Below are 56639 nucleotides of genomic sequence, written 5' to 3'. Positions count from 1 at the left end.
TCAACCCCACACCGGCCGGCCCCTCCCCCGCCCTCGCGGACGAGCTGACCGCGATCACCGCCACCGCCCCGGAGCAGGTCCGGGCCGATCTCGACTGTCTGGCGGCCGAACACGGCGGCCGCCTCCCGGCCCGGCTCCGGCCGCTGTACCGCGACCCGCCGGCCCAGCTGCCCAGGGTGGCCGCCGAGATCGAGACCTACTGGCAGCTGGCGCTGGCGCCGTACTGGGCCAGGATCCGCGCGGTGCTGGAAGCCGACGTGTTCCACCGGGCGCGACAAGCCGTGGAGCACGGCACCGCCCGGGTGCTCGACGATCTGCACGAGACCGTCCGCTGGGACGGCCGCGCGCTCCGGCTGGAACAGCGGCACTGCGCCGTCGAGCGGCTGGACGCCGGGGCCGGGCTGCTGCTCGTCCCGTCCGTGTTCGCCTGGCCCAGGGTGCTCACCCGCTCACTGCCACCCGACCCGCCGCAGCTCGCCTACCCGGCGCGGGGGATCGCCGCCCTGTGGGAGCGCCGGCCGGGCAGCCGGTCCGACGCCCTCGCCGCCGTCCTGGGCCGGTCCCGGGCCCGGCTGCTCGCCGAACTCGACTCGCCCGCCTCCACCACCGAGCTCGCCCGCCGGACCGGACTGTCTGCGGCCGCGGTCTCCCAGCACCTGACCGCGCTGCGGTCGGCCGGCCTGACCAGCGCCCACCGCGCGGGCCACGCCGTGCTCTACGCCCGCACCGCCGTCGCCGATGCCCTGTTCGATCCGGCGGACATCGCACCGCGCCCCGCCGGGTAACCCTCGGTACGAATGGCCCCGCGCAGCACCCCTCGGCGTACCCCCTCCTCATATGATCGGAGCGACATGCGCCATGCTTGGTGATGCAGAGCACTGTACGAACTTGCGCCGGCGGGCTTGACAGCCGACCGGCCGAGAAGGAGGAAGCACGTGGACGACGTTCTGCGGCGCGCCGCACTCTTCGCGGCACTCGACGACGAACAGGCCGGCGAGCTGCGCGCTTCCATGACCGAGGTCACCCTCGCCCGCGGTGAGTCGCTGTTCCACGAAGGCGACCCGGGCGACCGGCTGTACGTCGTCGCGGAGGGCAAGGTCAAGCTGCACCGCGCCTCGCCGGACGGGCGGGAGAACATGCTCGCCGTCCTCGGCCCGAGCGAGATGATCGGCGAGCTGTCGCTGTTCGACCCGGGCCCGCGCACCGCCACCGCGAGCGCGCTGACCGAGGTCAAGCTGCTGGGCCTCGGCCACGGCGATCTCCAGCCCTGGCTGCACGCCCGCCCCGAGGTCTCGATCGCGCTGCTGCGCGCCATCGCGCGCCGACTGCGCCGGACCAACGACGTGATGTCCGACCTGGTCTTCTCCGACGTGCCCGGTCGCGTCGCCAAGGCCCTGCTGGACCTCTCCCGCCGGTTCGGCGTGCAGTCCGAGGAGGGCATTCACGTCGCCCACGACCTCACCCAGGAGGAGCTGGCCCAACTGGTCGGCGCCTCCCGCGAGACGGTCAACAAGGCGCTCGCCGACTTCGCCGGCCGCGGCTGGCTGAAGCTGGAGGCCCGCGCGGTGGTCCTGATGGACGTCGAACGGCTGTCGCGCCGCTCGCGCTGACGGCGCCGCACCCGACGAGGGCTCGTACACCGACCGGTGTACGAGCCCTCGCGCATGCCGTCGTCGTGCCGCCGTCGTGCCGTCAGGACCGACGGACGGGCCCGGCGAGAGGCCCCGCGACGGGGCAGGTACCCGGCGGCAGGTGCGCGGCTCAGATCAGCCCGTGCTCCTCCAGGTACTGGAGCTGGGCCAGGACCGACAGCTCGGCGGCCGGCCAGAGCGACCGGTCCACGTCGGCGTAGACCCGGGCCACCACCTCGGGCGCGGTCCGGCAGCCGGCCTCCACGGCGGTCTCCACCTGGGCGAGGCGGTTGGCCCGGTGGGCGAGGTAGTAGTCGACGGCGCCGAGCGCGTCCGCGAGCACCGGCCCGTGGCCGGGCAGAACGGTCCGCACGCCGTGCTCGGAGGCCATGGTGTGCAGGCGGCGCAGCGAGTCCAGATAGTCGCCGAGCCGGCCGTCGGGGTGGGCGACCATCGTGGTGCCGCGCCCGAGGACGGTGTCGCCGGTGAGGATCGCGCCGTCGACGGGCAGGTGGAAGGTCAGCGAGTCCGAGGTGTGACCGGGGGTGGCGACCACCCGCAGGTCGAGACCGCCGATGTCCAGGCGCTGCCCGTGGGTCAGGCCCTCCGAGCCCAGCCGGTGTGCCGGGTCCAGGGCGCGGACCTCGGTACGGGTCAGCTCGGCGAAGCGGGCGGCGCCCTCGGAGTGGTCGGCGTGGCCGTGGGTGAGCAGGGTGAGCGCGACGCGCTTGCCCTGCTGTTCGGCGGTGTCGATCACCCGGCGCAGATGGCCCTCGTCGAGCGGGCCGGGGTCGACGACCACCGCGAGGTCCGAACCGGGCTCGGAGAGCAGCCAGGTGTTGGTGCCGTCCAGCGTCATCGGCGACGGGTTCGGCGCCAGCACGCAGAGCGCCCGGGGGGTGGCCTCGCCGCCGATGCCGGCGGCGGGGTCACCCGGGAGGAGACCGCTCACCGGCCGCCCCCGCCGGTCCGGACGATCGCGCGCGGCGGCATCGGCCTGAGCAGGTCGCGCAAGCCCGGGGCATGGTCCTCGCCGATCCCGGCGTCGAAGGCGAGGGTGCGGGGGATCAGGCTGCGGGCGGGCATCTCGCGTGCCGTCCGGCGAGCCACGTCGTTGTGGTTCATCGGGCGAGGTCCTCTCTGTTCATCGGATTGTCGTAGTTCATCGAGTTGTCGGACTGATCGGATTCTGCAGGTCTTCGGTGTTCGCGGTGCACGGCCTCCGCGGGCTCCCGGCGCTCCGGCGCCCAGGGCCACCGGCGCTCCGGCTACTGGGCGCGCTCGGGGAACTCTCCATCGATGGTCAGCTCTTCATACCCCGACCACCGAACGGTCATTCGATCACCCCGGACCTCGGCCCGGCCGAGGACCGGTTCCAGCGACCTGCCCCCGGCCGCCGCCAGGGCCTCGGCGGCACTGCGCGCCGGCAGCAGCTCGCGCAGCACCGTGACAGTCGGCGGCAGCATGCCGTAGCGGCCCTGCTCATAGCCCTCGACGGCCTCGGCCGGCGAGAGCCAGGCGACCTTGTCGGCCTCGCCGACCTCCAGCGCCGCGCGCTGCCCCGGCGGCAGGGCGGCCACGAAGAACCAGGTGTCGTACCGACGCTCCTCGAACTCCGGGGTGATCCACCGGGCCCAGCCGGCCAGCAGATCGCTGCGGAGCAGCAGGCCGTGCTCGCGGAGGAAGTCGGCGAAGGAGAGCTCGTGGGCCTCCAGCGCGGCGCGCTCGGCGCTCCAGTCACGCGGTTCGGCGGTGCCGGCGGTGTCCGGGCCGGCCAGCAGGACGCCGGCCTCCTCGAAGGTCTCGCGGACGGCGGCACAGACCACCGCCTGCGCGGTCCGGGCGTCCGTGCCGAGCCGCCGCGCCCACTCCTGCGGGCCCGGGCCGGCCCAGCCGAGTTCGGCCTCGGCGTCGCGCGGGTCCACCCCGCCGCCCGGGTAGGCGTACATGCCTGCGGCGAAGGCCATCGAGGTGCGTCGGCGCAGCAGGTACGCCTCCGGCCCGGTGGCCTCGTCCCGCAGCAGCACCACGGTGGCGGACGGCTTGGGCACCGGCGGGGTCAGCTCGCCGGACTCGACCGCCCGGATCCGGGCAGGCCAGCCGGGCGGCATCGGGAGCGTCGTTGCTCGATGGTCCATGCCCGGATGCTAAGCGCCCGGGGGTGGGGTTGGACAGGGCCGGCCGCCGCCCGTTCGGCCCAGGGCCCGCCGCCCAACCCCACCGCGACGATCAGGCTCCGGTCCTGACCCGGACCTGCAGCTCGACCTCGACCGGGGCGTCCAGCGGCAGCACCGTCACGCCGACCGCGCTGCGGGCGTGCACACCGGCTTCGCCCAGCACCCGGCCGAGCAGCTCGCTGGCGCCGTTGATGACACCCGGCTGGCCGGTGAAGTCGGCGGCGGAGGCGACGAAGCCGACCACCTTCACGACCCGCTCGATCAGATCCAGGTCGCCGATCACCGACTTCACCGCGGCCAGCGCGTTGAGCGCGCAGATCTGCGCGAGCTCCTTGGCCTCCTCCGGGGTGATCTCGGCACCGACCTTGCCGGTGTTCGGCAGCTTGCCGCCCACCATCGGCAGCTGGCCGGAGGTGAAGACGAACTCGCCCGAACGCAGAGCCGGTACGTAGGCGGCGACCGGCGCGGCCACCGGCGGCAGGGTCAGGCCCAGCTCGGCGAGCTTCTCCTCGACTTTGCTCATGCGTTCTTCTCCCGCTTGAAGTAGGCCACCAGCTGCTCCGGGTTCGGGCCCGGCACGACCTGGACGAGCTCCCAGCCGTCCTCGCCGAAGTTGTCCAGGATCTGCTTGGTGGCGTGCACGAGCAGGGGCGCCGTCATGTATTCCCACTTGGTCATGGCCAGACTCTAGACGAGCGGCCGCGACGAGCGGGGCGGCCCGCAGGCGGGCGTGTGAGGTGGCCCACAAAGCGGGCATGATTCAGGCCTGGCCCCCCTGATGCTCCAGGCATCCGGCGCGGTCCCTGGTTACCCTCGCGGGAGGGCACCAGAGCAGTGTCGGCCTTCGGAACGGCCTTCGCGCCCTCGGAACGGCCCTCGGCCCTCGAAGACGGACGGAGACGGAGCGTGGCACGCACCCCCGGCCAGGCGGCCCGGCGCGATCCCGACTGGGAGGGCGTACGGCTGCACGTGGTCAGTGGCAAGGGCGGCACGGGGAAGACCACCGTGGCCGCCGCGCTGGCGCTGGCCCTCGCCGCCGAGGGCGGACGGGTGCTGCTGATCGAGGTGGAGGGCCGCCAGGGCGTCGCCGAGCTGTTCGGGATCTCCGCGCTGCCCTACGAGGAGCGCCGGATCGCCTCCGTCTCCCGCGCCCAGCTGGGACTGCCCGGCGGTGGCGGCGGCGGTGAGGTCTGCGCGCTGGCGATCGACACCGAGCAGGCGCTGCTGGAGTACCTCGACATGTTCTACAAGCTCGGGCGGGCCGGCAAGGCGCTGCAGAAGGTCGGCTTCGTCGACTTCGCGACCACCGTCGCGCCCGGCGTCCGGGACGTGCTGCTGACCGGCAAGGCCTGCGAGGCGGCCCGGCGCAAGGGCCCGGACGGGCGCCGGGCGTACGACGCGATCGTGATGGACGCGCCGCCGACCGGTCGGCTCACCCGCTTCCTGAACGTGAACTCCGAAGTGGCCGGACTGGCCCGGATCGGGCCGATACATACGCAGGCGCAGGCTGTGATGCGGGTGCTGAGATCGCCGGAGACCGCGGTGCACCTGGTCACCCTGCTGGAGGAGATGCCGGTGCAGGAGACGGTCGACGGCTTCGCCGAGCTGCGCGAGGCCGCCCTCCCGGTGGGCGGGGTGATGGTGAACATGGTCCGGCCGCCGGTGCTGGACGCGGCAGCGGTGGCGGCGGTGGACGGGGACCACCGCGAGGAGGTCGCGCTGGCCCTCGGCGAGGCGGGTCTCGGGGGGCGCTCGCGCAAGCCGGAGATCGTCCGGACCGCGGTGGAGCCGCTGCTCGACCCGCTGCTGGCGCAGGCCCGGGAGCACGCCGAGCGGGTGGAGCTGGAGCGCGAGCAGCGCGCCGACCTGCAGCAGTTGAAGCTCCCCACGTACGAACTCCCGCTGCTGGGCGAGGGTGTGGACCTCGGCGGGCTGTACCGGCTGGCGGGCGAACTGAAACGGCAGGGGGCGGCGTGAGCGGCAACGGCGTACAGGGGACGGGCAGCCGGCTCGCGGTGGACGGGCTGATCGACGACCCGAAGACCAGGATCATCGTCTGCTGCGGATCGGGCGGCGTGGGCAAAACCACCACCGCGGCGGCGATCGGCCTGCGGGCGGCCGAACGGGGGCGCAAGGTCGTCGTGCTGACCATCGACCCGGCCCGCCGGCTGGCCCAGTCGATGGGCCTGACCGAGCTGGACAACACCCCCCGGATCGTCAAGGGCGTCACCGGCGAGGGCGAGCTCCAGGCCATGATGCTCGACATGAAGCGGACCTTCGACGAGGTCGTGCTGGCCCACGCCGAGCCCGACCGGGCCAAGGCGATCATGGAGAACCCCTTCTACCAGTCCCTGTCGGCCGGCTTCGCGGGCACGCAGGAGTACATGGCGATGGAGAAGCTCGGCCAGCTGAGGGCGGCCGAGGAGTGGGACCTCATCGTCGTCGACACCCCGCCGTCCCGCTCGGCGCTGGACTTCCTGGACGCGCCGAACCGGCTGGGGTCGTTCCTGGACGGCAAGGTGATCCGCATCCTGACCGCGCCGGCCAAGGTCGGCGGCCGCAGCGCGATGAAGTTCCTCAACGTCGGGATGGGCCTGCTCACCGGCACCCTCGGCAAGATCTTCGGCGCCCAGCTGCTGACCGACGTACAGACCTTCGTCAGCGCGATGGACTCGATGTTCGGCGGCTTCCGCGAGCGCGCGGACCGGACGTACCAGCTGCTCAAGGCGCCGGGCACGGCGTTCCTGGTGGTGGCCGCGCCGGAGCGGGACGCGCTGCGCGAGGCCGCCTACTTCGTCGACCGGCTGGCGGCCGACCGGATGCCGCTGGCGGGTCTGGTGCTCAACCGGGTGCACGGCACCGGCGCTCCGCAACTCACCGCGGAGCGTGCGCTGGCGGCGGCCGAGGCGCTGGAGGAGAACGGTTCGGAGCACGCCGGTCCCGAGGCCGAGCTGCTCGCGGCCGGGCTGCTGCGACTGCACGCCGAACGGATGCAGATCATGGGGCGGGAGCGCCGTACCCGCGACCGCTTCGTCTCGGTCTACCCGGACGTGCCGATCGTCGAGGTGGCCGCGCTGCCCGGGGATGTCCACGACCTGGACGGGCTGCGCGTCATCGGTGACCGCCTCAGCGGCGCCGCATAGTCCCGAGCATCGGGCAGTCCCGAGGCGCCGGGCAGTCCCGAGACACCGGGTGCAGTTCTGCCGCACCGGGCGGCACAGTCCTCACACGCCGGGTATGGTCCGCACCGGGGTGGAGGTGGGATCAGCCCGCCTGGGCGTAGTCGGTCAGTATGACGCCGGTCGCGAGCGACTCCTCGTACTCCGTGCGGGCCGTCTCCAGCAGCCGCCGCCACGAGATCACCGTCGGACGGCGGCGCAGCAGCGCTCTGCGCTCGCGCTCCGTCATCCCGCCCCAGACGCCGAACTCCACGCGGTTGTCCAACGCGTCCGCCAGGCACTCCGTGCGAACGGGGCACCCGCTGCACACCGCCTTGGCGCGATTCTGCGCCGCCCCCTGGACGAACAGTTCGTCCGGATCACTAGTGCGGCAGGCGGCCTGCGCACTCCAGTCATCTACCCAGCCCATGCCGGCGCCGTCCTCTCCCGAATCGAGGCTCCCCCACGGCGGCAACGGCATATTCACCGTTGCCAGTTGAGGACGTTACGGAAGAACGACAGCTTGCAACAGCCCCTTCGTGCCCAATCTCGAATGACCCAATCGGACTATGGGTATCGGTCAGCTCACTCGTTGGAGTGACCGCAGGTCGCAAGCCTTGCCAAGTCCATCGCCACCACTCTCGCCACGCACACCATCACAGAGCGCTACCAAGAACAGGCGCACAGCCGGAGACAGCCACCTCAAAACCTGTCCACAGGGAGGCAATTCGGGCAAATCTCATCACTCACAGGAGTGATAAATATTGACGCACCGAAGCTGTCGCAAGCTTGTGACAAGCCTAGGCGAACACCTGCCCCTATGTGCGGGATTCGGCGACGTAGGGTTCTCCTCATGGCACCGAAGCGCCCCCAGGCACCCCAGCCCCCAGGCAACACCGGAGCTCCGCGCGGCCAGCGCCGCGGGTCACCGCAGGATCTCGCGGGACACGGAGTGAAGTTCCTGGGCGTCAGCGTGCTCTCCGGAGTCCTGCTGGCCGGCATGGCCCTGCCCGCCGTCGGCGCGCTCGGGCTCACCGCCAAGAACACGGCGGAGAGTTTCGACAACGTCCCGGACGACTTCAAGACCCCGCCGCTCACCCAGGCCACCCAGATCTTCGACGCCAAGGGCGGCCTGATCGCGAAGGTCTACGAGCGCGACCGCACGGTGATCACGGCCGACCAGATGTCGCCCTACATGCGTCAGGCCCAGGTCGACATCGAGGACGCCCGGTTCTACGAGCACGGCGCCGTCGACCTCAAGGGCGTGCTCCGCGCGGTCAGCAAGAACGCCGAGAGCGGCACCACCTCCCAGGGCGCCTCGACGCTGACCCAGCAGTACGTGAAGAACGTCAACGTCGAGAAGGCCGGCGACGACCAGGCCGCCGTCCTGGAGGCGCAGCGCAAGACGCTGGGCCGCAAGATCCAGGAGCTGAAGGTCGCGATCAAGCTGGAGGAGGACCTGACCAAGGATCAGATCCTCACCAACTACCTGAACATCACCTTCTACGGCCACCAGGCCTACGGAGTGGAATCCGCCGCCCAGCGGTACTTCAGCAAGAGCAACAAGGACCTGACCATCGCCGAGGCCGCCACCCTGGCCGGCGTGGTGCAGAACCCCTCCCAGTACGACCCGGTGCGCTACCCCGAGAACACGGTCAAGCGCCGCAACGTGGTGATCGACAAGATGCTTGAGAACAAGCACATCACCGCGGACCAGGCGAAGGAGGCCAAGGCCGCCCCGCTGGGCCTGAAGTACAAGGACCCGCAGAACGGCTGCATCACCGCCCAGGCGGGCATGGGCTTCTTCTGCGACTACGTGCGCCACGTGGTCAAGCAGGACCCGACGTTCGGCAAGACCGCCGCCGACCGCAAGAAGCTCTGGGACACCGGTGGCCTGAACATCTACACCACCCTGGACCCCGACAAGCAGGCCGCCGCCCAGAACGCGGTGACCAAGAAGGTCTACGTCACCGACTCGGTGTCGGCCGCCACCACCATGATGGAGCCGGGCAGCGGCAAGATCCTGGCGATGGCCCAGACCCGCCCGTACGGACTGGACCCGAACAAGAACCAGACCGTCGTCAATCTCAACGTGGACGCGGCGATGGGCGGCGGCAACGGCTTCCAGACCGGCTCGACCTTCAAGCCGATCCTGGCCGCGGCGGCCCTGGAGTCGGGCATGCTGCCCACCCAGTCGTTCCCGTCCGAGAACAAGATCGACTATCCGTCGATGTCCACCTGCTCGGGCACCTGGAAGAACACCGACAAGCCGAAGGCGACGGTGAAGAACGAGAGCGAGAAGGAGATCGGCCCGTACCAGCTCAAGGAGGCCATGGCCCTCTCGGTCAACACCTACTTCGTGCAGATGGAGCAGCAGGTCGGCCTCTGCGCGATGAAGCAGATGGCCAACAAGCTGGGCATCACCCAGTCCTCCAAGGGTGACGCGTTCCAGGAAGTCCCCTCGATGGTCCTCGGCACGCTGGAGCTGAGCCCGCTGACCATGGCGAACGTCTACGCGACCTTCGCCGCACGCGGCAAGTACTGCACCCCGATCGCGATCAACAAGATCACCACGGTGGACGGCAAGGACGTGAAGGTCCCGCAGTCCACCTGCAGCCAGGCCTTCTCCGAGAACACCGCGGACGCCCTCAACACCGTTCTGCTCAACGTGACCGAGAAGGGCACCGCAGCCGACCTTCCCCTCTTCGACGGCCGGCAGATCGCCGGTAAGACCGGCACCACCGACGAGAAGAAGGCCGCCTGGTTCAACGGCTACACGCCGCAGCTCGCCACCGCCGTCTGGCTCGGCGGCCCGGCCGGCGGCGTGAAGATGAAGAACATCAGCATCGGCGGCACGCAGTTCCAGGAGGTGTTCGGTGCCACCGGCCCCGGCCCGATCTGGAAGCTGGCGATGGACCAGGCGCTGAAGGGCACTCCCAAGGAGACCTTCCAGACCATCAGCATCCCGGACCCGCCCAAGACCGACCCGAACGCGAACGCGACTCCCACGTCCGGCGCCAGCCAGCCGGGCGGCGACGCGGCCGCGGCCGGCGGTAACCCGGGTGCCCCGGGTAACCCCGGCAACCCTGGCAACCCCGGCAACCCCGGTGGGGGCCCGGGCGGTAACCCCGGCGGGGGTGGCAACCCCGGTGGGGGCGCCAACAACGCCGGCGGGATGATCGGCGGCGGGTTCACCCTCCCGCCGGGCGTCATCGGCGGGAACAACGGCGGCGGTCGGCACGGCGGCAACGGCGGCTGAGCAGGCCAGTGGCAACGCCGGAGGGCGCCCCCCGAATCATCGGGGGGCGCCCTCCGGCGTTGCGGGCCTCAGCCCTCGCCGGGGGCTGGGGCCCGCCAGGTCGTACTGGACCTGGCTGGGCTGGGCTGGGCTGGGCTGGGCTGGGCTGAACGAAAACGGTCGGGGACCGGTCGGGCCCGGCCGGGAAAGTCCAGCCCTCCCGCCCCGCCCTCAGCTGAGCGCGGCCTTCACCGCGGCGGCCACCCGGCCGCCCTCGGCGAGCCCGTCCACCTTCGGCTTCACCAGCTTCATCACGGCGCCCATGCCCTGCGGCCCGGTCGCCCCGCTCTCGGCGACGGCGGCGGCCACGATCGCCGTCAGCTCCTCGTCGGAGAGCTGCTTGGGCAGGTAGCCCGCCAGCACCTCGCCCTCGGCCCGCTCACGGGCGGCCGAGTCGACCCGGCCCGCCTTGTCGAACGCCTCGGCGGCCTCCCGGCGCTTCTTCGCCTCGCGGGCGAGCACCTTCAGCACCTCGTCGTCGGAGAGCTCCCGCTTCGCTTTGCCCGCCACCTCCTCGCTGGTGACAGCGGAAAGCGTGAGCCGGATGGTGGACGAGCGCAGCTCGTCCCGGTCCTTGATGGCAGCCGTGAGGTCATCCTGCAGCTGCGCCTTCAGCGTGGTCATGGCCCCGAGTCTCCCACCTGCGACGTTCGACCGCCCAGCATTAACGCCCGGGCCCACCGGCACACGACGGATTCTGCCGGGCCCCCCCGCCTCCCGGCCGGTGGTGACATGACTGGCGAGCGGACGCCCGGACCGGCTCACCGACCCCGGCCGGGCGCGCCCGCCCCGCGTCGCCCCCGCCGAGCCGTCCGGAGGGGCCGCTTGGAGCAGTGTCCCGTGTCCCCGCGCACCCACCGGACGTTCACCAGCTGATCCGCCGTCTGAGAGCATGGAGCGATGCGACCGCTGTACTCCGTTCCCCTCGGAATCGCCGCCACCGGCGCCGCCTGCCTCGCCTACTCCGCCGGGTACGAGGTCCGTTCCTTCCGGCTCCGCCGGGTCGAGGTCCCCGTCCTGCCCCGGGGCGCCCGGCCCATCCGGGTACTGCAGGTCTCCGACATCCACATGGTCAGCGGACAGGGCAAGAAGCAGCGCTGGCTGCAGAGCCTCGCCGGGCTCCGCCCCGACCTGGTGGTGAACACCGGCGACAACCTCTCCGACCCGCTCGCCGTCCCCGCCACCCTGGACGCGCTCGGGCCGCTGATGGAGTTCCCCGGCGTCTACGTCTTCGGCTCGAACGACTACTACGGCCCGGCCCGCAAGAACCCGGCCCGCTACCTCCAGGCGATGCGCAGCGGCGCCCACGGCATGAACAACCCGGACGGCAGCGCGCGCCGCGGCATCACCGGCGCCGTGCACAACCCCTGGGAGAAGCTGCGGGACGGCTTCGACTCCGCCGGCTGGCTCGACCTCACCAACACCCGGGGCCGGCTGAACCTCGGCGGCCTCGACATCGAGTTCACCGGCCTGGACGACCCGCACATCCGCCGCGACCGCTACAGCGAGGTCAGCGGAGGCCCGTCCGCCGACGCCGACCTCTCGCTCGCCGTCGTGCACGCCCCCTACCTGCGCGTCCTGGACGCCTTCACCGCCGACCGCTACCCGCTGATCCTGGCCGGCCACACCCACGGCGGCCAGCTCTGCGTCCCCTTCTACGGCGCGCTGGTCACCAACTGCGACATCGACGCCAAGCGGGTCAAGGGCCTCTCCACCCACCAGGCCGGCGGCCGCCGCTCCTACCTGCACGTCTCCGCCGGCTGCGGCACCAACCGCTACACCCCCGTCCGCTTCGCCTGCCCGCCCGAGGCCACCCTCCTCACCCTCACCCCACCCCGCTGACCTGCGACGGACGCCCGCCGGGAATCGGATTTCGTCTCTCGGCGAGCGTCCGGTAGAGTTCTACTCGTTGCGAAGGAGACAGAGCAACAAAACGCAGGACCGGGGTGTGGCGCAGCTTGGTAGCGCGCTTCGTTCGGGACGAAGAGGCCGTGGGTTCAAATCCCGCCACCCCGACCCAGGTCAGAGGCCCTATCGGAGAGATCCGACAGGGCCTCTGACGTATGTGCCAGCATGCAAGTACAGCAACTGCTGTGGCTGCTGGCGGCCTTCACCCGCTGTCGGCCCGGCCGCCCTGCGGAGCAGCCGACCTGACAGGGGGTCGATCGGGCGGAGGCCGGGCGGAGGTCCGACCATCCCTGTCTGCGCGAAGGCGCCCGAGTGGCTGACGGTCCGTCTGCGGCTCTGGGGGCCGATCGCGGCGCCCGTGATCGACGGGACGCCCGCCGGCGCGGCGCTCCGCAGCAAAGTGGTTATCGCGACCATGCCAGGACCGGGCCGGACCGAGAGTAGCCTGGACATCACCGAAGGCACTTCGCATGCCGGCACCGGACACTGGCGTCGTCTCCGGCGAGTGGCAATGCCGGATCCGGCCCCGGGCGGGTCCGGGGACAGGTCCTTGATCATGACTGCGACGCTCGATCGTGCAACGACGCCCGCTGCCCTGGAACCCGCCGTGCGGCTCGCCCTTGCGCCCGACGGCGCGCGGGCCGGACGCCTGGACGGAGCCTGGTGGCCCCGCTCGCGTGATCTTCTTCTCGAACTCCCCTCCCTGGCAGCCGAAATCGACGGGCGGTGGGGACGGATCACCCGGATCACCGTGAATCCCGCGCAGTGGCCCGTCATCCCCCGGCGCATCCCGGTCACGGGGCACACCGTCCATGCGGGCTGGTTCACCACCGAGCAGGACGAGCACACGATCGCGGTCTACTCCTACGCTCCGCGTCGGCTGAACCTGCTGGTCGTCCCGCCGGCGACGGATGCCGTCGTTGCCGCCCGGCTGATGTCCGAGGCGACCGCTCCCGCCAACACCCGGACCGCGAGTGAGCTGCTCGCCGCCGAGGCGGACAGCGGTGCGGCAGGGCACGAGTTCCGCCCCGACTTCCTGCCGTCGGCCGCCGCGCCGGGCGACGGCCCCGGCGAGGCGGGAAGGCGCGCGGACGTCGCCCGGAGCCGGGCCGCTTCCTGGCCGGTACCGGCGTAGCCCGCGGACCCTCGTCCGGTCGGGGCCTGGCGCGTCACTCGCGTGACCACTCGGTTTCGGCCTGGGGCTCGCCGGTGGGGTCGGGCCCGTCCCAGAGGCGGATCCTGATCGCCCGGGGGCCGGGAGCGGGCCGGGAGAGGGTGCGGACGAGCACGTCCCGCAGGTGGTTGGCCGCCCGCTGGGGCGGTCCGTCGTACTCCAGCGGGTCCGGCAGGGGGGCGTCGTCGTGCCGGGACCAGCGGCCGTCGTCGTCCTGGGTCTCGAGAACCCACCGGTAGCGCGGCATCCTGGCCTCCTGTGACAACGAACCTGCCCCAGGACAGACCGTAAGGTCCGGACCGGGCGACGGCGACCGGTGAACGTCCGGTGCCGGTTAGTACTCGGAGCCGCTTCGCAAGTAGGTGCCCGCGACCTGGAGCCACGCCGAGGCGCTGAAACACGCTTCGACCGCGTGCGGAGTGTCCTCGAAGACGCGCAGGATCCGCAGTGCCCCGCTCGGGTGCAGGTCGTACTCGTACGTCGAGCCGTCGGCAGTGTCCTGGTACTGCATGTCCAGCGGCCCCTTCGACGGCTCCGATGGCGACCGGGCGTCGGTCGAGAGTTTCACGTAGACGGACATTTCGCCGCCTCGCCTTTCTGTCTTCGAGGAGTCCGCGTTCAAGGAGTCCGCGGTGGAGACCGTCCCCCTCAGGTCGCTTCGGCCGGAGGCTCGGCGCCGATGCCGGTGGCGATGAGGATCTGTCGGGCCGAGTCGGTACCGTCGGCCTGGACCGCTCGCGTCATCGCGGCAAGGGCCGCTTCCTGGCTCGCCTGCGGGGGGACGACGAGCAGACTGAAATGATCGCGGTCGCCCCGCGTGATGATCACCGTGTCGTCACCCACCGGATACCGGTCGATCCGCACCGACCGGCCGTCGACGACCAAACGGGCCGGGACGTCGTCCCACGCCTCCGCGTCCAGACCAACGCTCGCGACGGGCCCCAGATGCTCGGTGAGCGCGGCGACCAGACCGGGCAACTCGGCGCCGATGTCACGCGAACGAGGCCACCACGCGCCGTCGAGCAGCCCCTCGCGCGACCGCGTGGTCTCCAGGCGCAGCAGCACCGTACCCGGCCTCGCCGACTGCCGGAACCGGTCCGGCAGAAGCCCCGGGTGCGGAGCACCGGATTCGTCCGACATGGCTCGCCACCTATCCGCAGGAGCAGGTCGGGCCTGCTGACGTGGGGGGCGCCCCTTCGGTTGCGGCGGCGTTGCGGCGGCTCGGGTCGTCCCGATGTCCCCACGCTACTCCGCCCGTGCCGGGCCGGGCCGGCCGCTCGCCCCGTTTCTCCTTCAGGACATGGGAGAGCGCGCACACGACCGCGCGCACACCGTCCTCCGACCGCCGACACGGTCGACTCGGTCGATGAGCTGCTCCTCCCCTGACGTGTTGCCCGCTGCTGTCGCGACCTGAGGGCGGTCGGGTGGGACGGCTGCCGGTGCCGCCGTCACCTGGGTGGCGGCGGGGCCGTTGGGAGGAGTATGAACTCCTTTGCTGAAACGCGGCCCTTCCCTGGCCATCATGGGCCGACGAGCGTGCCGCTTCCGTATGTGGGCCAGCAGATTCAGACCACGCACCTGCAGCGGCTGGACACCGATCGTTGGGATGCGCGGGTGCCGGCCGGGCAGTTGGTGGGGCTTGGCGAAGCCTTCGACGCGGCTGAGCGGTTGGCGGCCAGGCGTGACTTCCTGGCGGGTTCGCCCCAGAACCTGGAGCGGGAACGGGTGCTGCGGGAGCGGCCCGAGGACTACGGGGTCGTCGGGCGGTTGGTGCTCGGCGCCGAGAACGTCCTCTGGGTTCCGGACGGCAGCCGGACCAGCGGCACGGTCCAGCTTCTCGGGCCCGAGTGCATCGACGGGTACCAGCGGATCGCGCTGGTCGCCCGCCTGGCCACGGACCTCTCGCCGGCGCACCTGGACCGGGCGGTGCTCGATGTCCGGATCGTCACCGGACCGGCCCGTGAACAGGCCCGGGCCGAGCACGACCGGGCGTACCTCTACCACCACCCGACCACCGCGCAGGATCTGCTGACCCGCGAGCCGGTGATGTGCCGGCTGGTCAAGCAGTTCGACCGGGACCGGCTCTACTTCCGGCTGCACCGTGGTGAGCGACGTGGTCCCCACCGGACCGGGTACTCCGTCGACGAGGCGACGACGGCTCTCGCGCTGTTCTCCTGCGACGCCCTCCCCGCTCTGGGGCATCTCGCCCTCGACGAGAGCGGGCGTGAGGAGATCTGGTGGGAGCCGTCCGCGCCGGCGTTCCGGGCACTGTTCAACCAGAAGACGCAGGCGACCGGCGTCCGCATCGCCATCATGATCCGTCGGACCGTTCACCGTGTGCTCGCGGAGATGAGCCGCGTCCGGTCGGACCGGCACTGGCACTTGCTGGAGGACGCGCCCGACCTCGTGGTCTGGGCGGTTGCCCGCAACCTGCCGATCGATCGGCTGCATGACGATGAACGGGCACCTGACGCCCCGGCATGGGAGCGCATCCACGACCACGAGGTGCCCGAGCTGACCCGCCGGACAGCCGAGCGGCTGGTCAAGGGCTACCTGAAGGTGCGCCCGAAGGGGGTGCACCGGAAGTCGGAGGTCGGGGAGCTCTCCAAGTGGCACGAGATCCTCCAGGCGGCCAAGGTGATCTGAGCCCCTGAGGGGCCGCCGGGAACGCGCAGTCCACCGCTGTCGCCGTAGGTGCCGATCTTCGCCAGTCCGCCGACCGGTTCGGCGGTGAGCGGCACGGAGGGGCGGACGGGCGGGACGTAGTGCGGCCGGCTCAGGGTGGGCACGACGGACCTGGAGCACCGCGAAGGCGGCCAGGGCGACCGCCATGGCGTCTGCGCCCGGACGTGTGCCTGGTGGACACCAGGATGCCGGGACCGGACGGTACCGACGTCACCCGCGCCCTGGCCGGCCCCGGCGTGGCCGACCCGCTGCGGGTGGTCATCGTCGCCACCTTCGACCTCGACGAGTACGTCTACGGCGCCCTGCACGCGGGGCCGTCGGCTTCGTCCTCAAGGACGCCGGTCCTGCCCCGCTGGTCGAAGCGGTGCGGGCCGCGAGCGCCGGCGAGGCCCTGATCTCCCCGTCGATCACCCTGCGGCTGCTGCGGAACCTCGCCCCGGCCCGGACTGCGCCCGCGGCCGGGCCCGCGCAGCCGCTCTCCGAGCGCGAGACGGAGGTCGTCCGGACCATCGCCAGGGCCGCACCAACCAGGAGATCACCGCCGCCCTGTTCATCTCCCTGAGCAGGTCAAGAGCCATCTGGCGGCCGTCCAGGCCAAGCTCGGGGTCCGCAACCGGGTGGAGATCGCCACCGGGGCCTGGGAGATCCGGCTCATGGACTCCACGCCGCCTCACCGGCCCCAACGGCTCGGCCGCCGGTGACCCGGCCCCCGGCTGCCCGGCAACCGGGGCTGCGGGACGGCGGGGCGCAGGGCGGCACGCCTGGCACCGGACGGGCCGGGGGCGGACCGCGTGGTCCGCCCCCGGCCCGTTCCGGCTCCCCTGTCTGGGGTGGTTACAGGAGCTGGAAGACCGAGTCGGCCTGCCCGGCGTACGCGTTGCTCAGGGCGAAGGTGCGGCTGCTCGGACGGTAGATACCGAACGTCGCCCGGCCCCGGGCGAGCCAGTCACCGGCCACCGGAAGGTCGCCCTTGACGCCGTAGGCGGCGGTGGAGACGCTTCCGTCGTCGTGCCGGAGGATGAAGAGGTTCGGGTCACCGGGGTTCCGGCCGGGCCGGAAGAGGCCGAACTGCGCGTGCCGCACACCGTCCCAGTCGCCGGCGACGGGGATGTCGCCCGGGTCGCCGAAGCGCAGCGTGGTCACGCTCCCGTTGGCGTGCAGGACCGCGAACAGGCCGGCGCCGGGGCGGTAGATCGCCAGTCCGTCCGCCCATCCGCCGTCCCAGCGGCCGACCACCGGGAGGTCGCCCGGATCACCGAACTGCACCGAAGTGACCGAGCGGTCGGCATGCCGGAGCGCGAAGGTGCTGCTGCTCGGGCGGTAGATCCCCGGCCGGGACGGGCCACTGCCGTCCCAGCTCCCGAAGACCGGGAGGTCACCGGGGTCCCCGAAAAGGCTGTCCGTTCCCGCCGGGGCCGTCGACTTCCCGTAGGCGAAGGCCCATTCGCCGTTGTAGAAGAGCCCGACCTGCGAGGTCGGCCCGCCGGTGTAGCCGGTGAACGGAAGCCCGGCCCGGGGGCCGGCGACGTACTGCGACTGCGTGCTGCTGCTCGTGCGGCCGTGGTCGTCGGTGACGGTCACGGTCACGGTGTAGACCTTCGACGTCGGATAGTCGTGCGTCAGGCCGGTCGGCAGCTTCGGACCGTAGCTCACCGCGGCGGGTGTGCCGTCGCCCCAGTCCACGACGTACCGGGCGATCGGCCACGGGCTGTAGCTGGTGCCCTCGAAGGAGAGCCGGGTGTTCATCCGGTCCTCCTGGTAGATCCGGAAGTTCACGTAGAGGTCGCTCACCGGACGGATCGTCAGGGTGCGGGTGGCCGTCCTGGTGACCCCTGCGGTGCTGGTGGCGGTGAGCGTCACCGTGTAGGTGCCGGCGGCCGGGTAGTCGTGCTCGGCCGGGAAGGTCTTCGTGGTGACCGAGGTCAGCGGGGCGCTTCCGTCACCGAAGTCGAGGGTCGCGCTCGCCAACGACCAGCCCGGATCGACCGATCCGGTCGCCGTCCCCTTCAGCGGGTGGCCGTCCGAGGGGGAGTCGGTCGCCGACAGGGAGGCCCATATCGGGTCGTGCAGATCGACCGCGCCCCGGTCGTGGTAGCCCACGCCGGTACCGGTGTTGGCGATCCCCGGGTGGTCGACACGTGGCAGCGCGTACAGGTCGGTGTCCAGCTGACCGGGTGCGTTGGCATCGGCCGCGTCCGTCACCCCCTCGGCGGCGGCGGGAACGTAGAACTGGGCGATCTCCGTCAACTGCGGGTCGGCGGACGTGTCGTGTGTGCCCTGCCCGGTGGCCCGGAACGCGGTCGCGGAGGCGTAGGCCGTACCGCCCCAGGAGTAGCCGGTGAAGTCCGCCTTCGGGAAGACCACGTTGTAGTCGACGACGGTTCCCTCGGTGGAGCCCGCGGCGACCGCGACACCGGTGCCGGGGCCCTTGGCCAAGCAGTCCAGGAGACTGTTGACCCCCGTGACGATGTTGTTCTCGACCGTGGCGCGAGGGGAGTCTCCCACGAGCGCGACGCCGACGCCCTTGCAGACCACGACGGTGTTGCCGGTCACGACGGTGCCGGGAGCGTCGGTGACGACGACGCCGCCGGCCTGGTTGTTCGCCAGCTGGTTGGTGGTGACGACCGTACCGGTGACACCGGCGTCGACCGCGACCGCGACCGTGCCGTTGCCGTCGATCCGGTTGCGGCTGATCGTGGTGTTCGCGGTCTTCCCGGTCACCCGGACGCCCGGCGCCGGATCGGGGAAGGTGGGCGTCCCGTCGACAGAATCCGGCTGACCGGAGCGGTTGACGGTGTTCCGGTCCAGGACGATCCGCTCGGAGTCCTGGATCAGCACGCCCTCCTGCTGGGCACTGAGGTAGAGGTCGGTCACGACGATGTCGTGCACGCCGGAGATCACGAAGGCGTACGGCAGCTTCTTCACGTCGCCGGCCTTCCAACGGGAACCCACCAGGACGTCCGGCTGCGGCGAGTAGGGCCTGGCGCCCCGGAAGGTGATCGGCTTCCCCGGGGTACCCGAGCGCTTGACCGTGACCTGTTCCGAGTAGACCCCGCCCGGAGCCATCTGCACGGTCTGTCCGGGCCGGGCCGCGTCGGCGGCTGCCTGGATGGTGCAGAACGGCTGGGCCGTCGTGCCGGTCCCGGCATCCGAACAGTTCGCGGACGTCCTGTTGTCGACGTAGAGCACGGAGGCTTCGGCCTGGGCCACCGACGGCAGCGCGGTACCGGCGACGGCCGAACTCACGATGGCGGCGGCGATGCCAACGCTACGGCGAATTGACACAGTTGATCCCCCAAGGGTCTGAGATGACATCGTTCGGGCCGTTTCGAGGAGAAACGGTGATCGGTTCGTACCGACGACGCGCACAGCAGTATCCATGAGACCTTCACACCCCCACCAACGGGTTTGCCGCGCGACCTGCTCACTTCGGGTCAGAAACCCGCCGTGTTCCAGTCGGTCTCTCATGGATACCGATCGCCGCGCCGCTGCTCTGCGACGACTGGCGGGCCGAGGCGACCAGCGGCGTTCAGAGCAGGGCCGGGAGGTCGGCGCGGGAGGTGATGCCGAGCTTGGGGTAGGCCTTGTAGAGGTGGTGGCCGACCGTGCGGGGGCTGAGGAAGAGCTGGGCGGCGATGTCCCGGTTGGTGAGGCCCTGGGCGGCGAGCCGGACGATCTGGAGTTCCTGCGGGGTGAGGGTGGTGAGAGGGGAGCCGTCGGTCGGCGGGGTGGGCGCGGTGGTGCCGGTGGCGGTGAGTTCGGTGCGGGCGCGGTCGGCCCAGGGGCGGGCGGCGAGGCGCTCGAAGGTCTCCAGGGCGGCCCGCAGGTAGGGGCGGGCGTCGGTGCGGCGGCGTTCGCGGCGCAGCCACTCGCCGTAGAGGAGGGCGGTGCGGGCCTGTTCGAAGGGGCGGTGGGTGCCGTCGTGGAGGCGGAGGGCGGCGCGATAGGCGGCTTCGGCGAGTTCGTCCGGGCCGAGCAGGGCCTGGCAGCGCAGCCGTAGCGCCTCGGCCCAGGGCTGGGCGGCGGCGCCGGCCCAGCGGGCGAAGCGCTCGTACGGCTCCGCGGCACGCTCGGGGGTACCGAGGCGGACGGCGGCCTCGACCAGGTCGGGGACGGCGCGGGTGGCGCTGACATGGTGCCGGTAGCGGCCGGTGGTGAGGGCTCGGAGGCGGTCGGCGGCGCCGGCGGCCCGGCCCTGGCCGAGGTCGAGAACGGCGAGCGCCCACTGGGCCCAGGGCTCGCCGGGGGCGGGGGCGGCGGACCGCGGTGCGGTGGTGAGGGCGGTGGCGGTGCGGGCGGCGCACTCCTCGGCGGCGCCGCCGAGTGCGGCCAGGAAGCCGAGCAGGGCGCTGAGCTGGCTGACCCACTGGTGCTGGCCGGTGTCCCGGGCGAGGGCCAGCGCCTCGGTGGCGGTCACCTCGGCGTCACGGTGGCGGCCGTGGAAGAGCTCCGCCTCGGCGAGGAAGAACTGGAGGGTGGGCAGCACCCCGATGGTGCCCTTGGCCCTGGCCTCGGCGATGAGTTCGCCCGCGAGTTCGATGGTCTCGGCGTCCCGGCCGAGGACGAGGGTCACGCCGCAGAGCTGCACGAGGTCGCTCGGGGTCTCGGCACCGGCCCGGCGGGCCACGGCCGCGGTGTCCCTGGCGGCGGGCAGCGGCGGCGCGGGGTGGCCCAGGGCGGGAAGGACGGCGGCCGGCAGATGGCGGGCCAGCGGGGTGAGCGGGTCGCCCTCGGCGAGCGGGAGCCGGGCCAGCCGGTCGAGGACGACGGCCACCGGCTCCTCGCCGACGTACCAGGCGGTGTGAAAGGCCTGGAGGAGCATGCGGGCCGCGTGCGGCGCCTCGATGTCGGTACCGGCGGCGTCCAGCAGCAGCCGGTAGGCGGTGGGGTAGGAGCCGCGCCAGAAGTGCGCGGTGGCCCGGACCTGGTCGAGCAGGGCGTGGGCGAAGGGGTTGTCGGTCCGGGCTCCGGCCCGGTCGGCGAGCGCCTCGGCCTGTGCCAGCTTGCCCTCCTCGGTGGCGGCTTCGGCGGCGAGCACCAGGCGGCGGGTGGCGCCGTCGCGGTCGGGGGTGAGTCGGGCGGCGCGCTCGTACGCGGCGGCGCCACCGTGGCCGCCCCGGGCCTCGGCCCGTACGGCGGTGCGTTCCAGCGCGTCGGCGAGGTCGGCGTCGGGGGCGGTGGCGGCGAGGGCGAGGTGCCAGGTGCGGCGGTCGCCGTCCTCCAGCGCCTCACCGATCGCCCGATGAGCCGTCAGTCGCTGCTGGAGTGGCGCCCGTTGGAGGATGGCGGCGCGCAGCAACGGGTGCCGGAAGGCCAGTCGGCGGTCGGCGGTGGTGGTGACCAGGCCCGACTCCTCGGCGGGCGCGAGGTGTTCGGCGGTCGCCCCGAGGACGGCGGCGGCCGGGAGAATGACGTCCAGGTCGCCGTTCCCCTCGGCGGCGGCGACCAGCAGCAGGTTCTGGGTGGCCGGCGGCAGGCCGGTGACCTGGCCGTGGAAGGCGATCTGCAGGCGACTGGTGAGCGGCAGGACGCCGGGGGTGCCGGTCGCGGTGGCGGCGGCGCCCGCTCCGGCTCCGGCGGTGGCGGACTCGCAAAGGGCGATGGGGAGTTCGGTGAGGGCCAGCGGGTTGCCGGCGGCCTCGGCGAGCAGCCGTCGCCGGACCTCGCCGGGGAGTTCCGGCCCGGCGCGGGAGGCGAGGAGTCGGGCCGCGTCCGGCTCGTCGAGGCCGGACAGCCGGAGCTCGGGCAGACCGGCAACCGGGAACGCCTCACCGGGGCCGCCCGGCGGGCCAACGTCCCGGGCGGCCAGCAGCAGGACGACTCCTTCCGCCTGGAGCCGACGGGCGGCGAGCAGCAGCGCGTCGAGGGATGCCCGGTCCAGCCACTGTGCGTCGTCCACCACGCACAACAGCGGCTGTTCGGAGGAGAGTTCGGCCAGCAGGCCAAGGGTGGCAAGGCCGGTGAGCAGCCGGTCGGCGGGCACGGTGGCGGCCTCGCTGAGCCCGAATGCGGCCTCCAGTGACCGGCGTTGCGGTCCCGGCAGAGCGGGGAGCCGGTCCAGGCCGGCCGCAAGCAGCAGACTGAGCCCGGCGAAGGGGAGTTCGGCCTCGCACTCGACGCCGGTGGCCCGGATCACCCGGAACGCGTCACCCGCCGCCGCGACCGCGTGGTCCAGCAGCGCGGTCTTGCCGATGCCCGGCTCGCCCCGCAGCACCAGCACCCCGCTGCGGCCGCCCCGCGCCCCGTCGAGCAGCCCGTCCACGGCGGTCTGCTCCCGCTCCCTGCCGTACAGCGTCCCCATCCCCCGACCCTACCGATCCGGCCGCCGGCCCGCCCCTGGCCGGTCTGCTCGCCCACCCGCCCGCCGACAGCGCACCGGCAGGCCACCGGCCAGGTACGTACGCCGCTACCTATGCGTGACGGATTCGGCCGCCCCGCGATCTCCGTACCGTCATGACCAGCGGGACCGAGCAGCGGGGAAGGCCCGCCGAACCACCCCGCAGGACAAGGGAGATGACCATGAACGACATCCAGCCGGCCGACCTCCAGCAGCTTGCCGGGCGCTACGTCGCCACCTGGAACGAGACCGACCCGGCCACCCGCCGCAAGCTGATCGACGAGCTGTGGGCGGAGGACGGCAGCTACACCGACCCGCTGGCGGCGGTCACCGGCCGGGACGGCGTCGACGCCCTGATCGGCGCGGCCCAGGAGCAGTTCCCCGGCCTGGAGTTCACCCTCGGACCGGTCGACGCCCACCACAACATCGCCCGGTTCACCTGGAACCTCGGACCGGCCGGGGCGGAGGCCCTGGTGATCGGCTTCGACGTGCTGGTCGCCGGGCCGGACGGCCGGATCGCCTCGGTGCACGGCTTCCTGGACCGCGTGCCGGGCGCCTGAGCCATCGCGGACGGCGGGGGCGGACACACCCGGTCCGCCCCCGCGCCACGGGCCCCAAAGACAAAACGCCCCGCCCGCGACCGGCGCCCGACTCCCCCGAGGAGAAACCGAGTGAGGAGAAACCGAGATGAGCACCGCCCTGCGCACCCGGCCGGTCACCGGGGACAACCCGGCCCCCTCCCCCAGGGGCCTGCTGCCGGTGGTCCTGACCGCCACCTTCATGACCGCCCTCGACGCCTTCGTGGTCAACGTCGCCATACCGTCCGTCCAGGCCGATCTCGGAGCCGGACCGGCCGCTGTCCAGTGGGTCGTCGCCGGCTTCGGCCTGGCGCTCGCGGCCGGCCTGGTCACCGCGGGGCGGCTCGGCGACCGCTACGGACGGCGCCGGGTGTTCGCCCTCGGCCTGGCCCTGTTCACGCTCGCCTCGGCGGGCTGCGGCCTGGCCCCGACGGCCTCCGCCCTGGTCGGCGCCCGGGTGGTCCAGGGCCTGGCGGCCGCGTTGATGGGCCCGCAGGTGCTGGCGATCCTGCGGACGGCGTTCAGTGGCGCGGCGCAGGCCCGGGCGTTCGCGAGGTACGGGCTGACCATGGGCCTCGGTGCGGTGTTCGGCCAGCTGATCGGCGGCGCGCTGATCCGGGCGGACCTCTTCGGCCTGGACTGGCGCAGCTGCTTCCTGATCAACCTGCCGGTCGGCCTCACCGCCCTCGCGCTGGTCCGCCGCTGTCTGCCGGAGTCGCGCTCCCCGCACCGGCCCGGCCTGGACCCGGTGGGCGTGCTGCTGATCACCGTCGCGCTGACCGCTCTGGTGCTGCCCCTGATCCAGGGCCGCGAGGAGGGCTGGCCGCGGTGGACCTGGCTCTGCCTGGGCGGCGCGGCCGCGCTGCTGGCCGCCTTCGCCGCGCACCAGCACCGGTCCCGTGGCACCGGCTCGCCGCTGGTCGACACCCGGCTCTTCCGGACCAGGTCCTTCGGTGCCGGTCTGCTCGCCCAGCTCGCCTTCTGGCTCGGGCAGGCGTCGTTCTTCCTGGTGCTCGCCCTGCACCTGCAGCTGGGACGCGGTCTGGACGCGCTCGGGGCCGGTCTGGTGTTCACCGCGATCGGCGTCGGCTACCTGCTCACCTCCACCACCGCGCACCGCTTCGCCGCCCGCCTCGGCCGCCAGGCGGTCGCGCTCGGCGGGCTGCTGATGACCGCCGGGCTGGGCCTGCTGGGCCTCGCCGCGTACGGCGGCGGGACGACCGGCAGCGTCTGGTGGCTGGCGCCCGGCCTGTTCGTGGACGGCCTCGGGATGGGTCTGGTGATCGCCCCGGTCACCTCCGTCGTCCTGGCCGGGGTCGAGCCGCGGCTGGCCGGTTCGGCGGCCGGGGTGCTGGCGACCGTCCAGCAGGTCGCCGGGGCGCTCGGGATCGCGCTGATCGGCATCGTCTACTACGGCACCGGGGACCCGGTCGCGGCTTTCGGCCGGAGCGTGGGGGCGCTGGCGGTGCTGGAGCTGCTGCTGGTGGGCCTGGTGCAGCTGCTGCCCCGCCGGGCGGGCTGACCCGCCGCCCGGGGAGCGCACGGTCCTCGGGGAGCGCGGTCGGGCCCGGCCGGGCACCGGTCGGGCACCGGTCGGGCCCACCCGCCCGTTCCGTTCACTCCCCCCGATCGGGTTGGATGGACGGATGAGCGAGGAGAAGAGCGCCGTACCGGCGTGGGAGCAGCGGTTCAGGGCAGCACGCGTCTCACTGCCGGACTGGGCCGAGGACGCCCCCGAGCGGGCGCTGTACGTGTCCAACGCGACCGGCACCTACGAGGTCTACGCCTGGGACCGCGCGACCGACACCCACCGCCGGGTCACCGACCGGTCGAACGGCACCACCGACGCCGAACTGTCCCCCGACGGAGCCTGGGTGTGGTGGTTCGACGACCACGACGGCGACGAGTTCGGCATCTGGCGCCGCCAGCCCTTCGCCGGGCGTCCGGGCGGCGAGGACGGCCCCGACGAGGAGGCCGTGCCGGGCCTCGCCCCTTCGTACTCGGCGGGCCTGGCGCTCGGCCGGGACGGCACGGTCGTGGTCGGCCGCTCCACCGACGAGCAGGGCACCACGCTGCACCTGCGCCGCCCGGGCGCGGCCGAGGCGGTCGAGATCTACCGGCACGAGGAGTACGGCGGCGTCGGCGACCTCAGCTACGACAGCTCCCTGCTCGCCATCGACCACACCGAGCACGGCGACGCCATGCACGCGGCGATCCGGGTCGTGCGGCTCTCCGACGGTGCGACCGTCGCCGAGCTGGACGAGGTCACCGGCCGTGAGGACCCGCGCGGGGTCGCCTGCCTCGGCTTCGCGCCGGTGGACGGCGACACCCGGCTGCTGGTCGCCCACCAGCGCACCGGCCGCTGGGAGCCGATGATCTGGGACGTCGCGACCGGCGCCGAGACCGCGCTGCCGCTGCGCGACGAGCACGGGCGCGAGCTGCCCGGCGACGTCTCGGCGCAGTGGCGCCCCGGCGCGCGGGCGCTGCTGGTCGAGCACGAGTACGAGGCGCGCAGCGAGCTGTTCTCGTACGACCTCACCGACGGGGTGCTGACCCGTCTGGACACCCCGCGCGGCACGGTCGGCGGCGCGACCGCCCGCCCCGACGGCACCGTGGAGTTCCTCTGGTCGTCCGCCGCCGAGCCGTCCGCCGTCCGCTCCACCGCCGGAACGGTGGTGCTGCGGGCGCCCGGCGCGGTGCCGCCCGGCTCGGTGCCGGTCGAGGACGTCTGGGTGGACGGACCGGGCGGGCGGGTGCACGCCCTGGTGCAGCGACCGGCCGGCACGGGCCCGTTCCCGACCGTCTTCGACATCCACGGCGGGCCGACCCACCACGACAGCGACTCCTTCGCCGCCGGCCCGGCCGCCTGGCTGGACCACGGCTTCGCGGTGGTCCGGGTCAACTACCGCGGCTCCACCGGCTACGGCCAGGCCTGGACGGACGCGCTGCGCGAGCGGGTCGGCCTGATCGAGCTGGAGGACATCGCCGCCGTCCGCGCCTGGGCGGTGGACAGCGGGCTCGCCGACCCGGCCCGGCTGGTGCTCACCGGCGGCTCCTGGGGCGGCTACCTCACCCTGCTCGGCATCGGCGTGCAGCCGGAGAACTGGACGCTCGGCGTCGCCGCCGTGCCCGTCGCGGACTACCTGACGGCGTACGACGACGAGATGGAGGCGCTGAAGTCGCTGGACCGCACGCTCTTCGGCGGAACGCCGGAGGAGGTGCCCGAGCGCTGGACGGCCTCGTCGCCGCTGACGTACGTGGAGCAGGTGCGGGTACCGGTCTACATCAGCGCCGGGGTGAACGACCCGCGCTGCCCGATCCGGCAGATCGAGAACTACGTCGAGCGGCTGGAGCGGCTGGGCAGGCCGCACGAGGTCTACCGGTACGACGCCGGGCACGGCTCGCTGGTGGTGGAGGAGCGGATCAAGCAGCTGCGGCTGGAGATCGACTTCGTGCGACGGCACCTCGGCGGAACGGGCGGCGGGGCCGGAGGCGGACAGGACCAGGATCAGGACCAGGCCGGGGCGGCCGACGGGGGGAACGGGTGAGACGTCTGCTGACGCTCATGGGGGTGGGGGTGGCCGGGGCGCTCGTGCTCACCGGCTGCTCGGGTCAGGACAGCAGCAGTTCGGCGGACTGTCCGCCGCCCGCCGCGCCGCAGTCGACGGCTTCGGCCTCGGCTCGGGCGACTGCGGCGGCGACGGCCTCCGCCACGGCCGCGGCCGTGGCGGAGGAGGGGGGCACGGTCGTGCGGGCGGCCTTCCGTACGACGGAGGTCGCGGCCGGGGAGGACGGTGGGACGGTGCTGCTCGCCAAGGGCTCGTCCGGGTCGAAGGGGTCCTCCTCCGGCTCGAAGGGGTCCAAGGGCGGGCGCACCACGCGCCACCACACCGACCACTACGACTCGGACGACAACCACGGCGGCGGCAGCGGCAGCCGGTGCGGCCGGCAGGCACCACCGACCCAGTCACCGTCGCCGGCCCTGACGCCGCCGTCGCAGTCACCGGTCCCGGCGCCGTCCCTGCCGGGCGCGCCGTCCAAGCCGGTCGTACCACCCGCGAAGCCGTCCCGCTGAGCCGAGCCGAGCCGCCGAGCTGAGTTGAGTTGAGTTGAGCCGGGACGGGCGGCGCTACTCCAGGACCGGGTCCAGCCCGAGGGCCCGGTCCTGCTCGGCCTCGGCCTCGCGGCGCACCAGGCGGAACCACATGAAGACCACGAAGCCGCCGAAGACGAACCACTCCAGGGTGTAGCCCAGGTTCTGGAACGCGCGCAGGGTGAGCCCGTTGCCGCCCTGCGGCTGCACCGTTGGCACCGTGCTCAGCCCAGCCGGCACGGCGTCCGCGGACACCCAGCCGTCGTACCAGCCGTCGTAGGACAGCACGTTGACGAGCGCGGCCCGGTTGATCGTGCCGAGCTGGCCGGACGGGAGACCGCCCGCCACCGCGCCACCGCTGCCGCTGCTCTCCCCGGCCTGCAGGCGCCCGGTCACCGTCACCTCGCCGACGGGCGGTACGGCGGCGGCGGACGCGCCCTCGGCGGGCGTGCCCGGTGCCCAGCCCCGTACGACGGCGACGGCCCGGCCGTCGCCGGTGCGCAGCGGGGTGAGCACGTAATAGCCCTGCTTGCCGTCCACCACCCGGTTGGGCACCAGGAGTTGGTGCTCCTCGTCAAAGGTGCCGGTCACCGTGACGGCTCGGCCGACGGTGTCGGTGGTGACCTGCGGCCGGGCGGCGTCCAGCAGTTCGTCCAGCGGCTTGGCCACGCCGGCGTCGTCGACCGCCCGGCTGATCTCCTTGTGCGAGGAGACCTTGTCCTCGAACCGCCCGAGCTGCCAGGAGCCGAGCCAGAGACACACCGCCACGGCCGTCACGGCCAGCGCGGTGCCACTCAGCCAGCGCGGGGTCAGGAGGAACCGGTACACACCCCCCACGGTAACCACTCCTCACACCTCTCCCGACCACAGGGGTGCCGCGCCGCGCCTCCCGAACATCGGGAACCGCTGCCGGGGCGTCCGCCGGGGCGTCCGCCGACGGGAGTGGAAAGTCGGCCGGGCCGACTTCCCGGGCACCGTCCGGCCCGCACCGTCCGGCCCGCACCCGCCTGGCCCGGCGCAGGACCGGCGCGGGTTCAGCCCCGCCTCACTCCGGCCTCACCCCGGCCTCACCCCGGCCTCACCCCGCCGACGGCGAGGCGCTCGGCTGTGCGCTCGGCGCCGGCAGGGCCTGGGGCGCCGTCCGGTAGACCGTGCCCGCGCAGGCGCCCGGAAGGACGGCCGCGGCGGCGACCGGGCCGCCCGGGGCCGGGGTGTGGGCGAGGGTGACGGCGGGCGGCGGGGCGGTGGTGGCGGTGGCCGTGGGGCTGGGAGCCGAGGTCGGCCCGGCCGTCGGCGAGGCGGACACCGGGGGAGGCACGCTCGGTGCCCCCGAGGCGCCGACCTCAGGGGCACCGCCGGTACCGCCCAATCCGTCGGGCTGCGACCCCGCCAAGGTGCCCGAGCCCGAGGTACCCGAGCCCGTGCCCGAGGTTCCCGAACCCGAGGTGCCCGAGCCACCCGGGGCGGCGGGCGCGCTGGGCGATGCCCCGCCCGGCACCGGGCAGCCGGTGTCCGGCACCCAGCCGAAGTCCACCCGGTACCCGGACTGCGGTGCGAGCACCAGGCCCTGGCCGCCCCCGTTCGCGGCGGACCCGTTCGCGGCGCCCGTCCCCGCGGCCGCGTCCGGGGCGGGCAGCCCGGTCGCCGGGTCGCCCGCCGTGTGGTCGGCCACCCGGATCCGGCTCTGGTCCGTCCCGGATGCGGCGGTGACCGCCACCGAGCCCGGACCGCCGAGCCGGCAGCTGCGCGCGGAGGTGTTGAACACCGTGAAGTGCCCGTAGATCTTCCCTCCGCCGTCGGCCGCGCCGACCGTCGAGGTCCCGCGGCCGAGATCCGCCCTGGTGCAGAGCGGGACCAGCGGGTCGCCGGTGCTGGGCGCCGGGGCCGGGCTGGACGCTCCGGCCCCCGCTCCGGCCTTGCTCGCGCCGGGGCTGGGCGGGACGGTGGCGGATCCGGACGGCCGGCCCTGGTCGCCGGGCCCGTCGGCGTCGGGGTGCGGCAGCCGGCCCGGCCCGGCGGAGTCGGCGCCGGCCGTGGCGCCCGCGGACGCCGGGGCCGCACCGCTGTGGGCACTGGGCGAGCCGGGGCCGCTGGAGAGGTCGAGGCGCTCGCCGGAGCGCAGGGCGGGCAGCACGATGGCCACCGCGGCCACCAGCGCGGCGGCCCCGGTCAGGGCCCCCCGGCGGGCGGCCCGGCGGCGGGGCACCGCACGGCGGATCCGGGGCAGGCCGGCCGGGTCGGGCTGGACCTCGGCCACCGCCCGCTGCATCAGCGAACGGACCAGCAGCTCCTCGGCGTTCAGCCCGTCCAGGTCGCGGTCCTGCTCGCCGGTGTCCCGTGCGGCCCGCGTGGCCCGTACGTCCCATGCGACCGACGCGTCCTGCGCGGCCCGGGTGTCCCGCGTGCTCCGTGCGCCACCCGAACCGCGTGCGCCGCTCCCGCCCGGTGCGCCGTTGCCGTCTCGTACGCCGCTGCCGCCCGGTACGCCGCCCGGGCCGTGGGCGTCGGTCCGGTCCTCAGCCATTCCCGGCCTCCATCTGGACCCGCAGCGCGGCGAGTCCACGCGAGCCGTACGCCTTCACCGAGCCGAGCGAGATGCCCAGGGTCTCCGCGACCTGCGCCTCCGTCATGTCCACGAAGTAACGCAGCACCAGAACCTCCCGCTGACGGCGTTGCAGACCCCGCAGCGCGGCCTTCAACTGATCGCGCTCCAGCGCATCGTAGGCGCCTTCTTCTGCACTGGCCATGTCAGGCATGGGCTTTGGCAGCAGCCGCAGACCGAGGATGCGGCGACGCAGCGTGGAGCGGGACAGGTTCACCACGGTCTGCCGCAGATAGGCGAGCGTCTTCTCGGGCTCGCGCACTCTCCGCCGGGCCGAGTGCACCCGGATGAACGCCTCCTGCACCACGTCCTCGCAGGTCGAGAGGTCGTCAAGAAGCAGCGCGGCCAACCGCAACAGCGAGCGGTAGTGGGCCTGATAGGTCTCGGTGAGCAGGTCCTCGCTGGTACCCGCGTCGGTGTCCGCGCCGGAGTCCGCCGCGCCGGGTGCGACCGCCGTCATCTGGCTGTCTTCCGGCCTATCCGCAGGCCACTGGGCGCGCGGCGAGAACGTCACCGCGACCGTCGTCGAGATGCCCGCCCCTGCCCCCACCATCACGTTCGCCACGCCCGTTGGACACTCGATCCCCTGTCATGGTTGCCCAGCCCGCGAGACATTCTCGCGCATGGCCGAATCCCCCTCCAGGGGATCCGAGGGGGATTCCTGGCAGGAATGCGGAGCAGGGTCTGCCGGCCCCTCAGCCGGACAGCTCGCCCACGACCAGTTCGGCGATCTGGACGGCGTTGAGCGCCGCGCCCTTGCGCAGGTTGTCGCCGCAGAGGAAGAGGTCCAGTGCCGCCGGGTCGTCCAACGCCCGCCGCACCCGTCCGACCCAGACCGGGTCCGTCCCGACGACATCGTTCGGCGTGGGGTACTCCCCCGCCGCCGGGTCGTCGTACAGCACCACGCCGGGGGCGTCCCGGAGGATCTCCTGCGCGTGCTCCTGGGTGACCTCGCGTTCGAAGACCGCGTGCACGACCAGCGCATGGGTGCGGACCACCGGGATGCGGACGCAGGTCGCCGAGACCCGCAGGGCCGGCAGGCCGAGAATCTTGCGCGACTCGTTGCGGACCTTCAGTTCGTCGGACGACCAGCCGCCGTCCATCAGCGAACCCGCCCACGGCACCGCGTTGAGCGCCAGCGGCGCCGCGAACGGCCCGTGGTCGGCGATCACCGCGCGCAGGTCGCCGGTCTGCTCGCCGACCTCGGTGCCCGCGACCAGCGCGACCTGCTCGCGCAAGGTGTCCACGCCGGTCCGGCCCTCGCCGGAGGCCGCCTGGTAGGTGGCGACCATCAGGGCGCTGAGCCCGTACTCGGCGTGCAGCGCGCCGATCGCCGCGATCATCGCGAGCGTGGTGCAGTTGGGGCTGGCGACGATGCCGCGCGGACGGATCCGCAGCGCGGCCGCGTTCACCTCGGGGACGACCAGCGGGACGTCCTCGTCCATCCGGAACGCGCCGGAGTTGTCCACCACCACGACGCCCTTGGCGGCCGCGATGGGCGCCCACTGGGCGGAGACCTCGTCGGGGACGTCGAACAGCGCGACGTCGATCCCGTCGAAGACCTCCTCCGCCAGCGCCAGCACCTCGACGGGCTCCCCGCGCACGGTCAGCTTGCGGCCGGCCGAGCGCGGGGAGGCGACGAGACGGATCTCGCCCCAGATGTCGTGGCGGAGGGAGAGCAGGCCGAGCAGCACCTCGCCGACCGCGCCGGTGGCGCCGACGACGGCGAGGTTCGGCCGCCGGGTCATCGCCCGGTGCCTCCGTAGACGACCGCCTCGTCCGAGTCGCTGTCCAGCCCGAAGGCGCTGTGGACGGCGCGCACGGCCTCGTTGACGTCGTCGGCCCGGGTGACCACCGAGATGCGGATCTCCGAGGTGGAGATCAGCTCGATGTTGACGCCGGCCTCGGAGAGCGCCTCGAAGAAGGTCGCGGTGACGCCCGGGTTGGAGCGCATACCGGCGCCGACCAGGGAGATCTTGCCGATCGCGTCGTCGTAGCGCAGCGACTCGTAGCCGATGCCCTCCTTGACCCGGCCCAGCGCGTCGATGGCCTTCTGGCCCTCGGCCTTCGGCAGGGTGAAGGAGATGTCGGTCAGCCCGGTCGACGCGGCGGAGACGTTCTGCACCACCATGTCGATGTTGACCTCGGCGTCCGCGATGGCGCGGAAGATGCGCGCCGCCTCGCCCGGCTTGTCCGGCACGCCGACGACGGTGACCTTGGCCTCCGAAGTGTCGTGGGCGACTCCGGAGATGATGGCCTGCTCCATCTCGCCCCCTTCGGGCTGGTTCGGGTTGTCGTTGCTGACGATCGTCCCGGGAAGGCCCGAGAAGGACGAGCGTACGTGAATCGGGATGTTGTAGCGGCGCGCGTACTCCACGCAGCGGTCGAGCAGCACCTTGGAACCGGACGACGCCAGCTCCAGCATGTCCTCGTACGCGATCCAGTCGATCTTGCGGGCCTTCTTCACCACGCGCGGGTCGGCGGTGAACACGCCGTCCACGTCGGTGTAGATCTCGCAGACCTCGGCCCTGAGGGCCGCGGCGAGAGCGACGGCGGTGGTGTCCGAGCCGCCGCGGCCGAGCGTGGTGATGTCCTTGCTCGACTGCGAGACACCCTGGAAACCGGCCACGATCGCGATGTTGCCCTCGTCCAGGGCGGTGCGGATGCGGCCCGGCGTCACGTCGATGATGCGCGCCTTGTTGTGGACGGAGTCGGTGATGACACCGGCCTGGCTGCCCGTGAAGGACTGGGCCTCGTGACCCAGGGATTTGATCGCCATGGCCAGCAGGGCCATGGAGATGCGCTCTCCAGCGGTCAGCAGCATGTCGAACTCGCGGCCGGCGGGGAGAGGTGACACCTGCTCCGCGAGTTCGATGAGCTCGTCCGTCGTGTCGCCCATCGCGGACACCACGACGACGACCTCATGGCCGGCCTTCTTGGTATCGACGATTCGACGGGCCACGCGCTTGATGCCCTCGGCATCCGCAACGGATGAGCCGCCGTACTTCTGCACGACAAGGCCCACGTGCGCTCCTCGACTTGTGTCGTTTCCGGGGGCTCTGGGCCCCCGCACCCCCGGGGGGAGGGGGTTGTGCGGTCCGCGCCAGTCTACCGAGCAGGGGTGCCGCGACCGGCGCTTTCCATATGGTGAGACGTATGTTTCAGCAGGTGGGCGCCGTGCGGGGCGGTCCGACCGGCAGGTCTGCGGGGGATCCGGCGCGGCCCCGAAGAATCGGCGGGCGAATGGGCGGTGGCCCCCGGTTTTCGCCGGGGGCCGGGAACCGTGAGGCTTGCGTCACAATCCGCGTTTCCCTCGCCCCGTCCGGGTTCCCGGGCGTTTCGGCCGGGCTTCCACCGCTTTGTCCGGGGCCGTTTTCTCCGGGCCTGATTTCTCCGGGGCCCGCACTCTCCGGGCCCGCACTCTCCGGGCTCGCGCCGTCCGGACCTGCGCCGTCTACCGCCCGAGCCCCAGTTCGGCCGCCATCAGATCGCCGGCCTGCTGTTCCAGCTGCTCGTCGGTCAGCCCGTCGTCGTCGGTGTCCGCACCGTCCGGCACCGCCCCGATCGGACTGTCCAGCCGGACATGCGCGATCAGCGACTGCAGCGCCCGGAGCACCGCCGAGCAGGTCGTGCCCCAGTTGGAGAGGTACGAGAACTGCCACCACCAGAGCGCCTCGCTGACCCGGCCCTCGCGGTAGTGGGTCAGCCCGTGCTGGAGCTCGCTGACCACGCCGGCCAGGTCGTCCGAGATCCGGAAGGCGTTCGGCTTCTCCGGCGGCCCGTACGGGTCGAAGACCTCGTGGTAGACGTCGATCGGCGCGAGCAGGTCGGCCAGCCGCTCGCGCAGCTGCTCACCGTCCGGCTCCGGACCGGCATCGGGCTCGAACCGGTCCTCCGGGACGACGTCCTCGATCGCGCCGAGCCGGCCGCCGGCCAGCAGCAGCTGCGAGACCTCCAGGAGGAGCAGCGAGACCGCGCTGCCGGGCTCGTCGCCCTTGGCCACCTCGGTGACGGCGAGCACGAAGCTCTCCACCGAGTCCGCGATCTGCACCGCGAGGTCGTCCGGCTCCGAGCCGTGCGCGTGGATGTGCGGAGTGTGCTGCTGCTCCGCGGCGTGGTGCTGCCCGTTCTGGTGCTGCTGCCCGTGGGACTGCTGGTGGGGCGCGTGGGGCTGCGGGTTGATCGTCCGGTCAGACATCGAGCAGTCGTCTCCCTTCGAAGGCGCGGCCGAGGGTGACTTCGTCCGCGTACTCCAGATCCCCGCCGACGGGCAGACCGCTCGCCAGCCGGGTCACCTTCAGGCCCATCGGTTTGCAGAGCCGGGCCAGATAGGTGGCGGTCGCCTCCCCCTCCAGGTTGGGGTCGGTGGCCAGGATCAGCTCGGTGACCGTGCCGTCCGCGAGGCGTGACAGCAGCTCGCGGATCCGCAGATCGTCCGGACCGACGCCCTCGATCGGGCTGATCGCGCCGCCCAGCACGTGGTAGCGGCCGCGGAACTCCCGGGTGCGTTCGATCGCGACGACGTCCTTGGACTCCTCGACCACGCAGATCACCGCGAGGTCGCGGCGCGGGTCCAGACAGACCCGGCACTGCTCGGCCTCCGCGACATTGCCGCAGACCACGCAGAACCGGACCTTGTCCTTGACCTCCAGCAGCGCGTGCGCCAGCCGGCGGACGTCGGTCGGGTCGGCCTGCAGGATGTGGAAGGCGATCCGCTGCGCGCTCTTGGGCCCGACGCCGGGCAGCCTGCCCAGTTCGTCGATCAGGTCCTGAACCACGCCCTCGTACAACGTCGCGCCTTCCCTCAGGTGTGGATGGTGGTGCTCCTGGTTGGTGGTGCTCCGGTGCCATCATCCAACGAATCGGGCGTCGGACACACCGGCCGACGCCCGACTCCCGCATAAATCACACAGGTCCGTTGTCTGAACTTCAGAACTTCGGAGCGCTACTTCACGCTACTTCGAGCCCCGCAGGCCTCGGTGAGGCTGCTGCGGGGCTCTGTGGGGCCCTGTGTGGGCCCTGCGGACCTTCTCAGACCCTGCGGGTTCTCTCCGGTCGGCAGGTCAGAACGGCAGCCCGGGGATGCTTCCCCCGCCCAGGCCCTGGGTCAGCGGGCCCATCCGCTCGGACTGCATCTTCTGCGCCGTCTGGTTCGCGTCCCGGACGGCCGCGAGGATCAGGTCGGCCAGCGTCTCGGTGTCCTCCGGGTCGACGGCGGCCGGGGCGATGGTCAGCGCGACCAGCTCACCGGCGCCCGTCACGGTGGCCTCGACCAGGCCACCGCCCGCCGTACCGTTCACCTTCGCCTCGGCCAGCTCCTGCTGGGCCCGGGCGAGTTCCTCCTGCATCTTCTGCGCCTGCTTCAGCAGCTGCTGCATGTTGGGCTGACCACCACCGGGGAACACGGCTCACTCCCTTGCGTTCTGTGTTCGCGTTGTCTCGCTCGCGTCGTCGAACCGAGCCTACGTGCTGCCCGGGCCGACCGCGTACGGCCGCCCGTCGGTGGCGCGGTGGGCGGTGTGGTGGTCAGTTCCCGGTGTGGTGGATCTCCTCCAGGACGGTCGCACCCAGCTCGCGGATGATCAGCTCCTGGCCCGAGAACGCCTCCTCGTTGAGGTCCGGGTCGTCCTCCTCCGGGATGTCGTCCTCCGGCGCCACCGACCGCACCGGCCGCGCGGGGGCCATGGCCGGCGGCGGCGCCTGTACGGGCGTGGGCGCCGGAGCGGCCGGGACCGGCGTGGGCGCGGGGGCCGACACGGGTGCCGGAGCGGGGGTCTGCATGGCGGGGGCCTGCATCTGGGGCGCGGGCGCGGCGGGACGCGCCGCCTGCGGGGCACCCCAGCCACCACCGCCACCGCCACCGGTACCACCGGCGAGGCCGCCCGCGGCGGCGCCACCGGCTCCGCCGACCCCACCGGACGGGTCGACGATGCACTCGATCCGCCAGTCCACACCCAGCGCGTCGGTCAGCGCCTGCCGCAGCACGTCGTCGCTGTTGCTGCTGACGAAGCTGTCCCGGGCGCCCGCGTTGATGAAGGACACCTGGAGCACGCTGCCGTCGAACCCGGCCACCTGGCCGTTCTGGCTGAGCAGGATCCAGGTGAAGCGACGGCGGTTCTTCACCGCCTCCAGAATCTGCGGCCAGAGCTGCCGGACCTGCCCGGCACCCTGCTGGGCGGCCGCGGAAGGCTGCCCGCCGGCGGCGGAAGCCGGAACGGCGGCCACGGCCGGAGCCGGGGCTGCCTGCGGCTGGGGCGTCTGGGCGGGCGTGGGTACGGGCACTGGAGCGGCCGCCGGGGCGCCGCCCGCCGGCGGGAAGCTGCGCGGAATCGGCCAGGCACCCGGCGCGGGCGCGGCCGGGGCCGGGGCCGGCTGCGCGGGCGGCGCCTGCGGCACCGGCGGAACCACGGGCGCGGGGGCCGCCACAACCGGCGGCGCCTCCACCGCGGGAGCCGCTGCCATCGGAGCCGCTGCCGCCACGGGCGCGGCCACCGCACCCGGGCCTCCCGTCATGCCCACTGCCGGCGCCGCTGCCGCGAATCCCCCGGCCGCCGCCCGCCGCTCCAGCTTGTCCAGCCGCGCCTGCAGCGACAGCTCGTCGCTGTACGCACCCGGCAGCATCACACGGGCGCAGATCAGCTCCAGCTGGAGCCGGGGCGCCGCGTTCCCCCTCATCTCGGTCAGCCCGGTGTTGACGATGTCCGCCGCCCGGCTCAGTTCGGCGGCGCCGAACGCGTCCGCCTGCGCCTGCATGATCGCGACCCGGTCCGCCGGGGCGTCGATCAACCCCTTCTCCCCGGCGTCCGGCACGGTGGCCAGGATCACCAGGTCCCGGAGCCGCTCCAGCAGGTCCGTGACGAACCTGCGCGGATCGTGCCCGCCCTCGACCACCCGGTCGATGACCTGGAACACCGTCGCCCCGTCCTGCGCGGCGAAGGCGTCCACCACCTCGTCCAGCAGCGCCGAATCCGTGTAGCCGAGCAGCGCGGTGGCCATCGGGTACGTCACCCCGGCCTCGTCGGCACCCGCGAGCAGCTGGTCCATCACCGACATCGAGTCACGCACCGACCCGGCCCCGGCCCGGACCACCAGCGGAAAGACGGTGTCCTCGACCTGGATGCCCTCCCGGCCGCAGACCTCCGCCAGGTAGTCACGCAGCGTGCCGGGCGGCACCAGCCGGAACGGATAGTGGTGCGTCCGGGAGCGGATCGTCCCGATCACCTTCTCCGGCTCCGTGGTCGCGAAGATGAACTTGAGGTGCTCCGGCGGCTCCTCCACCACCTTCAGCAGCGCGTTGAAGCCGGCCGAGGTCACCATGTGCGCCTCGTCCAGAATGAAGATCTTGTACCGGCTGTGCACCGGCGCGAAGAACGCCCGCTCCCGCAGCTCACGGGCGTCGTCCACACCACCGTGCGAGGCCGCGTCGATCTCGATCACGTCGATCGATCCGGGCCCACCCGTCGCCAGGTCCCGGCAGGACTGGCACTCACCGCACGGCGTCGGCGTCGGCCCCTGCTCGCAGTTCAGACAGCGGGCCAGGATGCGCGCACTCGTCGTCTTGCCGCAGCCGCGCGGGCCGCTGAACAGATAGGCGTGGTTGACCCTGTTGTTACGCAGGGCCTGCTGGAGCGGAGCGGTCACGTGCTCCTGACCGATGACCTCCGCAAAGGTCTCGGGGCGATAGCGGCGGTACAGGGCTAGGGACACACCCCCGACGATATCGGGACGGACCGACAAACGCGTCGCCCCTCGCCTCCCGGCCCCGGGAACGCAAAGACCCCCCGCGCACCCGCCAGAGCCCTCCTACCCTTGCTGCCTTCCGGCCCTGGGGGGGTTCAGAGAGATAACGCCACACGAGGGGCTGACACCCACAGTACCGGATCCCGACCCCCCACCTCCACCACCCACCCCCTTCACCGATCCGCAGGCACCACCCCCCGCTCACCCTCCACATACGTGGTCGCAACCACCCCTGAACATGTACTAAGCTCTCCCACGGAGGATTCGCCTAGAGGCCTAGGGCGCACGCTTGGAAAGCGTGTTGGGGGCAACCCCTCACGAGTTCGAATCTCGTATCCTCCGCCGGCAGAAGGCCCGGACCGCGCAGCGGTCCGGGCCTTCGTCGTCAGCGGGTCGCCGCTGCCGCGAGTAGTGCGTCGGCGGCTCGCAACCGGCGGTCACTCTCCCGAGTCGGCGATCCGGTAGCCGACCGTGGGCGTGGTGGCGATCACAGGTGGTTCGCCGAGCTTGCGTCGGAGTCTGCCGATGGTCACCGCGACGGTGTTGGTGAACGGGTCGGCGTGCTCGTCCCACACCTGCTCCAGCAGGACCTCCGCACTGAGGAATGCGGGGCTGGCCTGCAGCAGGGCGGCGAGGACCTCGAACTCCTTGACCGAGAGGTCGAGCCGTCGCCCGTCCCGCGTGGCGGCGCGGCGGACGGGGTCGAGTTCGATGCCGGCCGCGCGGAGCACTCGGGCGCGGGCGTAGGGCCGCCGGCGGGCCAGGGCCCGTAGCCGGAGAACGAGTTCGGGGAAGTGGAAGGGTTTGACCAGGTAGTCGTCGGCCCCCAGGCTCAGGCCGCCGACGCGGTCACCGGGCGAGTCGGCGGCGGTAAGCATCAGCACCATCGGCCTCTCGTCCCGGTCGGTGACCATCTGGCAGAGCGCGTCGCCGTGGATGCCTGGCAGGTCGCGGTCCAGCACGATCGCCTCATACGCGGCGGTGTCCAGTTTGGCGGCGGCCTCCAGACCGTCATAGGCGACGTCCACCGCCATGCCCTGGTCGCGCAGGCCCTCGGCCACGAGGTCAGCGAGCACCCGCGCGTCCTCGACCACCAACACCCTCATGCCGTGGCCTCCTGGTTGCCGCCGGCCTGCGGCAGGGTGACGGTGGCCCGCAGACCGCCCCCGGAGCGGGCATGCAGCTCCAGCGTGCCACCGTGCGCCTCGGCGACCGCCGCGACGATGGCGAGCCCGAGACCCGATCCGTCGCTGCCGCGGGTTCGCTCCGCGCCGATCCGGCGGAACGGGCGGACGAGCTGTGCCGCCTCGTCCTGCGTCAGCGCCAGTCCGCCGTTGTCCACGACCAGGTGGACGAGCGCGTCGCTATCGGCGTGGACGGCGACGCGTAGCCAGCCGTCGGGCTCGTTGTGCTGCGCCGCGTTGTCGACCAGGTTCTGCACCAGTCGGCGCAGCAGGGTCCGGCTGCCGTACACGCGAACGGCGGAGCCGCTCTCGCGGGTTGCCGTCAGACCGCGGCGAGCGATGGCGTCGGCCCGCTCGTCGAGGGCTTCGGCGGCGAGCTCGTCCAATCGGACGGTCTCGGAACCCGGCAGCACGCCGTGCTGGGCGCGGGCCAGGGTCAGCAGGCCGTCCAGCAGCCGGTCGACCTGGTCGAGCTCAGCGCGGACCCGGCCCGCCAGCATCCGCGTCTGCTCGGGGAGGGGGCCCGGCTTGGCGAGCGTCACGTCCACTGCCGCCCGCATGGTGGCCAGCGGGGTACGCAGTTCGTGGGAGGCGTCGGCGACGAATCGCCGCTGGGCCGTGAACGCGCCCTCCAGGCGCGCCAGCAGCCCGTCGATGGTGTCGCCGAGGTTCCTCAGTTCGTCGCGCGGGCCCTGGACGGCGAGCCGCTCGTGCAGGCTGTCGGCGGAGATCCGGCGGGTGGCGGCGGTCATCGCGCGCAGCGGGTGCAGCACCCGCCCGGCGGCATACCAGCCGAGCACGACCGAGACCAGGCCCATCACTGTCAGGCCGACAGCCAAGCCGAGGAGCAGTTGGTGCATCTGCTGGGTGTGGGCCTCGGTGAGTTGGTGCTCAAGGCTGGCGATCCGCTCCTGGGCGCCAGGCGGGACGGGCCCGGTCCCGTTGTCCGGGGCAGGCGCGACGTCCACCGAGCCGCCCGCGATCAGCCCGACCACCGCCAGCGTCGTGGCACCCGAGGCCACGAAGAGGGTGGAGTACAGGGTGGTGAACTGCCAACGGACGCTGCTGCGGCGCAGCACCGATGGCGTGAGCAAACCCTGGTCCACCGTCATCGGTCCTCTCTCTCCCCCGCCACCCGGCTGCCTGATCAGGCTAGGCGACGTGCCCTAACAGCGGCATGACAGCGCCCGTTCCGCCCGTGTCACGCAGGCGCACGCAACGTGGTGCCCGGAGTCGAAGACCGAGGGAGAGGACAGGCGGCCGCGATGAGGGACGACGTCGGGATCGAGATGGCGGGCCTGCGGAAACGCTTCGGGGCGACGCAGGCACTGGACGGGATGACGTTCGCGGTCCGGCCCGGTCGGGTGACCGGGTTCGTGGGTCCGAACGGCGCGGGCAAGTCCACCACAATGCGGGTGGTGCTGGGCCTGGACGCACCCGACGCGGGCCGCGCACTGGTCGGCGGCCGGCCGTACCGGAGCCTGCGCAGTCCGTTGACGCGGCTGGGCTCGTTGCTGGACGCCGGAGCGCTGCAGCCCAGCCGGACCGCCCGTAACCACCTGCTGTGGCTGGCGCATTCACAGGGCCTGCCGGCGCGCCGGGTGGATCAGGTGCTGGAGCAGGTGGGGCTGGCCGACGCGGCACGGCGCCGGGCGGGCGGCTTCTCGTTGGGCATGCGTCAGCGGCTCGGCATCGCGGCGGCGCTGCTCGGCGACCCGCCCGCGCTGATGTTGGACGAACCGTTCAACGGCCTGGACCCGGAGGGTATCCGGTGGATCCGCGGCCTGCTCACCTCGCTGGCGGTCGAGGGCCGCGCGGTACTGGTCTCCAGCCACCTGATGGGCGAGCTGGAGGACGTCGCGGACCACTTGGTGGTGGTCGGGCGCGGCCGGGTCGTGGCCGACACCGGTGTGCGCGAGCTGCTGGCTGGGGTCGCGGCCGGCCGGGTGATGCTGCGCACCTCCGAACCGCTCGCTGCCGCCGAGGTGTTGTCGCACACCGGCGCCACCGTGCAGGTGACCGGACCCGGGACCCTCGGCATCACCGGGCTGCCAGGCGAGGCGATCGTTGCACGCCTCACCGCGGCGGCGGTGCCGTTCGCCGAAGTGGCCACCCACCGCGCGACGCTGGAGGAGGCCTATCTCACGCTCACCGGGGATGCCGTCCAGTACCGGAGTGCCGACTCGGCGGCGGGGGTGGAGCGATGAGGGCGCTGCACGCCGAGTGGACCAAGTTCCGCACCGTGCGCGGCTGGGTACTGGGCTCCGTCGGCGCGATGCTGGCGTCCGTGCTGTTCCTGCTGGTCGGCACGGCCTCGTCGAACCAGCACCCACAGGGCGTGACGGCGCTCCCGGTCGGCCCCGGCGGCGAGGCGGTCAACGACAGCTTCTACTTCGTGCACCGGGCGCTGACCGGCGACGGCAGCATCACAGTCCTGGTGACAGCGCTGACTGGCGTACTGGCTGATCCGGCGGGTGGGCCGGGCGGAAGCACGTCCGGCGTCACCCCGTGGTCCAAGGCCGGGATCCTGGTCAAGGAGAGTCTCGACCAGGGTTCACCCTACGCGGCGATGATGGTCACCGGCGCGCATGGGGTGCGGATGCAGAACGACTTCACGCACGACCGCGCGGGCCTGGCCGGAAGCCCCTCGACCGCCGAGCCGCGCTGGCTGCGGCTCGTCCGGACGGGCAGGACAGTCATCGGCCTCGACTCATCCGACGGCGTGCGTTGGGCCGAGGTCGGCACCGCGCGGCTCCCCGAGCCGGCGACAACGGTGCAGGTGGGGCTGTTCGTCGCCGCCCCGGCGGCGGTACAGGCGAGTGGTGGCGGCAGCAGCAGTCCGGCCACGGCCACGGGAGACTTCCGTCGCGTAACGCTCAGCGGCGCCTGGGGGCAGGCGGCCGGAGGCTGGCAGGGCGGGCAGGTGGGCGGCGACGCCGGGACCTCGGGCAGCTACGCGCCCGGCACCGTCGGCGGCTGCACGGCGACGACCGGCGAGGGCTTCACCGTCACCGGCGCGGGCGACATCGCCCCCGTGGTCGGCGGGCCGGCGCTCGGACCGGCATTCACCGTGGAGACCTTCCTCGTCGGCACGTTCGTGGGCTTGATCGTACTGACAGTGGTGGCCGTGCAGTTCGTCACCACCGAGTACCGCCGCGGGCTGCTCGGACAGACCCTCGCGGCGACACCGCACCGCAGCAGGACACTCGCCGCAAAGGCCACGGTGGTCGCGACGGTCGCCTTCGCCGTCGGTGCGGCAGCCGCCACCATGAGCATCCCGCTCGGTGAACTGCGGGCGCACGCCACCCACTTCGCCGTGCTCACCGTACCCACAGCGGTCCAGGCGCGCGCGGTACTCGGCACGGGGCTGCTGCTGGCCGCGACGGCGGTCCTGTCGCTGGCCCTCGGTGTGGTGCTGCGGCGCAGCGCCACAGCGATCACCGCGGTGGTGGCCGCGACGGTGTTCCCGTACCTACTCGCCTCTGGTGGCATGCTTCCGAGCGGCCCGGCCGAGTGGGTGCTCCGGCTCACCCCGGCGGCGGGCTTCGCCGTCCAGCAGACCCTGCCGCGCCACGACCAGGTGCTCAGCGTCTACGCTCCCTCGTCGGGTTACTTCCCGCTCTCCCCCTGGGGAGGCCTCGCCGTGCTCGGTGCCTGGAGCGTGCTCGCTCTCGCGGCGGCAGCCGTGCTGCTGCGCCGGAGGGACGCATGAGTGGCGTCGACACCATCGGGTTCCGCCGGGCCTGCCGCGCCGAGTGGACGAAGCTCCGCACCGAGGCCGGACACGGCTGGCTGCTGCTCGGCCTGGTTCTCGTCACGGTCGGCGTCGGCGCGGCTGTGTCCGCGGGCGTCCCGTGCCCGGCGTCGGGCTGCGGTCAGGACCAGGTGCGACTCAGCCTGGCCGGGGTGTCGGTGAGCCAGGTGCTCGCCGCTGTCACGGCCGTCCTGCTCGTGGGCGGCGAGTACGGCACCGGCCTGATCCGCACCACGCTTGTGGCACTGCCCAGGCGCGGCACGGTGCTGGCAGCGAAAGCCACCGTGCTCAGCGGAACGGTCCTCGCAGTCGGAAGCGTCGCCGTGCTCGCCTCCATCCTCGCGGGACACCTGCTCCTGCCGGGCGCCGGATACACGCCCGCCCACGGCTACACCCAGCTCTCCCTCGCCGACGGGCCGACCCTGCGCGCGGCAGCCGGCTCGGTGCTCTACCTGGTCCTAGTGGGCCTGCTCACCCTCGGCGTCGCCGTCGCGGTTCGGGACGCGGCGGTCGCGGCGGGCGTCGTGTTGGCGCTGCTCTACCTCTTCCCGCTGCTCAGCCATGTCGTCACCGAGCCGCACCTGCAGCGGCTGCTGGCACGGCTCGGCCCGATGCCGGCGGGCCTCGCGATCCAGGCGACGACGAACCTGAGCCATCTCCCCATCGGCCCCTGGGCGGGCCTCGGCGTTCTGGCCCTCTGGGCGGCGACCGCGCTGTTCCTCGGGGGCACGATCCTGCGGCTGCGGGACGCGTGAATCCACACGCGCGGCGCCGGCCCGGACGCTTCTCGTGCCCGGGCCGACCTCGTCACGGTGGTGAAGTTGCCGCCCGTGGTCTCAGCTCTGGTCTCATTCACCGCAGTCCAGCGAGGTTCAGAGCCTGGGCAGCGCCCCGCTTCACCCCAGGTCAGAACGGGTACGGACCCCGGCGGACAGGGTTCGGGAGAATTGGAAAGCGTGTTGGGGGCAACCCCTCACGAGTTCGAATCTCGTATCCTCCGCCTTGATCGAAGGCCCGGACTGCACCAGTCCGGGCCTTCGTCGTTCCCGGCTGGCTGTTGTCTGCCGGCTTCGCGCACGCAGTTGACTCTTCCACGACACCGGCGCCCACGGCGACGACCTGCCTCAGGGCCCCCGCCGGCAGGCGGGCACTCCGTGCTTCCATGGATGTGTGGTCTTGTATGTCGGCACCTCGGGCTGGCAGTACGACGACTGGCGTGGCGTCCTGTACGCGCCGGGGATGCCGCGGCGGTTCTGGCTGGAGGAGTACGCCCAGCGGTTCGCCACGGTGGAGAACAACAACGCCTTCTACCGCCTGCCCGCGGCGGAGACCTTCGCCACCTGGCGGGAGCGAACCCCGGAGGGGTTCGTGATGGCGGTCAAGGCAAGCCGCTTTCTCACGCACATCAAGCGCCTGCACGACCCGCAGGAGCCGGTGCAGCGGCTGCTGTCGGCCGCCGAAGGGCTGGGCTCGCGGCTCGGACCGGTCCTCCTCCAGCTCCCGCCTACCCTGCGGGCGGACGTCGGCCTCCTCGACAGTTGCCTGGGCTGCTTCCCGGCCGGGGTGAGGGTGGCCGTCGAACCCCGGCACGATTCATGGTGGGTGCCGGAGATCCGGGCGGTGCTCGAACGGCGCGGCGCCGCCCTCTGCTGGGCGGACCGGCAGGCACGCCCGGTCACACCGCTGTGGCGGACCGCCGACTGGGGCTACCTGCGCTTCCACGCCGGCCTGGCGCAGCCGCCGCCCCGGTACGGTCGGCAGTCGCTGGCCACCTGGGTGGCCAGGGTCGCCGAGGCCTGGTCGGATGAGGCCGACGTGTACGCGTACTTCAACAACGACCTCGGCGGTGCGGCTCCCCTGGACGCCGTCGCCTTCGCCCGAGCGGCCGCCAGGGCCGGCCGGACGGTGAGCCGCACGCCACAGCACCTGGCGGTGAGGCAGGCATGATCCGCAGTCGACTGATCGTCTCCGGTGAAGTCCAGGGCGTGTATTTCCGTGACACCTGCCGGAGGGTGGCACGGGAGCACGGCGTGGCCGGCTGGGTACGCAACCTCCCCGACGGAACGGTCGAGGCCGTGTTCGAGGGCGAGGCCACGGCCGTCGAACGGCTGGTCACGTGGGCACGGCATGGCCCGTACGCGGCCGTGGTGGACCGAGTCCGCGTCCACGAGGAGGAACCCGAGGGGCTCGTGGGCTTCGAGATCCGCCCGACGCCCTGGGGCGGATAGGCAGAGCTCGTGCCCCTGGATGGTGCGACTGCGGTTGCCGTCCTGAGGACGAGCGTGTCGGAAAGTCGATCCGCGACAGAGCCGTTCTTCTTACAGACCCGTCCGGGAGGCGAGTGCGGCGGTGATGATCCTGAGGGCGGGGCGGTACTTCACGGTGGCGGCCAGACGGCTGAGCTCGGCGTAGGCATCCTCGTCGCCGAGCTGGGTCAGGGCGTGCACGGCGGCGCCGGCCGTCTTGGGTGATCGCGGGCCGATGCCGGGGAGCCGTATCAGGGCCGCTTCCACCAGTTGGCCCAAGGCCGCCGCGGACTGCGGATGGGCCTGCGTGAGAGCCAGTAGCGCCGCAAGGCCCTGTAGCGCGCGAGTGTTGAAGGGGTCGAGTTCGAACTCGGCGGTACCGGCGCCGTGGTGGGATTTCACAGGCGCGGTACGGGGCTCACCCACCGGGGCAAGCCAGGAGGTGATCGCCCTGCGGGCGCGGTCAGGTCCCACGTCCGCCAACAGTCCGCGTCCAAGGCGCTGCCACGTGCCGGTGGGGCGGGAGCCCTTGGCGGTCAGCGCGTGGGCGACCAGCGCATGCCACGCGGGTTCGGCCCCGGTCAGATCGGCGATCACGCGCTCGGCCCACGGCTCGCCGGGGTTGAGCACGGGCTCCACGATCCTCGCGGCGAGGGTACGGAGTTCACCGGGTGTCTCGGACGTCAGCGCGGTTCTGCGGACGGTGGCGACCACCGGATCGGGCAGTGCCCGCCCCGCCGCCTGCTCCACCTCGACCAGGCAGGTCAGCCGCCAGCCCTCCCACAGCGTCATCTTCGCCGCCGCCTGGGCCATCAGCGGCTCTTGCCAGGCGGCCAGTTGCTCGACAGGCAGCCCGTGCGCCACCAGGGTGACCAGCGAGGCGAGGTCCCGGCAGCGACCCGGGTGGTGAACAGCCGTCTCCTCCAGCCCATCGGTCATCCGTCGCAGTAGCAGGACCCGGGTGGAGGCGGGCATCTCCCGCAGCAGGCTGATCAGTTGGCCACCGTCGAACGTCCAGTCACCGTCGATGTCAGCACACAGCTGGTAGAGGTTCCTGTCCAGGCCGGTCACATCGCCGGCGTTCGCAAGCTGTCGGATCCTGGCCAGACGAGCAACCTGCTCGTTCTCCTGCAACACCGGCTACCTCTCCGCAGAACCCAGCTCGCCTTGACGACACACGACACTGGGCGAGGCCACCGACAGCGCGGCTGGCACCACCTCTGACCGGCGCAGATGACCTCGGCTACCGTCCTGCCCGCAGGACGAGGAGGCCGCCGGATCCGGCGCGAGGCGCGACACCCCGGGTCGTGCCGCACGGGGCTTGCGGTGGTTGCGGTTCGGGTTGTATTCACCCCGTTCGACGAGGTCCGGCCCATGGTCACCGTCGGACAGCCGGGACGCTCCTCGGGGCTCCACGTCCGGCTGGAGGAGCAGGCGAGTGTCCGGGATCACAGGGTGGCTCGTTGGGTGGGCGAAATGCCTTGGCCGCCGGAATGGTTGGCACCTGTACGCATTCCTGAACGCGTGCGTATCGTCCGGCACCCATGAGGAGCACCTCCGTGACCGTCACTGCGTCCTCCGCCTCCCGCGCGGCCGAGATCCTGTCCCGGCCGGTCGCGCTGAACGGGCTGACCGTCCCGAACCGCATCGTGATGGCTCCGATGACGCGCATGTTCTCCCCGGGCGGCGTCCCCGGTGAGGACGTGCGGTCGTACTACGCCCGTCGGGCGGCCGCCGGTGTGGGCCTGATCGTCACCGAGGGGACCTACGTCGGCCACGAGTCGGCCGGGCAGAGTGACCGGGTGCCGCGGTTCCACGGTGCGGAGCAGCTGGCGGGGTGGGCGAAGGTCGCCGAGGCCGTTCACGCGGCGGGTGGGGCGATCGTGCCGCAGTTGTGGCACATCGGCATGGTGCGCAAGCAGGGCGATCCGCCCTACGCCGACGCCCCCGCCGTCGGCCCCTCCGGCATCCGTGTCGACGGCACCGAGGGCACCGGCAGGGCGATGACCCGGCGCGACCTGGACGAGGTGACAGGCGCCTTCGCCGAGGCCGCCGCGGCCGCGGAGCGTATCGGCTTCGACGGTGTCGAACTGCACGGCGCCCACGGCTACCTCCTCGACCAGTTCCTGTGGGCGGGGACGAACCGCCGTACCGACGCCTACGGCGGCGGCCCCGTGGCCCGTACGAAGTTCGCGGCCGAGATCGTGGCCGCGGTCCGCGAGAGCGTCTCCCCCGAGTTCCCGGTGCTCTTCCGCTACTCGCAGTGGAAGCAGGAGGCCTACGACGCGAGGCTCGCCGAGACCCCGGAGGAGCTGGAGGCGATCCTGGCCCCGCTCGCGGCGGCCGGCGTCGACGCTTTCCACGCCTCCACCCGCCGCTACTGGCTGCCGGAGTTCGAGGGCTCGGATCTGAACCTGGCGGGCTGGACCAGGAAGCTCACCGGCAGGCCCACCATCACCGTCGGCTCGGTCGGCCTCGACGGGGACTTCGTCCGTGCCTTCATGGGCGAGGGCGCGCCGGTCCGGGGCATCGACAACCTCCTCGACCGCCTGGAGCGCGACGAGTTCGACCTGGTCGCCGTCGGCCGCGCTCTGCTCCAGGACCCGGAGTGGGCGGCGAAGGTCCTGGGGGGCCGGTTCGAGGAGCTGGAGCCGTACGACGCCGAGGCGCTGAAGACGCTGAGCTAGGGAGCCGGCGCGGGCCGCCACCCACATCGCTACGGGCGCGTCCCTCACGAGTTCGAACCCCGTGCCCTCCACACCCCGTCCGCCAGGGCGACTCCGAGGTCCCGACCACACAGTGGTCGGGACCTCCGGCGTTCTCGACAGCCGCCCGGGTAGCCCTGTGCCTGACCGGCCGCGGCAGCCCGGTTCTGGTTGTACCGCCCCCGCGGACGGTTCCGGCCATGGCCCGAACCGTCCAAGTCCGGCGTCTACCAAATGATTTGTGGCTTTGGGCAGGATCGGTCCCATGTACCTCGTTCATACCGCCCTCCGGCCCGGGGCAGCCGGCGGCCCGCTCCCCCCGGATGCCCGCGAGCTTCTCCTGGCCGCCGCGCGGGTCGAGGACCGGATCGAGCACGTCGTCCTCCACCCGCACGCGGTGCCGCACCCGGTCCTGGGGGTCTATCTGCTCGCCGACTCCATGGAGGAGGCCGAGGCGCGGGTCGCCGGTTTCTGCGACCGGGCCCTGGCCGCCGTCCGGCCGTTCACGGGGTGGTGTGCGGCCCCGCCCACCGTGCCGCTCGTCGTTCCCTTCTACGAGCGGCTGCTGGCGGAGTACGGTCGGCCCGGCCGAAACGGGCCAGGACGGCTGCCGCCCGCGTGAGGCGTTCGCACCGCGCTCGGGCTGCGGGCGACGGCCCGAGGAGGGCGGCCTGCGGGCCGGAACGGGTCGGCCCCGCGTAGCGGCTTTCCGCGCCACGCGGGGCCGACGGACCAGGTCAGCGCCCGGCCGGGACGGGCTCGGCGAGGCCGGCCGGGGTGTCCCTCGGGGTACCGGCCGGCTTGGACCGCTCGCGCATCAGGACCAGGGTGAGCCCGGCGGCGGCCAGGACGGCGAAGGCACCCGCGGTGAAGGTGGTGGACGTCGCGGTGGTGAAGGCGTCCCGGGCCGCGGTGGCCAGGCCGTCGTCGCCGGTGGACGAGGCCAGGGCGAGCGCGTCGGTGATCGCGTGGCGGCCGGCGGCCGGGGCGTCGGTGGGCATCGCGCCGGTGTAGGTGCTGGACAGGACCGTGCCGAGGATGGCCACGCCGAGCGCCGCGCCGGCCTGCTGGACGGTGTCGTTGAGCGCCGAGCCGACCCCTGCGTGCTCGGCCGGGATGGCCCCCATCATCGCGGTGGCGGCTGCGGGCATCGCCAGGCCGCAGCCGGCCCCCAGCAGCAGCATGGCCACGGCGAGCCTGGTGAACCCCTCGTCGACGGAGAGGGTCGCCAGCACACCGAACCCGCCGGCGATGACCAGCAGGCCGGAGGCGGTCATCACCCGCGGGCCGATCCGCTTGCCGAGCGAGGCGCCCAGTGCGTTGAAGACCAGGGTGGCCACGGCCAGCGGGATGAAGGAGAGACCGGTGTCGGTCGGCGAGTAGCCGAGAACGAACTGGAGGTACTGGGTCAGCACCAGCATCAGCCCGCCGTTGGCGAAGGTCAGCAGGACGAGCGAGAAGCTGGCGCCGCTGAAGACCCGGTTGCGGAACAGGCCGAGCGGGACCATCGGCGACGAGGTGCGCACCTCCCGGACCGCGAAGCCGGCCAGGGCCAGCACGGTGACGGCGAGCGCGGCGAGGGTGCCGGGATGGGAGATGCCGTCCTTCGGGAGCACGATGATCGTCCAGACCAGTGCGGTCATGCCGACCATGGAGAGCACCATTCCGGGGAAGTCGGGCTTGCGCCACGGTCCCTTGGACTCCGGCATCAGGACGACGGCGGCGAGGATGGCGAGCGCGGCGATCGGGACGTTCAGCAGGAAGACCGCGCCCCACCAGAAGTGGGCGATCAGGGCACCGCCCAGGACCGGTCCGCCGACCAGGCCGATCATGGCCACCGCGCTCCAGGCGGCGATCGCCCTGGGGCGTTCCTCGTCGTCGAAGACGGTGATGAGGATGGACAGGGTGCTGGGCATCACCAGGGCGCCGCCGATGCCCATCAGCACGCGGCCGGCGATGAGTTGGCCCGGGTCGGCGGCGAAGGCCGCCAGCAGTGAGGCGGCTCCGAAGAGCGTCAGCCCGACGATCATCACCCGCCGTCGGCCGAACCGGTCGGAGAGACTGCCGGAGGTCAGCAGCAGGCCGGCGAAGACCAGGATGTACGAGTCGATGATCCACTGGATGTCCTGGGCGCCGGCCTTCAGGTCCTCCGCGATCGGCGGGATCGACACCGTGAGCACCATGTTGTCGATCACCAGCACCAGGCTGCTGAGGCAGAGCACGATCAGGATGAGCCAGCGTCGCGGATGACGGTCCATCGTGAACCCTTTCGAGCGTCCGTGCGCCGCCGGGCACACGCGATGACGGATAGCGGAAGGAGCGCGGGAGAGCGGGAGGCGCGGGAAAGAGGGCGCGGGCACACCGCCCTCCGTCCCCACGGGTACAGTGTGCGCCGCTCCGCACACTGTATGGATGCCGCACACCGTTCGTAAAGTCCGAACGGTGTGCGCTTCTCGCGCTATCCTTGGCCGGGAGGCGGCCCGGCGCGCGTCGCGCCAGGCCTGAGCCCCGCTGAATCGAGAGGAGGCCGCCGTGGCGGCCAGGAAAGAGCAGATTCCGTCGGTGTGGACCCGCCCGCAGCGGGCCCGACGGCGGGACCAGCCCGCGCTCAGCCGGGAGCAGATCGTCGCCGAGGCCATCGCGATCCTGGACGCCGACGGGATCGAGGCCCTGAGCATGCGACGGCTCGGCACCCGCCTCAACGCCGGCGCCACCTCGATGTACACCCATGTGGCCAACAAGGAGGAGCTGATCGAGCTGGTCGTGGACGAGGTCCTCGGCGAGCTGCGACTGCCGGACACCACCGCCCTTCGGGGCAGCGGCAGTTCGGGTGCCGCCGGATCCGGCAGCGCCAGCTCCGGAAGCGCCGACCCGGATGCCTGGCGGGCGGCCATCACCGAGTGCGCGGACGGTGTGCGCGCGACCGTCCTGCGCCACCCGTGGCTCGTCTCCGTTCTCGGGGACGTGGGCCTGGCCTACCTCGGACCGAACATGATGCGCTTCTCCGAAGCCATGCTCACCGTGCTGGAGGAGGCCGGTTTCGAACTGCTGGAGGCCAACGACGCGATGGGCGTCGTCATGGCGTTCGTCGTCGGCATGGCGACCAGCGAGGCCTCCTGGCTGACCACGATCGCCCGGCACGGCACGGACGAACAGGCCTGGGTGGAGCAGCTGCTGCCCGCTGCCAAGGAGGCCGCCCGGGGGCACCCGCGCCTGCACCGGCTGTACCTCATGCAGCAGAGTCTGGATGCCTCCGCCACCCGCGAGAACGGCTTCGCCAACGGCATCCGGCTGGTGCTGGACGGGATCGAACTCGCCCACCGGGCCCGGACCGAGAACCGCTGAGCGCCGCGCGGCGAGTCGGTCGTCGCGTCGGGACCGGTGCCGACGGCCGGTTCACCATCGGCCCCGCGAGGCCAACCCCGGTGAGGCTAACCCCGGTAAAGGCCCTGAACCGCCGAATAGCCGGGTGTCGAGGCGGCCACCGGACCGGTGGCTCCCGCCCGGATCGCCGTGGCGGTTTCCACGGCGGCGGTCAGTGCGACGCGGTAGAGCAGTGAGCCGAGGCTGACCCGGGCGACGCCCAGGGCCGCGAGTCGGGCGAGGGGCGGGCCGGCGGGGGTGTAGAGGATGTTGAGCGGGACGGAGAGCTGGCCGAGCAGGACCTCGATGGCGGCGGGATCGGCCAGTCCCGGGACGAACACGCCGTCGGCTCCGGCCTGTTGGTAGCTGTCGAGGCGGCGGACGGTCTCCGGGGCGGGGCGGTCGAAGCCGGTCCAGTAGGTGTCGGTGCGGGCGTTGACGAAGAGGTCGGGAGCGGCGGCCTTGACGGCTGCGATCTTCGCGGCGTGCAACGGGGCCGGAGCGAGCGTACCGTCCGGGCGGCCGTCCTCCAGGTTGATGCCGACGGCTCCGAGGGCCGACAACTCGGCTGCCAGAGCGGCGACCTCGTCCGGATCGTCGCTGAAGCCGGACTCGGCGTCGACGGAGAGCAGGAACCGGCCCCGGCCGAGGCGGCGGGCGAGCCGGAGGGTCTCCCGGCGGGTGGCCGCGGCGCCGTCGGGCAGGCCGGCCGCTGCCGCCACACCGAGGCTGGTGGTGCCGATCGCGGTGAACCCCTGCTCGGCGAGGGCGACGGCGGAGGCGTGGTCCCAGGCGTTCGGGAGCAGCAGCGGTCGGCCGGGGTGATGGTGCAGGGCGGCGAAGGGGTTCATGAGGCCTCACTCCCAACGGTGTTGGCGTTCACGGTGGCGGTAGTGGCGGTAGTGGCGGCGAGGGCGGCGGGGCCGGCAGTGGTGGCGGCACGCGGGGCGAGGGCTCCGATTGCGTCCGCGTAGTAAGCGGACTCGGCGACGTGGAAAGCGAGTTGGCGGAAGGTCCAGCCGGTGCCCGGGGAATGGTCGAGCTGGTCCGGGGTGAGGGTGGCCAGACGGTTGGACCAGATCCGGGCGAGCCGGGTGAGACGGCTGCGGGCCTCGTCGAGGTCGGCCGGGGTGAAGGGGGCGAGATCCGACGGGGTGGTGGCGGCGGAGGCGTGCCAGTGGTCCGGCTGGGTGGGTTCGCCCGCGAGGCGGGCTTCCAACTCGGCCAGATGGTCGATGAGATGATCCGCGACCCGACGGATCGCCTTGTGCGGGGTGCAGGTCCGGCCGTCGACGGCGACCGGCTGGCCGTCCCAGTCCGTCCAGGTGGCGGCGAGGGCCAGGACATGGTCCACCATGGCCGGGACGACCTCGGCGGGCACGTGGCCGCTGGTCGTCGGCGTGTCGTCCGCGAACGGGCCCGCCGGGTCGGAGGCGCCGTGCAGGATGCCCGCCGCGAGGGCGAGGGCGTGCGCGCGGCCCGGGCAGACGCGGGGCGGGGCGCCGAAGGACAGTGGGGGCAGGTCGGCGTTCCCGGTGGTGCGCCGGGCGGTGCTCTGGGCGGTGCTCTGGGCGGCCGCGATGTCGAGGACGACCCGGGTACCGGCGGGGAGTTCGACCCCGGCGACCGTGGTGTCGCGGGCGGCGACCCGGCGCATCTCCCGTACGGGCGGGTCGTGGCGCAGGGTCTCCGTGAGCAACGCGGCCGGGAGAACGCCCCGGGCGGCGGTGCGGCGGGCGTGCTCGACCAGGAGAGCGGTGGCATCACAGGCCTGAACGAGGAGGCCGATCCGGTTGGCCGCCCGTTCGGAGGCGAGGGGGCCGGACGCGAGGGGGTTGGGCGCGAGGTCGTCAGGCGCGCAGGCGGCGGACTCCGTGGCGCCGGCCGGATCCATCCGCGGCAGCAGCCAGGCCACCGCCGCATCGGCCTCGGCGTCGTCGGGCAGTTCGACGAAGTACGCCCGCGCCACCACGGCGACCGCCCTGGCGACGGCCTCCGGCTCCGCCAGCCCGAGGGACTGTGCGAGGACCCGGACCGCTCGCAGCCGGGCGTCCTGCTCGAATCCGGCCGCAGCCGCCAGGCGCAGTGCGGCGGGGTCGAGGCCGGCCAGGTCCGCCTCCACCAGGGCGCGGCGGGCGGCGTGCACCTCGCCCGTGCTGAACCGGGCCACGGTGGCGCGCAGCCAGGCCACGCCGCCGGGAGGCCCGGGGACGGCGCGCGGCGGCACCAGGTCGGGGCTGGCGAGGGCGGACGTGACGTCCTCGTACCCCTCGAACACGGCGTCGGTGGCGTCGGTGGCGACGGGAGTGACGGCGGGGGTGACGGAGGGGGTGACGGAGGCTGGACTGGCCGAGGTGGTCATGGGCGTCACGCTAGGGGCGGCACGGTTCGGTGAGCGCCGAACCGTGCCGGGGGCACCATGGAGGCATGTCACTCGCCCAGCTCGCCGGACTGCTCGCCGATCCGACCCGCGCCGAGTTCTGCACGGCGCTGCTCGACGGCCGGGCCTGGACCGCCGGTGAACTCGCCCGGCACGCCGGCGTCGCCCCCTCCACGGCGAGCGAGCACCTGTCCCGGCTGATCGCCGGAGGGCTGCTGGCGGAGGAGCGGCAGGGCCGGCACCGGTATGTCCGGCTGGCCGGCCCGGCGGCGGCAACCCTGATCGAGGACCTGTCGACGTACGCCGACACCACCGCGCCCACTCAGCCGCCACCGCGCAATCTGCGTGACTCCACCCGGATGAGCGCCGAGGCCCGTGCCCGGACCTGCTACGACCACCTGGCCGGGCGCCTCGGCGTGGCCGTCACCGACGCACTGCTGGAACGGGGGCTGGTCGCGGACCGGGACGGGCTCACCATCACCCGGCGCGGCCGGGCGTGGCTGGCCGATGTCGACATCGAGCTGCCGGACCGGACGGGCCGCAAGGGGGGCCGTCCGGTCGTCCGCAGCTGCCTGGACTGGACGGAACGCCGCAGTCACCTGGGCGGCGCGCTGGGCGCCGCGCTGTGCCGTACCGCGCTGGACCGGGCCTGGGTGGAGCGGATCGGCTCGGGCCGGGCACTGCGGGTGACGGCGGACGGCCACCGGGCCCTGCGCGAACTGCTCGGGGTGGAGATGGAATCGGGGCGGGGCGACGGCTGACCGCCAGCGGCCCACCGCCGACCGGAGAACAACCGACAGAGAACAACCAACAGAAAACAGATAACAGATGTTGAAAGCTGTTATCTGTTTCCTGTTACCCGCCAGCTGTCCGGCCGCAGCTCACTCGCCGTGGTGCGCCGGGCGCCCCACGCCCATCAGGCGTCCGCCATCACGGGCAGGTCGCCGGACGTCTTCCCCAGGTCGATGACGCCGAACGCGGCGCCCTGCGGGTCGCCGATCGCCGCGAACCGACCGAACGGGCTGTCCATCGGGCCGAAGTGGAGCGTGCCACCGCGCTCGGTCGCCCTGGCCACCGTGGCGTCGCAGTCGTCCACCGCGAAGTAGACGCTCACGTACGACGGCACGTCCGGCGGAAGATCGTCCGGGCCCATCTTCATCCGGCCGAGAACGGGCGCCCCATGGACATGGAAGATCTTGTAGTCCACCTGGTCGGTGTCCATCCGCTTCACGCTGAACGGGAAGACGGCGGGAAAGAAGGAGTCCGCCTTGCCCGGGTCACGGGTGAGCACCTCGGCCCAGGTGTACGAACCCGGCGCGCCCTGCTTCTCGAAGCCCTCGTGGCGGCCGGCCTGCCAGACCCCGAAGGCGACGCCGCCCGGGTCCTTGCCGATCACCATCGTGCCGAAGTCGCCGACCTGGAGCGGCCCCATCAGCACCTCACCGCCATTGGCGCGGATCCGGTCCGCGGTGGCGGCGGCGTCCGGCGAGGCGAAGTACAGGCACCAGGCCGACTGGGTCTCCTGGCCCGGCATCGGCGGCACCACGGCGGCGACCGCCTTGCCGTCCGAATACGCCTGCGTGTAGTTGCCGAACTCCGACGAGCTCTCGCTGAACGTCCATCCCAGCACGTCACCGTAGAACGCCTTGGCGCCCTCCAGGTCGGTGAACATCGCGTCGGCCCAACAGGGTGTGCCCTCAAGTCGCGCGGCCATCTCTCTGCCCTCTCCTGCGGTGGTGGCACCTGTCCGGAGGCACATCGCGGCGACTCGCCCCTGGCGATTTGCCCCGATTCGCCACAGTAGCCAGTCCGCCGCCCCACCGCGCGCTCAGCGTTACCCCAGCTCAGCGGCGCCACAGCAGTTGCCACGCCCCACCACAGCCACGCCCTACCGCAGCCGGGCCACCGAAGCACGACGACGGCCCGCCGGTTCGCACCCGGCGGGCCGTCGCTGGACCGATCTGCCGCTACCCGATCGGCGATGACACCGGCGTCGGCAGCGAAGTCGACACCCCTGCGGCCGGCGACGGCACCAGCGGCCGCGCACCCGCCGTCCCGAACCCGCTCGGGCCGGTCGGCACGAGCCCCGGACGCGGCACCGTCTCCACATCACCCGCACGCGAACCCGCCCGGGCCGGAGCCGCCGACGCAAGCCTTGCCGCGGACGTCCCCAGCCCCGTCGGCCCGAGCGGAACCGAGCCGCCCCACGCCGCGCCCGCCGACGACGCACCCTCCGGCAGCTCACCCGCGAAGTGCCGCCGCAGGTCCGCCTCGCCGTACCGGCGGCAGTCCCGGTGCCAGATCATGATCCCGGCGAGCCAGTTCTCCAGTTCGGTCACGTACCCGTCCAGCATCGCGCGCGCCTCCGGCCCCAGGTCGAAGTCGTCGTACAGCACGGGGAACTCGTTCGCCCCGACGTGCTGGAACTGGGCCAGCCGCGAGTGCATCAGGTCGTCGACGATGCGGACGGCCGCCGGGTAGTCGCAGTTGAAGAAGTTCTGCACCACCAGCACCGCGTTGTGCACCTCGCCCTCGTACTCGACCTCCTTCTGGTACGAGTACAGGTCGTTCATCATGCAGGCGTAGTCGGCGGCCGCGTTCTCCAGCGAGCGCATCGGCCCGCTCTCGTAGATCTCCGGCGGGACGGCCTGCCCGTGGGCCAGCCGGCAGAGGCTCATGGTGAGGTCCGAACCGAAGGTCTTCCGGCGCATCTCGATGTAGTCGACCGGGTCGGGGATCCGGTGCTGTGCCTGGTTGTTGAGCTCCCAGAGCCAGCTGAGCGTCATGTCCTCGACCGCCTTGCGGAACTTCCGCCTGGCCTCGACGGTCATCGGCCCGGCGGTGCGGGCCCAGAGGTCGGCCAGGCCGCGCTCCAGGGCGTTGGTCGGCTCCGGCGGCACGCTGCCGTCCACCGGCATGAAGGCCGAGAGACGGTCGTTGGCGGCCTTGGCGCCGGCCAGGTCGCGCGTCCGCCCGAACACCACCGGGAAGTAGTCGTCGGCGTATGTTCCCCAGGTCAACCAGCCCGAGGTTAGGTCGAGTTGCTCGGCGGTCGCGTCCGGGTGGATGCCGGCCGAGCAGAGCGGGAAGTCATAGTCGGCGACCTTCTCGGCCGTCCAGATGTCCGATCCGGCCACGCCCGGCTGCGGCTCCAGCATGCCCACCCGGCCGGACCATTCCACCGTGTTGCGCCGCGAGGCATCCAGGTGGGGGCTCAACGAGACGGTGAACGGGAGCTTGAAATCGGGCAGTTGGGACGGTCCAACCTTCTGGAACGGCACATGGCTGTGCGAACGCGCCCGCCGCACAGCCGGATCGACGCCCCCGGCCGACCCGGCACCGGACCCGCCGCCCAGCCCACCAGGCACACCGGACGCGCCGCCGGCCCGACCGCCCGCCGCCCCCGACCGCAGGATGTCCAGCGCCGACGTGCCGACCCCACCGATCGCGAACGGGTCCCACCAGTTCGACGAACCCGCCGCCGCCCCACCGCCGTTCATGTACCGGCTGGACCGCATGTGCCACTCGTGGCCGCCCGACTGCCAGTCCTGGAGGCCCTTGACGTACGCCAGGACCTTGGCGCAGCCCTCCGGGTCGAGCCCGGTCTCGGCGAACAGCGAGGGGAG

At 72.7% G+C, this 56639-nt stretch carries 50 protein-coding genes, 2 tRNA genes, 1 other RNA gene and 1 pseudogene (2 of these 54 only partly in view); 23 read left to right on the top strand and 31 right to left on the bottom strand.

Annotated elements, in window-relative coordinates; genetic code table 11:
- Positions 1-785, top strand: the 3' portion of a protein-coding gene (locus ACIP82_RS13170; RefSeq protein ID WP_400653427.1) for a DUF5937 family protein. The gene continues 226 nt to the left of window position 1, outside the view; the window shows 785 of its 1011 coding nt (coding positions 227-1011); its start codon lies off the left edge, out of view; its stop codon occupies positions 783-785.
- Positions 786-935: 150 nt separating this feature from the next.
- Entirely contained in the window at positions 936-1610 is a 675-nt protein-coding gene (locus ACIP82_RS13165) for a Crp/Fnr family transcriptional regulator (protein WP_030240972.1), read from the top strand.
- A 151-nt stretch (positions 1611-1761) separates the two neighbouring features.
- Here the strand turns inward: ACIP82_RS13165 and ACIP82_RS13160 are convergent, their stop codons facing one another.
- The 5 genes from ACIP82_RS13160 to ACIP82_RS13140 form a co-directional block, all read right to left on the bottom strand.
- Entirely contained in the window at positions 1762-2583 is an 822-nt protein-coding gene (locus ACIP82_RS13160) for an MBL fold metallo-hydrolase (protein ID WP_363604072.1), read from the bottom strand.
- A complete protein-coding gene (locus ACIP82_RS13155) occupies positions 2580-2756 on the bottom strand; it encodes a hypothetical protein (RefSeq protein WP_363604071.1) in 177 nt (58 codons plus the stop codon). The genes ACIP82_RS13160 and ACIP82_RS13155 overlap by 4 nt, the downstream gene beginning before the upstream one ends.
- 143 nt (positions 2757-2899) lie before the next feature.
- Positions 2900-3769 (bottom strand): NUDIX hydrolase, encoded by an 870-nt coding sequence (locus ACIP82_RS13150; protein WP_363604069.1) that lies wholly within the window; start codon positions 3767-3769, stop codon positions 2900-2902.
- A 91-nt stretch (positions 3770-3860) separates the two neighbouring features.
- Positions 3861-4331 carry a RidA family protein gene (locus ACIP82_RS13145; RefSeq protein WP_363604067.1) on the bottom strand — a complete coding sequence of 157 codons (471 nt, stop codon included), beginning with the start codon at positions 4329-4331 and terminating at the stop codon, positions 3861-3863.
- The gene (locus ACIP82_RS13140) at positions 4328-4486 is read right to left on the bottom strand and encodes a DUF4177 domain-containing protein (protein ID WP_094743074.1); all 159 of its coding nucleotides are present in this window, start codon (positions 4484-4486) and stop codon (positions 4328-4330) included. The genes ACIP82_RS13145 and ACIP82_RS13140 overlap by 4 nt, the downstream gene beginning before the upstream one ends.
- Before the next feature lie 228 nt (positions 4487-4714).
- Here ACIP82_RS13140 and ACIP82_RS13135 point away from each other — a divergent pair, with 228 nt between their 5' ends.
- Positions 4715-5785 (top strand): ArsA-related P-loop ATPase, encoded by a 1071-nt coding sequence (locus ACIP82_RS13135; RefSeq protein ID WP_363604066.1) that lies wholly within the window; start codon positions 4715-4717, stop codon positions 5783-5785.
- Positions 5782-6951, top strand: a complete 1170-nt coding sequence (locus tag ACIP82_RS13130; RefSeq protein WP_363604065.1) for an ArsA family ATPase — start codon at positions 5782-5784, stop codon at positions 6949-6951. The genes ACIP82_RS13135 and ACIP82_RS13130 overlap by 4 nt, the downstream gene beginning before the upstream one ends.
- Positions 6952-7072: 121 nt before the next feature.
- Here ACIP82_RS13130 and ACIP82_RS13125 read toward each other — a convergent pair whose 3' ends face one another.
- Complete coding sequence (locus ACIP82_RS13125; protein WP_030240986.1) at positions 7073-7396, bottom strand: WhiB family transcriptional regulator; 324 nt, start codon at positions 7394-7396, stop codon at positions 7073-7075.
- A 423-nt stretch (positions 7397-7819) separates the two neighbouring features.
- Between ACIP82_RS13125 and ACIP82_RS13120 the strand changes: the two genes are divergently transcribed.
- The gene (locus tag ACIP82_RS13120) at positions 7820-10225 is read left to right on the top strand and encodes a transglycosylase domain-containing protein (RefSeq protein WP_400653423.1); all 2406 of its coding nucleotides are present in this window, start codon (positions 7820-7822) and stop codon (positions 10223-10225) included.
- Between the two features lie 210 nt (positions 10226-10435).
- On the opposite strand, the gene ACIP82_RS13115 is transcribed toward ACIP82_RS13120, so the two are convergent.
- Positions 10436-10888 carry a GatB/YqeY domain-containing protein gene (locus ACIP82_RS13115; protein ID WP_363604063.1) on the bottom strand — a complete coding sequence of 151 codons (453 nt, stop codon included), beginning with the start codon at positions 10886-10888 and terminating at the stop codon, positions 10436-10438.
- A gap of 276 nt (positions 10889-11164) precedes the next feature.
- Here ACIP82_RS13115 and ACIP82_RS13110 point away from each other — a divergent pair, with 276 nt between their 5' ends.
- From ACIP82_RS13110 to ACIP82_RS13100, 3 genes are all read left to right on the top strand, one after another.
- Positions 11165-12106 carry a metallophosphoesterase gene (locus tag ACIP82_RS13110; RefSeq protein ID WP_363604062.1) on the top strand — a complete coding sequence of 314 codons (942 nt, stop codon included), beginning with the start codon at positions 11165-11167 and terminating at the stop codon, positions 12104-12106.
- A gap of 100 nt (positions 12107-12206) precedes the next feature.
- Positions 12207-12280 (top strand) — tRNA-Pro (locus ACIP82_RS13105).
- 448 nt (positions 12281-12728) lie between these two features.
- Positions 12729-13307 (top strand): DUF5994 family protein, encoded by a 579-nt coding sequence (locus ACIP82_RS13100; RefSeq protein WP_400653421.1) that lies wholly within the window; start codon positions 12729-12731, stop codon positions 13305-13307.
- 34 nt (positions 13308-13341) lie between these two features.
- Here the strand turns inward: ACIP82_RS13100 and ACIP82_RS13095 are convergent, their stop codons facing one another.
- The 3 genes from ACIP82_RS13095 to ACIP82_RS13085 all read right to left on the bottom strand — a co-directional run bounded on the left by ACIP82_RS13095 (position 13342) and on the right by ACIP82_RS13085 (position 14486).
- Positions 13342-13593, bottom strand: a complete 252-nt coding sequence (locus ACIP82_RS13095) for a hypothetical protein (RefSeq protein WP_363604059.1) — start codon at positions 13591-13593, stop codon at positions 13342-13344.
- Between the two features lie 87 nt (positions 13594-13680).
- A complete protein-coding gene (locus ACIP82_RS13090) occupies positions 13681-13926 on the bottom strand; it encodes a hypothetical protein (RefSeq protein ID WP_400653419.1) in 246 nt (81 codons plus the stop codon).
- Positions 13927-13994: 68 nt separating this feature from the next.
- Entirely contained in the window at positions 13995-14486 is a 492-nt protein-coding gene (locus ACIP82_RS13085; protein WP_363604056.1) for a DUF5994 family protein, read from the bottom strand.
- A gap of 411 nt (positions 14487-14897) precedes the next feature.
- Here ACIP82_RS13085 and ACIP82_RS13080 point away from each other — a divergent pair, with 411 nt between their 5' ends.
- Both ACIP82_RS13080 and ACIP82_RS13075 read left to right on the top strand, forming a co-directional pair.
- On the top strand, positions 14898-15992 hold the full coding sequence (locus ACIP82_RS13080; protein WP_400653417.1) for a hypothetical protein: 1095 nt from the start codon (positions 14898-14900) through the stop codon (positions 15990-15992).
- A 119-nt stretch (positions 15993-16111) separates the two neighbouring features.
- Positions 16112-16732, top strand: a pseudogene (locus tag ACIP82_RS13075) (LuxR C-terminal-related transcriptional regulator).
- Positions 16733-16865: 133 nt separating this feature from the next.
- On the opposite strand, the gene ACIP82_RS13070 reads toward ACIP82_RS13075, so the two are convergent.
- Together ACIP82_RS13070 and ACIP82_RS13065 are read right to left on the bottom strand one after the other, a co-directional pair.
- A complete protein-coding gene (locus ACIP82_RS13070; protein WP_400653415.1) occupies positions 16866-19316 on the bottom strand; it encodes a PKD domain-containing protein in 2451 nt (816 codons plus the stop codon).
- Positions 19317-19560: 244 nt separating this feature from the next.
- Positions 19561-22332: an AAA family ATPase gene (locus ACIP82_RS13065; protein WP_400653413.1), complete on the bottom strand. Its 2772-nt coding sequence runs from the start codon at positions 22330-22332 to the stop codon at positions 19561-19563.
- A gap of 218 nt (positions 22333-22550) precedes the next feature.
- Between ACIP82_RS13065 and ACIP82_RS13060 the strand changes: the two genes are divergently transcribed.
- From ACIP82_RS13060 to ACIP82_RS13050, 3 genes are all read left to right on the top strand, one after another.
- The gene (locus ACIP82_RS13060; RefSeq protein ID WP_363604051.1) at positions 22551-22928 is read left to right on the top strand and encodes a nuclear transport factor 2 family protein; all 378 of its coding nucleotides are present in this window, start codon (positions 22551-22553) and stop codon (positions 22926-22928) included.
- A 127-nt stretch (positions 22929-23055) separates the two neighbouring features.
- A complete protein-coding gene (locus ACIP82_RS13055; protein WP_400653411.1) occupies positions 23056-24468 on the top strand; it encodes an MFS transporter in 1413 nt (470 codons plus the stop codon).
- Positions 24469-24592: 124 nt separating this feature from the next.
- On the top strand, positions 24593-26494 hold the full coding sequence (locus ACIP82_RS13050; protein WP_400653409.1) for a S9 family peptidase: 1902 nt from the start codon (positions 24593-24595) through the stop codon (positions 26492-26494).
- Between the two features lie 64 nt (positions 26495-26558).
- Here ACIP82_RS13050 and ACIP82_RS13045 read toward each other — a convergent pair whose 3' ends face one another.
- From ACIP82_RS13045 to ffs, 11 genes are all read right to left on the bottom strand, one after another.
- On the bottom strand, positions 26559-26810 hold the full coding sequence (locus ACIP82_RS13045; RefSeq protein ID WP_400653407.1) for a hypothetical protein: 252 nt from the start codon (positions 26808-26810) through the stop codon (positions 26559-26561).
- A gap of 265 nt (positions 26811-27075) precedes the next feature.
- Positions 27076-27867, bottom strand: a complete 792-nt coding sequence (locus ACIP82_RS13040; protein ID WP_363604044.1) for an SURF1 family protein — start codon at positions 27865-27867, stop codon at positions 27076-27078.
- A 250-nt stretch (positions 27868-28117) separates the two neighbouring features.
- Complete coding sequence (locus ACIP82_RS13035) at positions 28118-29563, bottom strand: hypothetical protein (protein ID WP_400653405.1); 1446 nt, start codon at positions 29561-29563, stop codon at positions 28118-28120.
- Positions 29556-30101, bottom strand: a complete 546-nt coding sequence (locus ACIP82_RS13030) for a SigE family RNA polymerase sigma factor (RefSeq protein WP_363604200.1) — start codon at positions 30099-30101, stop codon at positions 29556-29558. Before ACIP82_RS13030 ends, ACIP82_RS13035 begins: the two co-directional genes overlap by 8 nt.
- Positions 30102-30336: 235 nt before the next feature.
- Positions 30337-31389, bottom strand: coding sequence for an aspartate-semialdehyde dehydrogenase (locus tag ACIP82_RS13025; RefSeq protein WP_400653403.1), 1053 nt, complete (start codon positions 31387-31389; stop codon positions 30337-30339).
- Complete coding sequence (locus ACIP82_RS13020; RefSeq protein ID WP_363604040.1) at positions 31386-32666, bottom strand: aspartate kinase; 1281 nt, start codon at positions 32664-32666, stop codon at positions 31386-31388. Before ACIP82_RS13020 ends, ACIP82_RS13025 begins: the two co-directional genes overlap by 4 nt.
- Positions 32667-33095: 429 nt before the next feature.
- Positions 33096-33839 (bottom strand): DUF5063 domain-containing protein, encoded by a 744-nt coding sequence (locus tag ACIP82_RS13015; protein ID WP_363604038.1) that lies wholly within the window; start codon positions 33837-33839, stop codon positions 33096-33098.
- Positions 33832-34431, bottom strand: coding sequence for a recombination mediator RecR (recR, locus tag ACIP82_RS13010; RefSeq protein WP_363604037.1), 600 nt, complete (start codon positions 34429-34431; stop codon positions 33832-33834). The genes ACIP82_RS13015 and recR overlap by 8 nt, the downstream gene beginning before the upstream one ends.
- 273 nt (positions 34432-34704) lie before the next feature.
- Positions 34705-35046 (bottom strand): YbaB/EbfC family nucleoid-associated protein, encoded by a 342-nt coding sequence (locus ACIP82_RS13005; RefSeq protein WP_363604036.1) that lies wholly within the window; start codon positions 35044-35046, stop codon positions 34705-34707.
- A 121-nt stretch (positions 35047-35167) separates the two neighbouring features.
- Positions 35168-37348, bottom strand: a complete 2181-nt coding sequence (locus ACIP82_RS13000; RefSeq protein ID WP_400653399.1) for a DNA polymerase III subunit gamma and tau — start codon at positions 37346-37348, stop codon at positions 35168-35170.
- 65 nt (positions 37349-37413) lie between these two features.
- Positions 37414-37504: signal recognition particle sRNA small type (ffs, locus tag ACIP82_RS12995), an RNA gene on the bottom strand.
- A gap of 134 nt (positions 37505-37638) precedes the next feature.
- Here ffs and ACIP82_RS12990 point away from each other — a divergent pair.
- A tRNA-Ser gene (locus tag ACIP82_RS12990) sits at positions 37639-37723 on the top strand.
- Positions 37724-37818: 95 nt separating this feature from the next.
- Here the strand turns inward: ACIP82_RS12990 and ACIP82_RS12985 are convergent.
- Complete coding sequence (locus ACIP82_RS12985; protein ID WP_363603991.1) at positions 37819-38487, bottom strand: response regulator transcription factor; 669 nt, start codon at positions 38485-38487, stop codon at positions 37819-37821.
- Positions 38484-39677 carry a sensor histidine kinase gene (locus tag ACIP82_RS12980; protein ID WP_400653397.1) on the bottom strand — a complete coding sequence of 398 codons (1194 nt, stop codon included), beginning with the start codon at positions 39675-39677 and terminating at the stop codon, positions 38484-38486. Before ACIP82_RS12980 ends, ACIP82_RS12985 begins: the two co-directional genes overlap by 4 nt.
- Positions 39678-39830: 153 nt before the next feature.
- Between ACIP82_RS12980 and ACIP82_RS12975 the strand changes: the two genes are divergently transcribed.
- The 5 genes from ACIP82_RS12975 to ACIP82_RS12955 all read left to right on the top strand — a co-directional run bounded on the left by ACIP82_RS12975 (position 39831) and on the right by ACIP82_RS12955 (position 44547).
- Entirely contained in the window at positions 39831-40772 is a 942-nt protein-coding gene (locus ACIP82_RS12975) for an ATP-binding cassette domain-containing protein (RefSeq protein ID WP_363603987.1), read from the top strand.
- Positions 40769-42277 (top strand): hypothetical protein, encoded by a 1509-nt coding sequence (locus ACIP82_RS12970; protein ID WP_400653394.1) that lies wholly within the window; start codon positions 40769-40771, stop codon positions 42275-42277. Before ACIP82_RS12975 ends, ACIP82_RS12970 begins: the two co-directional genes overlap by 4 nt.
- The gene (locus ACIP82_RS12965; RefSeq protein WP_363603985.1) at positions 42274-43074 is read left to right on the top strand and encodes an ABC transporter permease; all 801 of its coding nucleotides are present in this window, start codon (positions 42274-42276) and stop codon (positions 43072-43074) included. The genes ACIP82_RS12970 and ACIP82_RS12965 overlap by 4 nt, the downstream gene beginning before the upstream one ends.
- Before the next feature lie 415 nt (positions 43075-43489).
- Positions 43490-44266 (top strand): DUF72 domain-containing protein, encoded by a 777-nt coding sequence (locus ACIP82_RS12960; protein WP_400653392.1) that lies wholly within the window; start codon positions 43490-43492, stop codon positions 44264-44266.
- Positions 44263-44547 carry an acylphosphatase gene (locus ACIP82_RS12955; protein ID WP_363603983.1) on the top strand — a complete coding sequence of 95 codons (285 nt, stop codon included), beginning with the start codon at positions 44263-44265 and terminating at the stop codon, positions 44545-44547. The genes ACIP82_RS12960 and ACIP82_RS12955 overlap by 4 nt, the downstream gene beginning before the upstream one ends.
- A 90-nt stretch (positions 44548-44637) precedes the next feature.
- Here the strand turns inward: ACIP82_RS12955 and ACIP82_RS12950 are convergent, their stop codons facing one another.
- On the bottom strand, positions 44638-45702 hold the full coding sequence (locus ACIP82_RS12950) for a hypothetical protein (protein ID WP_363603981.1): 1065 nt from the start codon (positions 45700-45702) through the stop codon (positions 44638-44640).
- A gap of 422 nt (positions 45703-46124) precedes the next feature.
- On the opposite strand from ACIP82_RS12950, the gene ACIP82_RS12945 reads away from it, so the two are divergent.
- Positions 46125-47252 carry an NADH:flavin oxidoreductase gene (locus tag ACIP82_RS12945; RefSeq protein WP_363603979.1) on the top strand — a complete coding sequence of 376 codons (1128 nt, stop codon included), beginning with the start codon at positions 46125-46127 and terminating at the stop codon, positions 47250-47252.
- A 283-nt stretch (positions 47253-47535) separates the two neighbouring features.
- Positions 47536-47892: a hypothetical protein gene (locus ACIP82_RS12940; protein ID WP_400653389.1), complete on the top strand. Its 357-nt coding sequence runs from the start codon at positions 47536-47538 to the stop codon at positions 47890-47892.
- A 115-nt stretch (positions 47893-48007) separates the two neighbouring features.
- Here the strand turns inward: ACIP82_RS12940 and ACIP82_RS12935 are convergent, their stop codons facing one another.
- On the bottom strand, positions 48008-49528 hold the full coding sequence (locus tag ACIP82_RS12935) for an MFS transporter (RefSeq protein WP_400653387.1): 1521 nt from the start codon (positions 49526-49528) through the stop codon (positions 48008-48010).
- Between the two features lie 274 nt (positions 49529-49802).
- On the opposite strand from ACIP82_RS12935, the gene ACIP82_RS12930 reads away from it, so the two are divergent.
- The gene (locus ACIP82_RS12930) at positions 49803-50615 is read left to right on the top strand and encodes a TetR/AcrR family transcriptional regulator (RefSeq protein ID WP_400653385.1); all 813 of its coding nucleotides are present in this window, start codon (positions 49803-49805) and stop codon (positions 50613-50615) included.
- A gap of 86 nt (positions 50616-50701) precedes the next feature.
- Here ACIP82_RS12930 and ACIP82_RS12925 read toward each other — a convergent pair whose 3' ends face one another.
- Entirely contained in the window at positions 50702-51484 is a 783-nt protein-coding gene (locus ACIP82_RS12925; protein WP_400653383.1) for an isocitrate lyase/phosphoenolpyruvate mutase family protein, read from the bottom strand.
- A complete protein-coding gene (locus ACIP82_RS12920; RefSeq protein WP_400653381.1) occupies positions 51481-52995 on the bottom strand; it encodes a hypothetical protein in 1515 nt (504 codons plus the stop codon). Before ACIP82_RS12920 ends, ACIP82_RS12925 begins: the two co-directional genes overlap by 4 nt.
- A 65-nt stretch (positions 52996-53060) precedes the next feature.
- On the opposite strand from ACIP82_RS12920, the gene ACIP82_RS12915 reads away from it, so the two are divergent.
- Positions 53061-53774 (top strand): winged helix-turn-helix domain-containing protein, encoded by a 714-nt coding sequence (locus tag ACIP82_RS12915; RefSeq protein WP_363603971.1) that lies wholly within the window; start codon positions 53061-53063, stop codon positions 53772-53774.
- Positions 53775-53929: 155 nt separating this feature from the next.
- On the opposite strand, the gene ACIP82_RS12910 is transcribed toward ACIP82_RS12915, so the two are convergent.
- The gene (locus tag ACIP82_RS12910) at positions 53930-54727 is read right to left on the bottom strand and encodes a VOC family protein (protein WP_363603969.1); all 798 of its coding nucleotides are present in this window, start codon (positions 54725-54727) and stop codon (positions 53930-53932) included.
- 253 nt (positions 54728-54980) lie between these two features.
- Positions 54981-56639, bottom strand: partial view of a germacradienol/geosmin synthase gene (locus ACIP82_RS12905; protein WP_400653378.1) — the 3' portion only. It continues 852 nt past the right edge of the window; the window shows 1659 of its 2511 coding nt (coding positions 853-2511); its start codon lies beyond the right edge, outside the window; its stop codon occupies positions 54981-54983.

The organism is Kitasatospora sp. NPDC088548 (genome assembly GCF_044753005.1).
Lineage (GTDB): Bacteria > Actinomycetota > Actinomycetes > Streptomycetales > Streptomycetaceae > Kitasatospora.
The sequence above is the reverse complement of the archived record's forward strand: the minus strand, read 5'-3'. Positions and strand labels throughout refer to the sequence as shown.

Coding starts and splice junctions, on each gene's coding strand:
- ACIP82_RS13155 (WP_363604071.1), bottom strand. CDS start 2,756: ATGAACCACAACGACGTGGCTCGCCGGACGGCACGCGAGATGCCCGCC.
- ACIP82_RS13150 (WP_363604069.1), bottom strand. CDS start 3,769: ATGGACCATCGAGCAACGACGCTCCCGATGCCGCCCGGCTGGCCTGCC.
- ACIP82_RS13145 (WP_363604067.1), bottom strand. CDS start 4,331: ATGAGCAAAGTCGAGGAGAAGCTCGCCGAGCTGGGCCTGACCCTGCCG.
- ACIP82_RS13140 (WP_094743074.1), bottom strand. CDS start 4,486: ATGACCAAGTGGGAATACATGACGGCGCCCCTGCTCGTGCACGCCACC.
- ACIP82_RS13125 (WP_030240986.1), bottom strand. CDS start 7,396: ATGGGCTGGGTAGATGACTGGAGTGCGCAGGCCGCCTGCCGCACTAGT.
- ACIP82_RS13120 (WP_400653423.1), top strand. CDS start 7,820: ATGGCACCGAAGCGCCCCCAGGCACCCCAGCCCCCAGGCAACACCGGA.
- ACIP82_RS13115 (WP_363604063.1), bottom strand. CDS start 10,888: ATGACCACGCTGAAGGCGCAGCTGCAGGATGACCTCACGGCTGCCATC.
- ACIP82_RS13110 (WP_363604062.1), top strand. CDS start 11,165: ATGCGACCGCTGTACTCCGTTCCCCTCGGAATCGCCGCCACCGGCGCC.
- ACIP82_RS13100 (WP_400653421.1), top strand. CDS start 12,729: ATGACTGCGACGCTCGATCGTGCAACGACGCCCGCTGCCCTGGAACCC.
- ACIP82_RS13095 (WP_363604059.1), bottom strand. CDS start 13,593: ATGCCGCGCTACCGGTGGGTTCTCGAGACCCAGGACGACGACGGCCGC.
- ACIP82_RS13090 (WP_400653419.1), bottom strand. CDS start 13,926: ATGTCCGTCTACGTGAAACTCTCGACCGACGCCCGGTCGCCATCGGAG.
- ACIP82_RS13085 (WP_363604056.1), bottom strand. CDS start 14,486: ATGTCGGACGAATCCGGTGCTCCGCACCCGGGGCTTCTGCCGGACCGG.
- ACIP82_RS13065 (WP_400653413.1), bottom strand. CDS start 22,332: ATGGGGACGCTGTACGGCAGGGAGCGGGAGCAGACCGCCGTGGACGGG.
- ACIP82_RS13060 (WP_363604051.1), top strand. CDS start 22,551: ATGAACGACATCCAGCCGGCCGACCTCCAGCAGCTTGCCGGGCGCTAC.
- ACIP82_RS13055 (WP_400653411.1), top strand. CDS start 23,056: ATGAGCACCGCCCTGCGCACCCGGCCGGTCACCGGGGACAACCCGGCC.
- ACIP82_RS13050 (WP_400653409.1), top strand. CDS start 24,593: ATGAGCGAGGAGAAGAGCGCCGTACCGGCGTGGGAGCAGCGGTTCAGG.
- ACIP82_RS13035 (WP_400653405.1), bottom strand. CDS start 29,563: ATGGCTGAGGACCGGACCGACGCCCACGGCCCGGGCGGCGTACCGGGC.
- ACIP82_RS13030 (WP_363604200.1), bottom strand. CDS start 30,101: ATGACGGCGGTCGCACCCGGCGCGGCGGACTCCGGCGCGGACACCGAC.
- ACIP82_RS13025 (WP_400653403.1), bottom strand. CDS start 31,389: ATGACCCGGCGGCCGAACCTCGCCGTCGTCGGCGCCACCGGCGCGGTC.
- ACIP82_RS13015 (WP_363604038.1), bottom strand. CDS start 33,839: ATGTCTGACCGGACGATCAACCCGCAGCCCCACGCGCCCCACCAGCAG.
- ACIP82_RS12985 (WP_363603991.1), bottom strand. CDS start 38,487: ATGAGGGTGTTGGTGGTCGAGGACGCGCGGGTGCTCGCTGACCTCGTG.
- ACIP82_RS12980 (WP_400653397.1), bottom strand. CDS start 39,677: ATGACGGTGGACCAGGGTTTGCTCACGCCATCGGTGCTGCGCCGCAGC.
- ACIP82_RS12975 (WP_363603987.1), top strand. CDS start 39,831: ATGAGGGACGACGTCGGGATCGAGATGGCGGGCCTGCGGAAACGCTTC.
- ACIP82_RS12970 (WP_400653394.1), top strand. CDS start 40,769: ATGAGGGCGCTGCACGCCGAGTGGACCAAGTTCCGCACCGTGCGCGGC.
- ACIP82_RS12965 (WP_363603985.1), top strand. CDS start 42,274: ATGAGTGGCGTCGACACCATCGGGTTCCGCCGGGCCTGCCGCGCCGAG.
- ACIP82_RS12955 (WP_363603983.1), top strand. CDS start 44,263: ATGATCCGCAGTCGACTGATCGTCTCCGGTGAAGTCCAGGGCGTGTAT.
- ACIP82_RS12940 (WP_400653389.1), top strand. CDS start 47,536: ATGTACCTCGTTCATACCGCCCTCCGGCCCGGGGCAGCCGGCGGCCCG.
- ACIP82_RS12935 (WP_400653387.1), bottom strand. CDS start 49,528: ATGGACCGTCATCCGCGACGCTGGCTCATCCTGATCGTGCTCTGCCTC.
- ACIP82_RS12925 (WP_400653383.1), bottom strand. CDS start 51,484: ATGAACCCCTTCGCCGCCCTGCACCATCACCCCGGCCGACCGCTGCTG.
- ACIP82_RS12920 (WP_400653381.1), bottom strand. CDS start 52,995: ATGACCACCTCGGCCAGTCCAGCCTCCGTCACCCCCTCCGTCACCCCC.
- ACIP82_RS12915 (WP_363603971.1), top strand. CDS start 53,061: ATGTCACTCGCCCAGCTCGCCGGACTGCTCGCCGATCCGACCCGCGCC.
- ACIP82_RS12910 (WP_363603969.1), bottom strand. CDS start 54,727: ATGGCCGCGCGACTTGAGGGCACACCCTGTTGGGCCGACGCGATGTTC.